The organism is Antarcticimicrobium sediminis (genome assembly GCF_004348975.1).
GTDB classification, from domain to species: Bacteria; Pseudomonadota; Alphaproteobacteria; order Rhodobacterales; family Rhodobacteraceae; genus Antarcticimicrobium; species Antarcticimicrobium sediminis.
In genome coordinates this window covers 1-57671 of sequence record NZ_SMFP01000018.1, presented here as the reverse complement: position 1 = coordinate 57671, position 57671 = coordinate 1, and the positions used below count along the sequence as shown (strand labels likewise).

Below are 57671 nucleotides of genomic sequence, written 5' to 3'. Positions count from 1 at the left end.
GGAGCACGACCTCGTCCAGGTGCCATTTGTCGTTTGGGCGCGGCCGGTCCCGGCGGATGCAGGCGGCGAAATGCGCACCAAACCGGTTGACCCAAAGACGAATGGCTTCGCGGCTGACGATGACGCCGCGCTCCGCCAACAGGTCCTCGACATCCGCCGTGCTGAGCGCAAAGCGATGGTAGGCCCAGACCGCATGGGCGCCGATCTCGCGCGGAAAACGAAAGCCCTTCAGGCGCGGCATTGACGGCGGTACTTTCATGCCTCAACTGTTACCCAAGTCAAAAGCGGCAAACAACTTGGCAATGCCGTCGGAGGGCATCGGGGGAAACCCGCGCGCCGATAATTTGCTGGCCATGGTTGCCCGCCTGAAGCAGCGCGAGGGCGTGTCGTTTTCGCTGACACCGAACAACGGACTTCACGCGTAACTTTTCACCCAAGGCGTCTTGCATGCAAGCATGCTTTCGTGAATGTGGGTAGCTCTCCCTTAGCGCGATTTGCGAGTGCATAGGCAATAACCAACTGTTAGGATGCCAAAAACAATAAGGAAATCTCGATTTGAGCAGTGAGATCGCAAGCCAGGGCAGCCTATTTACTTCCGACTTTTTGACGGAGTCCATTCAAGACGTTTCGGAATGGAACGCGCTTGGCGATGCTGATCTTGAAAAGTTTGGTGAGAGCATTCGCGGTCATTTTGACAGCTTCCCAATTTCTCAAACACCGAATGAAAGCCAGACAGAAGATGATCTGATCTGGCCAATTCTTGAAGCGCTTGGCTGGACGGAATCGCTGCGCCAGCAAAACCTGTCACCGAAGGGACGCGAAGACGTGCCCGATGGTTTGCTGTTCGAAAGTGTGGAAACGAAAGCCAAGGCGAACGGCTTCCCCGAAGAGTGGAAGCGCTACGAGTTTGGCCGCGCCGTGGTCGAATCCAAAAGATGGGCGCGCCCCCTCGATCGGCGTTCTGGCCGGCGCGGGGAAGAAACCGCGCCCTCGACCCAGATGCTCCGCTACTTGCGTCGCATCGACGACATCACGGGCGGCACACTCCGTTGGGGTATTCTGACCAACGGCTCAAAATGGCGACTCTACTTCTCAGGCGCGCGGTCTGTGTCTGAGCAGTTCTTCGAGCTCGACATCGCCGCGATCCTCGATCTGCCAGGGCACAATGACGGACTTTTCGCGCTTAATGAGGACGATCGCCGTCATTGGCTGAAGGTCTTCTTGCTGGTTTTCCGGCGCGAGGCCTTTGTGCCTACGGGCGCTGATCCGCGCACCTTCCACGAAAAAGCTCTCGAAGAAGGGAAATTCTACGAAGAGCGCGTTTCCGAAGACCTATCCAACAAGGTTTTCGGGGAGGTGTTTCCTGACCTGGTGCGCGCGATCGTCACAGCCGCGCCCGAGGCCGATTTGCAGGCAGTGCGCGAAGCGGCGCTAATCCTGCTCTATCGGCTCTTGTTCATCCTCTACGCCGAAGACCGTGATCTCTTGCCGGTCAAAGACACGCGCTATGACGATTACGGGTTGCGCAACAAGGTGCGCCTCGATGTCAAAGAGCGCAAAGACAAGAATGATGTCTTCTCGGAAACGGCCGCACGCTATTGGGGCGCGATGGCTGACTTGTTTGTCGCGATCGACCAAGGCGACGCCTCGATCGGTTTGCCACCCTACAATGGCGGTCTCTTCGACCGGGAGCGCCATGCGATCCTGACCAATATCCGCATCCCCGATGCGGTCATGGCGCGCGTGATCGACGCCCTGTCCTTTGAAGTAACGCCAGACGGGCGGAAATACATCAACTATCGCAACCTCTCGGTGCAGCAGCTTGGCTCGATCTACGAGCGACTTCTCGAATACGAGGTGACGCGCGACGGCGACGAAATCACCGTTCAGCCCAACATCTTCGCGCGCAAGGGATCGGGCAGTTACTACACGCCCGACGACTTGGTTCAGCTCATCTTGAGGGAGACCCTTGAGCCGCTTGTCGAAGAGCGCAAGAGTGCCTTCAGGGACAAGATCACGGAACTGGAAGGCAGCACCCGCGCTGATGATCGCAAGATTGGGCAACTTCGCTTGCATGACCCCGCGACCGCCCTTCTTGATCTGAAAATCTGTGACCCCGCCATGGGCTCCGGCCACTTCCTTGTGAGCCTTGTCGATTTTATGGCCGACCAGGTGATCACCGCCATGGCCGAGGCCGAACTCGATGCGCCCGAGGAATGGGGGGATTACATTTCGCCGCTTGGCGAGCGGATCGACACGATCCGCAACACTATCCTTGCCAATGCCGATGAACGAGACTGGACAATCGACGAGGAACAGCTTGACGACCGGCACATCATCCGCCGCATGGTGCTCAAGCGCTGCATCTATGGCGTGGACAAGAATCCGATGGCTGTGGAGCTCGCCAAGGTGGCGCTCTGGCTCCACACCTTTACCGTGGGCGCCCCCTTATCCTTCCTCGATCACCATCTTCGTTGCGGTGACAGCCTTTTCGGCTCTTGGGTGAAGAAGGGCATCGACAAGGCCGCGACCTACGGCACGCCGCTCTTGCTAAAGGGACCCATCGACGCTGCACTTGAAAGCGCTTCAAAGATGCAGTTGATCGAAAACCTTACGGATGCCGAAATCGCTGAGGCGCATCGTTCAGCAGATGTTTTTAAGCAAATCGAACGGGAAACTGCCCCTCTTGATGCACTCTTAAAATTAATCCATGCGATCGACTGGCTTGATATAAAAGACAAGAAACAAAAGGCTGTACTACGTGATTTTTTTGATGGCACGTTTGGCGATCCGCTTGAGATCGCTATTGGTAAGCGTCCTCTAAAGCGACCCAAAGCCAAGAGCGCGGAAGAAACAATCAAAGGTCAACTGACAGCCGCAGAGAAATTCGATCTGTTTGCAGATATTTTCGCGCAAGCGCAGATTCTCATCGCAGAGGAAAATTTCCTTAACTGGCAAGTGACGTTCCCAGGCATCTGGTCGGATTGGGAAGAAGAAGAGCTGACGGGCGGGTTTCATGCCGTAATTGGCAACCCGCCGTGGGATCGGATGAAGCTGCAACAGGTCGAGTGGTTTGCTGAACGTCGCCCCGCAATTGCCATGGCGCAGCGCGCATCGGATCGCAAGAAGATGATCAAGGCGCTTGAAGAGGCTGGCGATCCCTTGGCGCAGGATTATGCCAAGGCGTCCGAGCGTGCCGAGGCTGGAACGCGCATGGCGCGGAAGGGCGGGGACTACCCCTTACTGTCTGGCGGCGATGTAAATCTCTATTCGCTTTTCGTAGAGCGAGCGATGACCGTGGTAAAGCAAGACGGACTGATCGGCTTGCTTGTCCCGTCTGGCATCGCGTCAGACAAGACAGCCGCGAAGTTCTTCAAGGGCGTGGCGACTGAGGGGCGGCTGAAGGCACTTTATGATTTCCAAAATAAGGGAGATGGACGCGACCTGTATTTTTCTGATGTTCACCCGCAGTTCAAGTTTTCCGCGTTCGTGGCTAGCCCTGCACCAACTTCAAAACCTGCACGATGTGCGTTTTTCTTGAACCTTGTGAGTGATCTATTGGAGCCAGATGTTGGCTTTGACCTAACCGCTGAAGACTTTGCCCGCGTCAATCCGAACACTGGCACCGCCCCGATTTTCCGCTCTCGTCGCGACGCAGAATTGACCAAAGCCATCTACGCCGCCGCGCCGATTCTCGTGGATCGTTCTGGGGGGGAGGTGATCAAAACCTGGCCGGTGAAATATCTGCGCATGTTCGATATGACCAACGACTCCGGCCTCTTTCGTACTAGGGACGAGCTTGAAAACCATGAAGGGGCTTATCCCATAGGCGGCAATGTCTTCGGCAGCGCAGCAGGCGATTGGGTTCCGCTTTACGAAGGGAAGATGATCTGGCACTTCGATCATCGCGCGGCATCTATTGTAGTGAACGAAGAGAACCAACATCGACCAGCATATCCGTCAAGAAGTTTGCCGGAAAGCTTGGCTGATCCTGCCTTTTGTCCTACGCCCCAGTTCTGGATCAAGGCCGAAGAAAAACCGAAAAACATGAAGCCTGTGCTAGCGTTTCGGGACGTAACTAACCCGACTGACAGGCGCACAATGGATGCTTGTTTCATCCCGTATCATTACGCCGGAAACACGTTGCCCTTGCTTGTATCGGAAGAGGGCGCTGTGCATTTAGCGCCTTTGCTAGCAAATATGAACACAATGGTTTTCGATTACGTTTGTAGGCAGAAAGTTCAGAAAAATCACCTTAGCTGGTACATTGTCGAGCAACTCCCTGTCATTCCACCCGAGAGCTTCGATGAATGGCGCTTCGGTTCCAAAGCCGCCGGAGAGATTGTTCGCGAGATCGTTTTGGAACTCACCTACACCGCCCATGACATGGAACCGTTTGCGCGGGATATGGGCTATGTAGACGAAGCGGGAACCGTGAATCCGCCCTTCACCTGGGACGAAGAGCGCCGCCTTGTCCTGCGCGCCAAGCTCGATGCGGTCTTCTTCCACCTCTACGGCATCACAGACCGTGACGACATTCGCTACATCTACTCGACCTTCCCGATCGTCGAGCGCGAAGAGGAGGCCGCCTATGGTGGCAAATACCGTTCTTGCGAGCTGTGCCTCGCTTACATGAACGCGCTCGCCGCCGGAAACCCCGACGCGGAGATCAAGCTATGAGCAACGTCAATGTCAGACGCGCGGTCGAAAACATTCGTTCGGGGACAAACGTTTACACCCCGCTTGTCGAGACCATCGTGAATGCCATTCAGGCGATCGAAGCGGGATCAGCCGAGAAGGGACTTGTCGATATTCTCGTGAAGCGGTCGAACCAGGAGGAGCTTGAGGGTGGCCAGCCGCCAGTTGAAAGCTTCACGGTCATCGACAACGGCGTTGGTTTCAACGACGAGAATAGGGATTCATTCGACACCCTCTACTCGGATCATAAAATAGCTCATGGCGGCAAGGGTTTCGGGCGCTTCACCTGTCTGAAATACTTTGACGACTTGCTCATCGAGAGCGTTTTTGAGGGCGAAGAGGGGCGGAAGAAGCGTGCCTTCAAAATGGGCAAGCAAACCGACATTATTGTCAGCGAAAACATTGAAGATTGTCCTGACGGCGAAATCGGTTCGCGGGTGACGATGCGCAAAGCCAAGCGAGCGTTTCCTGACAAGAAGGTCAAGACAATAGCCCGAACGCTTGTCGAGCGACTTTTGCCGTACTTCATCGACGCCGACTATCAGTGCCCCGAGATCGGGATCGCAGAGGAAGACGGCACAGGGCGGATCATCCTCAATAATTTCGTCAGCAATCAACTTGCGGCGATGATCAAGGAGATCCCGCTTCAGGACGGTGGGATCGTGTTTGGATCTGGTGACAAGGAGCAAACGTTCCAGGTTCGAGTTTTCAAGCTTTATTCGCCAAGAAATCAGAAAAGTAAGATCAGCTTGGTTGCCGATCGCCGCGAGGTCACGGACACGGCCATTCATAGCTTTGTGCCAGAATTCGTGGACGAGTTTTTCGAAGAGGGATCAGGTGGAGGCGAGGATCGAGACCGCAACTACATCGTGAAGGCGTATGTGTTCGGGCCTTACCTTGATGCTAACGTTTCCCTTGAGCGCGGTGGGTTCGAATTCCCCAAGGGTGATGATCTGCTTCATCCCATCTCACAAGCTGAAATCGAACAGGCCGCAGCGAATATCGCACGCGATGCATTGGGTGATACGATCACGGCGCGCCAGGAGAAGAAGCGCACACAGGTTCGCGGCTATATTGATGATTCAGCGCCTTGGCATCGAACGATTTCGGAAGAAATCGACCTTTCGTCGATGCCCTACAACCCAACGCCGGAGCAGATAGAGACGGTCTTTCAAAAGGAAAAATTCGCTCAGGAAGTGGCTATCCGACAGCAGGTCACTCAGATGCTCAATGAGACAGATGCGGCAGGGCTCAAGGACGGCCTGCCGAAGATTCTTGACCAGATATCGAAGACAAGCCGCAACGACCTGATCCATTACATCGCGCTGCGAAAGCACGTTCTCACGCTTTTTGGAAAAAGCTTCGAGCTCACCGATGATCAAAGGTATCCGTCAGAGGGCACTGTTCACGACATCATTTTTCCTCGAAAGGGAGATTCAGCAGCGACGGCTTACGAAGATCACAATCTCTGGATTATCGACGAGCGACTTAACTTCACAAATTTCGTGAGCTCAGACAGACCACTAGACGGAGGGGCGACCGAGCGCCCTGACCTATTGGTGTTCGATAAGCCAGTGCTGTTCAGGGGGGACAATGAGGCGAGCAACCCGATCACCGTTTTCGAGTTCAAGAAGCCAGGGCGCGATGATTTTGTGAACCCTTCTTCGAAGGAAGACCCCGTTCAACAGATCATTCGGTACGTGAACAACGTCAAGAAGGGAAAATTCAAAACTCCAAAAGGAAGGCAAATCCAAGTTGCTGATAACACGCCATTTTATGGCTACGTGATGTGTGAGATCACGGAAAAGGTCAAAGAGTGGCTGAAGATGGAGAAGGACTTCAAGCCCATGCCTGATGGCGGCGGGTGGTTTAATTGGTTCGGGAACAACAACCTCTACATGGAGGTGTTGAGCTGGGATAAGGTGTTGCGAGACGCAGAAATGCGCAACAGCGTCTTTTTCCACAAGCTTGGGATCGACTGATCAACCTCACGGCGTGCATATCAAGACTTCTGCGCGCCCACTCTGGCCTCATGATATCAAGAGCTTAGGCCTGCGCCGCATCGCTGAGTTCTACCGTATCGAAGCCGAGATCCGCGGCATGGGCCCCGGACAGCGGCTGTCGGCACGGCAGGCCCGCACTGCGCCGCTGATCGTCGGGTTCGGAGAATGGCTGCAAAGCCAGCGTCTGCGCATCTCGGCCAAGTCACGCCTCGGTGAGAAGCTGACCTACATCCATCGCCAATGGGACGGGCTGCAGACCTTCCTGCATGACGGTCGCGTCGAGATCGACTCCAATGCCGTCGAGAATCTGATCCGCCCTATCGCCCTGACGAGAAAGAACGCGCTCTTCGCCGGTCATGACGAAGGCGGCCGCGCCTGGGGCCGCATCGCTTCACTCATCGCCACCGCGAAGGTCAACGACGTCGAGCCCTTCGCTTACCTCAAAGCCACTCTTGAAGCCATCGCTGCCGGCCATCCCGCAAGCCGGATCGACGAACTCCTTCCTTGGAACTTCGAGCCGTCAAGCTGAAAGCCCGGTGCCCTCCAGCCGCCGCTTACGATAGACCCCTTTCCGTTTAGCAGCCTTGATGCCTTCGGCTTGCCGCTCCCGGCGAAGATTGGTTTCGAACTCTGCGAAGACGCCAAGCATGTCGAAGAAGGCCTTGCCCGCAGCTGTCGATGTGTCCACGGGCTGTTCGGTGGCCGCCAGATGAGCGCCCTTTTCCTTCAGCCTGGCGACGATGGTCTGAAGATCCTGCACCGAACGCGCCAGCCGGTCGATCCGCGTGACCACTAGGGTTTCGCCCGGATGGATGAAGTCGAGGATCGTCTTCAGCTCAGGACGGCCCTCAAGCGTAGCCCCACTGCGCTGTTCCTGCCGTACCATCCCACACCCGGCAGCCGTCAGAGCCTCGATTTGAGCATCGAGGTTCTGATCGACGGTCGATGTTCGGGCGTAGCCGATTTTGGGGCTCGGTTTGTTCATTTTGGGTGTGCCCATGACGATATGTGTTCAGTATATCAAAACAGGCTCAAAATGAACAAGTATTCCGCGACGGTTGGTGTTCATGTGCGGCGTCGTTAAGGGCATACTCAAATTGACGCATCTAGCCCTCCATAACCCAACGTGATGTCCGCCGTGTCTTTTGCCTCTGCAGTTTCGCGAACTGCTCACTGACAGCATCGGCGTGGATTTCATCATGCCCCAGCTCGACAAGCTGGCGTTGCAGGCCGTAGCCGCATGGTCCAGCTTCATAGCAGAAATACAGACGACTTCTGCCGGCGCCAAGCTTCTCCACCAGCTTGCGGACATGATCCGGGCGGTGCGGAATCGTGCCCCAGTGACGGACCTCTCCGCCTCGCTCGCTCTGTGCAACCGCGACCGAAATCGTCGCCTTATGGACATCCAGCCCGATGAACATGCTACCTTGCGGAATTCATCCGTTCTTCCCGTGCCCATAGTTCGTCTCCTTTGGTGCAGTAAATGCTATCAAAGGAGCGGCATCAAACCGCGACAGGTCCAAACGGATCGCCCTAGGAAAATGCGTTCGTGCCCTTCATGGCTCTGTCCTTGTTTGTCAAACGCGCTCAAGCATGATCGCAACTCCCTGCCCGACACCGACACACATCGTGGCGAGGGCATAGCGCCCGCCAGTTTTCCGAAGTTCCAGGGCCGCGGTGCCGGTAATCCGCGCGCCCGACATCCCGAGCGGATGGCCGAGCGCGATTGCCCCGCCATTGGGGTTCACGCGCGTGTCGTCGCCCGCGATCCCGAGGCCGCGCAGCACGGCAAGCCCCTGCGCGGCGAAGGCTTCGTTCAGTTCGATCACGTCGATCTGATCGAGATCGACGCCGGTCATCGCACAGAGCTTCTGCACTGCGGACACAGGCCCATATCCCATCACACGCGGTGCGATACCGGCGGATGCGGCCCCGACAACGCGCGCAATCGGACGTAGCCCCTGCACTTTGGCCGTCGCTTCCGACGCAACGACGAGCGCCGCCGCACCATCGTTGACCCCGCTCGCGTTGCCCGCCGTCACGGTTCCCTCTGGCCGCACGATGGGCTTCAGCCGGGTCAGGTCCTCGAGCGTCGTGCCCACGCGCGGATGCTCGTCCTGAGTCACATCCTGTGTCTTTCCCCAGCCAAGGGCGACGGTCACCGGCGCAAGCTCTTCGCCGAAACGACCCGAAGCCATGGCCGCTTCCGCCCGTACCTGCGACCGCAAGGCGAAAAGGTCCTGATCTTCACGGGAAATCCCGTAGTCATCCGCCACGTTCTCCGCCGTTTCCGGCATGGAATCCGTGCCCCATGCCTCCTGCATCCGGGGATTGACGAACCGCCAGCCAATGGTCGTGTCATAAAGCGCATTCGCCCGCGAAAACGGTGTTTCCGCCTTGGGCATGACAAAGGGCGACCGGCTCATGCTCTCGACACCGCCAGCGATGGCAAGGGACATTTCCCCGGCCCGGATGGCGCGCGCCGCCGCCGCGACGGCTTCCATGCCCGACCCGCAGAGGCGGTTCACGGTGAGGCCCGGAACGGTTTCCGGAAGGCCCGCCAAGAGCGCGGCCATGCGCGCGACGTTGCGGTTGTCCTCGCCCGCCTGGTTGGCACAGCCGAGCCAGACCTCCTCGATCATCGCCGGATCCATCCCCGGGTTGCGCGCCAGCAATGCCGCCAGCGGATGCGCCGCGAGGTCGTCTGCCCGCATCTTCGACAGGCCGCCGCCATAGCGGCCGATGGGCGTGCGAATGTAGTCGCAGATAAAAGCTTCGGTCATAGGTCTTCCATCTTAGCTATGGGTTGGAGGGGATCGGCCCCGGGCCGTCCGCCCGAGAGCCAAAGGGCGAGGACGGTCGCGGCAAGCACGATCATGCCCGTCCCTTCGACAGCCCGGTCCGGCACGAGCAGCAGGCCGCCCGCAACGAAGAGGGCGACCCGCGCCGCTCGGCCCACGCGCCCGATGCCGTAGAGATAAGCTTCGAAGGCGCAAGATATCAGCGTCAACGCCAGCACCGCCGTGCCCACCGCCGCGAAAATGGTCAGGGTCGGCCCGTTCAGGAGCAGCGCCGGCTCATAGACAAAGACGAAGGGCAACACGAAGAGCGTCGCACCGAGGCGCATCGAGGTGAACCCCGCCCGCATCCCCGAGGCGCCGGAAATCTGCGCTGCCGTGATCGCGGCGAGCGCAACTGGCGGAGTGATGTAGGAGAGCATGCCCCAGTAGAGAACGAACAGGTGCGATCCGATGGGATCGAGCCCGAGATCCACCAGCGCGGGTGCAAGCAGCGTTGCGAGGAAAATATAGCAGGCACTGACCGTCATCCCCATGCCGAGCACGAAGCTCGTGATCGCCCCTAGGATGAGCAGGAGCGGGATATTCTCGCCTCCATACTGGATCAACTCGCGTGAAAAGGCGCTGCCAACCCCAGTGATCGCGAGCGAACCGACCACCATGCCGATCCCGCAAAGCGTAGCGACGAGATGGGCGATATTGCCGGTCACGTCTTGCAACAGCGCCATGATCGCATCCGGTTTCGGGAACTTTCGATGACGCAGAAACGCCAGCATCAGCATGAGCGCCGTCGCATAGTAGGCGGCCTTGGAGGGGCTGAAGATGAAGAGCATCGCGATGAGCGCAAGAAGGGACGCAAGGTGATGCCACCCGAGGGCCAGCACGGACGACATGGAGAGCTGTTGTGCGTCGGGTTGCCCCTCAAGCCCATTTCGGGCTGCGTAGAGATCGACCTGGAGAAGGAGCGCCAGGTAGTAGAGTAGCGCCGGCACCAGCGCCGAGACCATGATCGTCGTGTAGGGCACGTCCAGGAAGGACGCCATGATAAAGGCCACGGCCCCCATCACCGGCGGCATCAACGTGCCCCCGGTCGAGGCGCAGGCTTCCGCGCCCGCGGCGTATTGCGCCGGGTAGCCTGCTTTTTGCATCGCCGGGATCGTGAGTCGCCCGGTGGTCAGCACATTCGAGATAACGCTGCCCGAGAGGGACCCGAAGAGACCGCTCGACAACACCGCGACCTTGGCCGCGCCCCCGCGCTTGCGCCCCATCAAGGCCATGGACAGATCCATGAAGAACTGCCCCCCGCCCATCCCGGCGAGCACCGACCCGAAGATGATGAACCCGACGAGCGTGTCGGCAACGACTCGCAGCGGAATACCGATGATGCTTTCCATTCCCATCGCGTGGGCGGACACCGTCTCCGAGAGGTTAAAGGACGGCCCCCATAGAAAGGCGGGCATGATCTCGGCGAACAGGGGATAGGCCGCGAAGATGGTGCAGATCACCATCAACAGGCTCCCTGCCGTGCGCCGCACCGCCTCGAGCGAAAGCAGCACCAAGAGACCCGACACGATTGCCGCTTGTGCCGGGGCAACGACCTCCCAGCCTTGGGTAATGATCATTTCGGCGTGATAGGCGAGGTAGCCCGCAACCCCGAGCGACGCCGCGCTGAGCACCAGATCGAACAGGCTTACCGGGGTACGGCGTCCCGCGCGTGCCGGGTTGATCAGGAACGCTGCCGCGAGGAAAACGCCGATAATGCAGTAGTAATAGCGGTTCGCCAGAAGCGGTAAGACACCGAAGAGCGACAGGTTGAAGGTCTGCACGACAATGATCGTCAGCCCCATCGCGCCTAGGACGGCGAGCAGGATACGGATTCCGGGTGTCAGCCGCCCGGTCGTGGTAGCGGCGTGTGGATCGGCCATGACATGCCTCCAAGATCGTAGATCGGACAACCCCATGCCGGAAAGTCCGGCACGGGGAAAGGCGCCTTACTTGAGGGCTTCGGCCTTATAATCGGCCCAGAAGGCCGGCCATTCCTTGTCCGCGATCCCGGCATCGAGCGCGGCCTCGACCGCCTCGTCCCAGACCCCCTGAACGGTCTCCAGACGTTCAAGACGCGCATCATTCCATGCGCTGTCAGCCTCGGTCCAGACGCCGATCTCGATCAGATAACGGATTGCACCGGGATGGAAAGGCGCATCCGCCGGAGTCGTCCCAGCTTCCGAGAGTTTCCATTTCGATGTCGCCTTGGTGGCGTTAGAGTAGATGTCATAGGTCTCGTCGAGCGCCTTAGTGAAATTATAGACTTCCTCCTCGTCGGCGTTGGCGTAGACGGTGATCATCGGGTAGCGCACCGCGAAAATCTGTGCCGGGTCATCCTCCGTGATGCCCGCCCCTTGGGTTGCCGTGGCCGGCGCAAAGAAGCTCGCGACAGACTTGATCGCTTCCCAGCCCTCGGCATTGTCCGCCGGCATCGGCGCCCAGTCGAGACCGCGCGAGGAGCTTTCCATCTCGTAGAGTGTCGACGCGGTCGGCGTGGACCCGGCGACATCGACCTGTCCATCGACCAGCGCCTTGAGGGCAGCGCCATAGGACGGCACCTCGACCACCTCGACATCGTCCCAGGTCAACCCGCCAAAGGCTAGGAGCGCCTCGACCTTGATGTTGATCGACGGGTTGGCTTTGATGCGCGGCACGCGCTTGCCAGCGATGTCGGAAAGGTTCTCGATCCCGGCATTCTTCGCAACGGCCATGCCGAAGGTCGACGGACGCCCCGCCACGACGCGCAGGTCCTGCGGCCCCCATTCGCGTGCGGCGAAATCATAAAGCCCCTCGGTCGCGAAGAAGAGTTCGTTGGCGAGCCAACCATACTGGACACGACCAGTCTTCAGCGGCAACAGCCGTCCGATCGACGTGCCCGATGGCATGATGCGCACGCGGGTGCCGTATTCCCTGCCGAAGGCGTCGGCAATGGCCGAGGCCTCGGCATAGCCGCTCGAGCCAACATCATAAGTCGCCCAGAGCATGGAGCGCGGCAGTTCTATCTCCTGCGCGAGCGCCGGTCCGGCGGCAAGTGCGATCGACGCAACGGTCATCTTGATGAAAGTATGCATATCGTATTCCTCCCGATAATGAAGTGCAGTAGGTGGTGGATCAGCGGCCAGGCCGAGCCTGTGGCACGATCCCGGTCTGTATCAGGCGTTCGATCTCGTCCTCCGAGAAATCGAACTCCCGCAGGATTTCGGCGCTATGTTGCGCGAATTTGGGCGGGCGCACCTTGTAGACGGGTGCGCTGCGCGATGGGCGCACTGGTGCGCCCACGCCGCTATAGTCGTCAATGTCGACCCGCATCCCGCGATGCAGCGTATGTGGATGGGCAAGGCTCTCGGACACGTCGAGCACCGGCCCCGCCGGGACCCCTGCGCGGATCAACCTGTCAGCAAGGTCGCCACCGTCCACATTGGCCATCCCGGCTTCCAGCTCGGCGCGCAGGGCCTCGCGGTTCACGACCCGCTCGCCATTGTGGGCAAAGCGCGGATCGTCAGCAATCGACGGCGCGCCGATCTCCTCGCAGAGCTTGCGAAACTGCCGATCATTGCCCACGGCGAGATAGATCGGACGCGTGCCCGTCGCGTAAGTCGAATAGGGTGAAATGTTGGGGTGGTTGTTGCCGGTCCGTACCGGCGTCTTGCCTGACATCAGGTAATTCACCGCATGGGGATGCAAGAGCGAGATCGCACTGTCAAACAGCGTTGCATCGACGAACTGGCCCTTCCCGCTGTGTTCGCGTTCATGCAGCGACAAGAGGATACCGATCACGGCGTTGAGCCCCGTGACCATGTCCACAACCGGTAGCCCGACCCGTGTCGCGCCACCTTCGTGTGTGCCGTTCACGCTCATCAAGCCGCCCATCGCCTGCAAAACGGCGTCATAGCCGGGCAGACCGCCGAGCGGGCCGTCCGAACCGAACCCGCTTACGCGGCAATGGATCAGGCGCGGAAACCGCTTCGAAAGCACGTCTTCATAGCCAAGGCCCCATTTTTCCATGGTGCCGGTCTTGAAATTCTCAACGACAATATCCGCATCTTCGAGCAGGCGCAGGAGAACCTCGCGCCCCTCCTCGTGCCGCAGGTCCAGCGCGATCGCGCGCTTATTGCGGTTCACGCCGTCGAAATAGGAGGCGGTCCCGTTCCGGAACGGCGGGCCCCAATCCCGTGTCTCGTCACCCATCGGCGGCTCGACCTTGATGACATCGGCGCCGTGATCGCCAAGGATCTGCCCGGTCAGCGGCCCGCCGAGCACCCGGCTGAGGTCGATGACCTTGATCCCCTCGAGCGCGCCGCCCTGTTGGTGTTGGTTCACTGCCGCGCTCATTGTGCCGCCTCCAGCGTCTCGTTGTCCTCGGACAGGAGACGCGCGGCGAGATCGGCCTCATCCACATCCTGCGCGAAAGGGTCCCGCGCCGACAGCTTGTGCCGCAGCACGTTCTGCGCAATGGCGAGCCGGTCGCCCGTTGTCTCGTTGCCGACAAGGCGAAGCTGCGCATCTTCCCAGGCGAGGAAAGCCGCCGAGGTGGCGTTGTAGACGGAGCTCGCCGCCGCGCGGGTCTCGATCTCGCGGTCTCGGCTGTGGGCAACCCCGTCGAGGAAGTCTGCCGCACGCGCAAAGCTGTCGGCGATGGCCGTCTGCTCGCCAATCGTTTCCTTAGCTTGCTCAAGTGTGTCCGTCACATGCGCATGCAGGGCAGACAGGGCATCTTCCCGGCGCACCGCGCGGGCCACGTCGAGGGCGACGATATTGCTCGTCCCTTCCCAGATCGACCCGAGATGCGCATCGCGCAGCACGCGGGCATCCGACCATTCCTCGATATAGCCGCTGCCGCCGCGCACCTCCATCGCGTCCCCCGCGACCTTGCGCGCGTCGCGGCAGGTGCGGAACTTGACCAGCGGCGTCAGGATACGCAACACCTTGGCCATCCCCGCATCGCCCGCGTCTGCACGGCGCAGGACATTGGCGGTATGGAACACCATCGAGCGCCCCTGCTCTGCTGTCGTGATCATCTTGAGCAACTGACGCTGCATGACGGGTAGATCGACAAGGCGCTTTCCGAAGGCAGTGCGGTTGCGCGATATGAAGAGCGCCTCTGTGACCGACCGGCGCATGAGACCGGCCGAGCGCACGCCATTGGCAAGGCGCGACATGTTGATCATGTCGGTCATCTGCTTGAAACCCTGCCCCGGTTCGCCCACGAGATAGGCCGTGGCGCCTTCGAGAACGATTTCGCCCGAAGCCATGGATTTGGTGCCCATCTTGTCCTTCAGGCGCAGGATGCGATAGGCGTTCCTGCGGCCATCCGGCAGGTGTCGCGGTAACAGGAACAGTGACAAGCCCTTGGTCCCGGCCCCGCCGCCTTCCGGGCGGCCAAGCACCATGCCAAGCGCCGCATCCGGATTCGAACAGAACCACTTGTCCCCGTAGAGGCGCCACTCGCCGTCCTCGAACCGCGCGGTCGTGTCGATCGCCCCCACATCCGAACCCGCCGCCTGTTCGGTCATGAACATCGAGCCCTGGAAGAGCTCGTCCATGTCCTGGCTGGTCAACTGGTCAAAATATGTCGCGACAAGCTCCGGATCGCCGAATTTCACGAGCGTCCGGGTGAGCGAATCCGTCATGCTCAGCGGACAGCAAAGCCCGAATTCCGCCTGCACGAAGAGATAGACCAGCGCGTATTTGACGAGCGGCGGCAGTTTTTCCTCTGCGCCGAACACACCGCCGCGATGCGACATGGCCGCCAATCCGAATTCGCCAAACGCATAGCGCTCGAGCTCTTCATAGGCGGGATGCTTCACAATACGTTCGTCATGCGCCCCGTTGCGGGCACGGATGCGCAACTCCGGCGGGTTCTTGTCGGCGGTCAGGGCAAGCTCCTCCAGTCGCCCCCCGGCCAACGCCCCCATACGCTCTAGTTCCGGACGCACCCGCGCGCAGGTCTCCTCGTCGAGATAGACCTGCATCAGGCGCCAGAGATCGGGATCGGCCTCGAAAAGGCTCATGCCTCGGCTATCGGGGATGTTTTGATGGATGGTCGCGGTCATGTGGTCCCTCCCAGTCATGCAATTGACGGCTTGCCGAGCATTAAGCCAGAATCAGCAATACAAATTCCAATACCGTTGGTGTATATATTGATACCAATTTACGTATTATGGAGGCGCCCTTGGCTGTGACTTTCCGCCAACTCAAGTATTTTCTCGTTCTGTCAGAAGAACTTCACTTTAGCCGCGCGGCAGAGAAGCTGAACATCTCGCAACCCCCACTGAGCGCTAGCCTGCGACAGCTCGAAGAAAGGCTCGGCTTCAAATTGATGGAACGCACGAGCAAATACGTGCGCCTGACACCGGCGGGCACGATCTTTGCCGACCAGGCCGCGCGCATCCTCGGCCAACTGGATTCGGCAATGACCATCGCGGCGGAAACCGCGAAGGGGGCCGCGGGCGAGCTTAGCGTCGGCTTCGTGCCGTCGATGCTGTTCCGGGACCTGCCCGCCAAGCTCAAGGCTTTCCAGAACAGCCACCCGCGCGTTGACCTGATCCTCCACGAGATGAACACCACCCGCCAGATCGAAAGCCTTCTCGAGCACAAGATCGACGTCGGCTTCGTCCATGCCGTGCCCCTCCCCAATGGCATTTCCCACAAGGTGCTCGAAACGGAGCGGCTCGTCGCCTGCGTCCCGCGCTGGCACCGCCTCGCATCCAAGAGCCGCATCCGCATCTCCGAACTCGCGGGCGAGCGCATGATGGTCTTCTCGCGCAGTTTCGCCGCCCATTACCACGACAAGATCACGGCCCTTCTGCGCACAGCCAATCTCGAACCGGATACAAGCTTTCATATCCAGCACTGGTTCACGGTCGTGGCGTTAGTGAAACAAGGGATGGGCGTCTCGCTCGTGCCCTCTTCCTTGAGCAGCAGCGTGTTCTCCGATGTCGTCTTCCTAGAAGTAGAGGAACGTCAGGCCGAACATGATATCGCCCAGATCTGGCGCAGCGACAACACCTCGCCGATGCTTCAGAATCTTCTCCTCGGCCTACCACGATTCGAAACGCGCCTCTGAATGGGTCCGTGATCCCCGTGCCCAAAGAGCACCAACCGGACGGAAAGCGATGGGTCTAGAGAGGCCGAACATAGATCCCTTGACAAAGCCCTCAGGCCCCCTGCCCCAGCGGCAAGTCCAACTGCTCGGGCAGGCGCACGTAACCCCGTCGGCATTTCAGGACCTCCAGACGCCGGGCCGCGGCCAGCGCTTCCGCGGCGGTGGCAAAGACCTCGTACCGGTCGCGGCCACGGGTTCCGATCCGCCCCCAACTGCGGCGCAGGCTCCAGTCCCCGAACAGGGTCGGCTGGATTTCCAGGTGATAGAACCGTGCCATGTTGTCGGCTGGCACGTGACGTTCAAAATGGCCCCACATGTCGATCTCCGGTTCCTCAATATGATCCACGTATAATGACACATTAGACGCATGATGTGCAAAATATAAACCTTACGATCAGCACTGGCGGCTGTGTCGAACTCACCTCATTACACACGATAAGTACTCCTTATCATGTCTCTTGAGAAACCCCGGAAAACCGCGCAATCTCAGCCCATGTTACAGCACGCTCAGATGCGCCTCCTGCGCCAGTCCCTCCGCGAACACGGCATCTCTCACCGTGCTGGCCGCCAGGTCTTTCATCCTGGCGGCCCCGGTTTCCGTATCCGGATGCAGAGCGTCACCGTCTCGCTTCGGGACCGCCCGCGCGGAGGTGCCGCATGACCCCCCTGCCCTTCCCGATCCGCACCCAGCTAAGCGAGACCGATCAGGCGGCGCTCACCGATCTCTATGTCCGTGGCACGCCGCAGAACACGCTGCGCGCCTATGAGCGCGACTTGCTCTACATCACGCTCTGGCGCGAGGTGGCGTTCGGCTCCGGGCCTATCTGGCCCGAGCGCGAGGAGGTGGCGTTGCGGTTCATCCTCGACCATGCCCGCGACCTCGGCACGGCGGCGCCGGCTGACAGCGCCCGCATCGCCGGTGAGGCGCTGATCGCGGCCGGGTTGCGCAAGAGCCTCGCCTGCCCGGCCCCGGCGACGCTGGACCGCCGCATCGCCTCATGGCAGGCGTTTCACCGGATGAAGAACCTGCCCTCGCCGTTCGAGGCGCCGATGCTGCGACAGGCACGCTCCAAGGCGCGGCGCGCCGCCGCCCGCCCCCGCGCCCCGAAGTCGGCCAAACCGATTACCCGCGAGGTGCTGGAACAGATGCTAGAGGCCTGCGGCGGTGACTTGCGGGGCCTGCGCGACCGAGCCATCTTGAAGCTGGGCTGGGCCAGCGGCGGACGGCGTCGCTCGGAGCTCTCGAACCTGCGGCGCGAGGACCTGTCGCTGGAGGAGTTCGAGGCCAAGGGGCTGATCTGGATCCACCTGCTGCAAACCAAGAGCACGGGCCGGGAGGCAACGCCGCGTTTGGTGCTCAAGGGGCGCGCCGCCAAAGCCGTGGCGCGATGGATCGTGGCGGCGGAGATCAGGGAAGGACCACTGTTTCGACCAATCAGTAAATCAGGCCGTCCCCTGCCCCGCCCGTTGTCATCCGATGGTATCTATCAGATCGTCAAGCACCGGTTGAAGCGCGCCGGGTTGCCTGTGGACATGGCCAGCCCGCATGGTCTGCGCTCCGGCTTTCTGACCCAGGCGGCGCTGGATGGCGCACCGGTACAAGCAGCCATGCGCCTCTCGCTGCATCGTTCCATGGCGCAAGCGCAACGTTATTATGATGACGTTGATATTGCCGAAAACCCCGCGACAGATTTGTTGGAGTGAGGGGCGGCAGGCTTTCTTGGGATCTTGTTGCGGTCTGTTTTAAGGTAAGTTGCAGGGCTATTGCGCCGACGGAAACCCGCTGGGTTTCACAAATCCAGTTCAAAAGTAGATTGTCACCTATCCCATAACCTTAGCTATTTGTTATTCAATGTTTTTTCAGGTTGCCAGCTGACAATTTTCCGAGGGTTCACGGCGTAGGAGCGCATTCAGCATGGGCAGAACCGAAAATTTACCTGCATCAGCTTTTTGTGACAAGCGCCGCAGATAGGCACCGGGGCGGTGAATGCTGGCGCTTCGCTCCAGAATGCAGATCACGGCAAGCGCAGCCTGCCTTGCCCCCATTTTTCGCATTGCATCCTGCATTACGGGCCGGTCGATGTTCAGCATAGGTACCAGACAATCGACTGTTTCAAGCAAGGCCGGCCAGCTTTGGATTGGATTGGGAAAGAAGGATCTCAATTCAGAACAGGCGTTGAGAACCTCGGGGAGGGTTGGGTCTTTTGATCTCTCAGCCTTGTGACCGATGTTTGTGGAGACCTCGGGTGAAGGATTTGTGAGGGGCTGTGGCATGGGTCTTTCAGAGTCAGAATCAAGTTTATCTGAATCCTGTATGTGCCGCTCATTTTGACTGTCAGGGGCGCCCAATTGGATTGAGGCAAAAGGCGGGGCTTTTGGGGTGTCCATAGGTTTGTGCTGTTGCAGTTCAGTGGTCAAAGCGTCTTGCAGCTGGGTCAGAATTGCCTCGTCCGGTTTGCGCCGCAGGACCAGTCGTACTTCATCGAGAAGCGGCTGCGGGGCGCGGTCTCCGGCGTGTTCAAGCAGGTCCTGACGCAGCCGCGCGACCGTGTCACGCAACAATTGCAGGCGCTGGCGACGTGCTGCCGCGTGCCGCGCGGCAGCCAGAACATGGGTTGCGTGTTCTGCCAGTGGCGACAGATCAAAGCCAAAGGCCAGCGCGATCCCCTGCCCCATCTTGCGGGCATAGCGTTTGCGATTGGGGCTGTCGTGTCGGTTGACAATGCCAAGTGCGACAAGCCGGGACAGATGCCGGCGCAGGGTGCTTTCCGGCATCCCGTTTAGCCGGGCGGACAGGGTGCGATTGGCGGGAAATACTGTCGCGGCGCAGGGATCTTGTGGGATCTCGTTGCCGGGCAGAAAGGTCATCAGGGCCCGCAGCACGTTCAACGTGCGATGGCTGAGGTCGAAATCATCCGCAGCTTCGGTCAGGGCCTTGAGCAGATCCCATTTTGTCGGGGACGTGGCGGCCGGGTTTCGATCCGGCAGGACAGCCGATTTCGGCCGCCCAAATTCGATTTGGGACGCGTGGTGCATGAAATTTTCACGAAAGACAACAAATCTTGGCCCCCGGCGAGCCGGTGGAGTTGACAGAGTCAGGGAAGGGACGATATCTCAAAGGTGCGAAGAATGAGAAAGGCCTTCTGGGACTATTCCTGGGGGGCTTTTCTATTTGTGGTCCAGCTGTCGTGCCTCCTTGGTTTCTTTGTTTGCGCTCAGTCTTCCGTGCGCTCGGTCTTCCAACGCGCGTGAAGGTCGTTGATTACGGCCTCGGCGTTGTCGTTCAGCCAAAGGTCAAAGCCATCCGCGGTGCGGGCCGGAATGCTCAGCGTGACCCCGCGTGAGGTGGCGCGAATATCGGCCAGCGCCTTGCCATCGGGGCTGCGCAGGGTGCGCGGTTTCGCCGGGGCAGGGGGCTTGGCCTTGGTGTCCGGTTTGCGCGCGGCGCGCTCGAACACGGCTTCAAATCGGGCGTCAGAATTGAGCGCGGCGAAATCCGGTCCGTTCATGAATGCGGCGGCGCGCGACTTTGCTGCCGGGTCTTGAAACAGCTTGGCCAGGGACAGCCAGCGATCGCGCCCGATCCCAGGGGCCGAGCCGATCTGGCGCAAAAAGGGCAGGTCAAAGGCGGTGCCGACGGTCAGCATCCGACTGAGCATCGGCAGGTCGATCGACAGCGCTGCGGCTATTGTCGGCCGGTCATAGTCGGCCTCCTGCAATTGCGCGGCAAAGCTGGCCTTTTCGATAAAGGACAGATCCTGGCGCGAGGTGTTTTCCTGACCCTGCGCCATGACAAGCGCATGATCGTCCAACTGTCGCACCATCGCCTTGACCGGCAGGCCCAGCTCTCGCAGGGCTTTCATCCGTCGGCGGCCATAGACGATCTCAAAGCGACCGGGTTTGCTGCTGTGCGGGCGCAACAGAACGGGAACCTGCTGGCCATAGGTGGCCAGACTGTCCTTGAGCTGGGTAAAGGCCTGCGAATCCTGCCCCAGACGATCCTCGAAACCGGCATCGTCGATCAGCGCGACATCGATCTCTTGCACCGCGTTTTCCTGCAGCTTTGACAGCGAGGATTGCAAAGCCCCGACCGCGCCGCGCGGCATCATCGGGGCCCGCTCCGCGACTTCCGGGCGCGGTTTTCCGGGCGCGGTATCGTTTGAAAGAATTCCCTTGCGTGCCATCAGCGCCCCCATGCTTTTTGCAACAGTGACTCGATCTCGTCATTGACAAGATTCAGTGAATCCACCGCGCGGTCATAGGTGTTGCGGTGAAACTGGCCGCGTTCTACCTCATAAACCGTCTGGTGGGTCAGACCGGCATCGGAAATCGCGGTGGATTTCAGAACCGGGGCCACCATCACCTCGTCGCCAAACAATTGGCGCAGGAATGCGACCACCTGCTGTTGCGGGCCGTCGTTTGGCTCATACCGGTTGATGAGGAAACGGAGGAAATCAAACTCCATGCTGGCGCCGGCGTTGGACACCACGTCAAGCAGATCCGCGCTCATCAACAGGAATTGCGACATCGACGCGATATCAAGCATGTTGGGCACGACGGTGATCAGCACCCCGGTCGATGCGCAAAGCGCCGACATCGTCAGGTAGCCAAGTTGCGGCGGACAATCGAAGATGATGACGTCGTAATTGTCCTCGACCTCCTGCAACGTGGCGGCCATGCGCGAGAAAAACGGCGGCTGCACGTTATCGATCAACGCCCGTGGGGTTTCGTGTTCGAATTCCTGCAGCAGCAGGCCGCCGGGGGCGAGGTCGATATTGGTGAAAAACGTTTTTTGGATCACCGAGGAAAAGGGCAGGGGGTTATCATAGCGGATCGCGTCATAGATCGTGCCCGACTCAAGGAAATCATACTCGGGTTGATAGCCAAACAGGGTGGTTAGAGACGCTTGCGGGTCGATATCCACGCACAACACGCGATAGCCCTTGAGCGCCAGACGCTGCGCGGTGTGGATCGAACTGGTGGTCTTGCCCGACCCGCCTTTGAAGTTGAGAAAGGACAGCACCTGCACCTTGTCGCCGGGGCGGCGCCCCTTGAGATAGGCGCCTTCGGTCTTTGCCGTTCCTTCCAGCGCGCGGCGGATTTCCATCAGATCAGCGGCGCTGTAATGTCGACGCCCGCCCGGTGTGGTGTGAACATCGGGAATGCGGTTGTCAAAATGCAGCTTGCGCAGAAACCCGGTGGAAATACCAAGCAGTTCGGCCGCTTCGCCCGCACTGAAACGGCGCAATTCCTTGCGTGCATCGGGCGCAAAAATCTTGAGCATGTGGCTTTGTAAAGCCGCGCTCAGGTTGACGGCATTCTCCCGCACGCGGCGATTGATATGGATCGCATCTGCCAAATTTCTGCCCTCACGTGGTAACGCTGTTTTCCGTCGGCGCACTCTTTACCGTTTCTTTAAGCAAGAAGATGGCGGTTTGGCAATACTCACTTTTCGGGGGCGGCTGGTGCAGACCATGCCACATTTTGTGGAAAGATGCCGACACCACCACAAGGGAGAACGTAACATACTGAAAATAAATAAAGAATTATACCTCGCATCAAGGGGCAAGATGGAGATCGACCGGGCGTGGCCAGTGGTACGATTCCGGCCGGGGCAGGGGGCCGATATTGAGAATCGGTGTCCAAGGGGTTAAAACTGCATGGGTCCAACATCGGGGCACGGCGCCCGATTCCCCAGCGGGCGGGACAGACGCGCACGGCATTGCCAATGGTCGTGTTGCGAAGGTGGCTTAATCTCCGGGTGAACTCAAATCCACCCAACTGACGGCAGCAACCGCCAAGGGTATCGCGCCATGGCATTGTCAGGTTGTTTTCTTCGACCAAGGATGTGTCGATCGCGCTTGCCACCCTGTACGAGACAAAAACACCCTTGGGTATACCAGTCTTCTTGATAGCTGAGAGGACTGCCTCGGATTGAGATTACGACCTCGTCGAGGCGCCGTTTTTCGGCGGAGGCCGGGCGGTCGCGACGGATGCTGGCGGCGACCCGCGTTCCGAACCGTTGGCACCAAACGCGGATGCTTTCGTAGGAGACGATTACGTCTCGCTCCGCAAGCAGATCCTCGACATCGCGCAGGCTCAATGCAAAACGATGAAATGCCCGGATGGCATAAGAGATGACGAAACGGGGGAAGCGGAAGCCCTCAGGCGAGATTGTGAAACTTGGCTGACCACGTCCGATCGCTAAACATGCAGCTGGGTCGCGTCAATAACCTGACATTGCCCCTAGATGGCTTTTTCTGAGGGTCGCAGCAATGTCGTTGATCGCTGCCTCCATCGGTCAGCGCTACAACTCCTAGATTCCGCGGCGGACGGTATGCAGCTCGCATGATATTTTGACAAAATTATAAGTGCGCCTTGTAATTTTCTGAAATAAAGTAAGTATGCTGTCATGGCGGCGATTACCCAGCCTTGGATGCAATGTGGGAGGAACAATGCACAGTCCAGCACACACCTTGGAAACCTTTGCGGGTACTGAGTTTCAGTTGCTGAAAGGCGGCGACGGTCCTGCCCTGCTTTATCTGCACGGGGGCAATGGGGGCGGTGTCTGGTACCCTGTTCTTGAGACGCTTGCGAAAAGCCACACAGTCTATGCCCCGGAACATCCCGGCTTCGGCTTGGGCGAAAAGCCCGAATGGCTCGATCACATCGATGACTTGGCGTATTTCTATCTCGAGTTGCTTGCCCATTGGAACATCGATGAAGTGCGGATCGTTGCCAGTTCCATCGGGGGCTGGATCGCACTGGAAATGGCGCTGCGAGACCAAAGCCTCATTCACAGCCTGACCCTGCTCTCGCCTGCGGGCGTTAAAACGCCAGGCGTGGCCCGGCCTAACAGTTTTCTATGGTCTGACAGAGTGTATATTGCCAAGCTCTTCCATGATCAGACCATCGTGGATCGGCTGCTCGCGCAGAAGTTGTCGGACGAGGATATGGAGCGCAAGGCGCGCAACCGCATCGCGACCGCTCGGCTTGGAAGGAACTCGCGCATGCATAGCCCGACTCTACAGAAATGGCTGTCACGCATCCAGGTTCCCACCCTCATCGTCAGCGGGGCCGAGGATAAGGTTCAACCGCCGGCCTATTGCGAAACGCTTAATGATGGGTTGCCCGATTCACGGCTACACACGATTCCCGATTGCGGCCACCTGCCAGCTACCGAACAACCCCAAGATTTTCTCGACGCCTACCTCCGGTTCCAAAACGATATTTTGCCATGAACTACTTCTTTCTTCACTTGAGGCCCTACGGAAGTCGTGATGCGCGAATCCAAGCCGCACGACGAGGCCTTCATGAACTGGTCCCCAAGCATGCCGCCGGAGATGTGGCTCCCGCTTGGCTATACCTCGCTGGACTCGATGATACTGGCTATGCAGGCGAAGAAGGTGGTCACCGACGGTTCACGCCCGCAAAGGAGCCGAACAAACTGGGCAGATTCATGTGCGGCAGCCCTGCTACCATTTTCGAACGGCTGAAGGAATATCAGGCTCGCGTAGGGTTCGGCCCACGGCTGTCCGGGCTTCAGTTCGGCACGCTTTTGGCCGATCCGGGCAAGAATAATATGAAGCTGTTTGCCAAATAAGTCATGCCGCACCTGCGGTAACGCAAAAACCTAACTAATCTGAAATGCGGAGGAGAAAATATGAAGAGTTTAATCAGATACGCTACCTTGGCAGCGATCGCCGTAACGCTGGGAGCAAACGCGCCCGTCGCCGAGGAGGCAAGTGGGAAGATCGCCCTGTCTGGCACCGTGTCATGGACGGCCTATCCCGCCGGCACCAGCGGCTACAATCAGGCCGTCGCCATCGGAAACGTCCTGCGCCAGAAGAACGATACCTCGCTGCGCGTTATTCCTGCCAACACTGACATCGCTCGCCTAGTGCCGGTGGCGCAGAACCGTGTGGATTTCGCCGCTTCTGGTGGCGGGTCCTACTACGGGCAAGAAGGGGTTTTCGATTTCGCGAACCCGTCCGCAGGCCCGCAGGCCCTGCGGCTGGTCGCGATGAATGTCTCTGACGCCTATATGGGCGTAGTGACCGGTAAGGACTCCGGGATCAGCACACTCGCTGATCTGGAGGGCAAACGTCTGGCCTGGATCACCGCCTCACCATCGCTGAACCAGATCATGAAGGCCACGCTGGCCTTCGCCGATCTCAGTTGGGGCGATGTGGAAAAGGTTGAGTTTTCGGGTTTTCGTGCTGCGATGGACGGGCTGATCCAGGATCGGGTCGATGCTGCCATCCTGATCGCCACTTCTGGCGTTGCCCGCGAGATCGAAGCGAGCCCGCGCGGCATCTATTGGCCGGAATACCCAGAGGATGATGTTGCAGCTTGGGACCGCCTGAAAGCAGCCAATCCCGTGCTGATCAAGAAGAGGGGCACGCTGGGCGCTGGCATAGACCCGGAGAATCCGCGATCGGGCCTATCGATCCCGCTGCCTTTGTTGGTGACCTACGCCGAGAAGGATGGCGATCTGGTTTATAACATGACCAAGGCGCTGTTCACCTATTATGACGACTATAAGGACGCCGCCCCCGGCGCTGCGGGCTGGCGGATGGAAAATCAGCAGTTTGACTGGGGAATTCCTTATCACGAAGGAGCCATCCAATATTACAAGGAAGCAGGGGTCTGGACCGATGCGATGGATCAGATGAATGCCGGTCTGCTCAAGCGCCAAGAGGTTCTGAAAAAGGCATGGGCGGAGTTCACCGACACCTATGATGGCGGTGACGACGGCTTTGGCGTCGCTTGGATGAAGGTCCGGGCCGAGGCCTTGGAGGCTGAAGGCTTCAACGCGATCTGGAGGGAGTGATGGGGGTGCCTTACTCGGCACGTGTGAACAGATTGCTGACGGCGACCCTCGCCGTCAGCGTTCTTCCTGTTCTATTTCTTGGAATAGAGCGCATTTTCAATATGGGCATTATCGGGGCGGCCCTGATCGACAACCTCTATCTCTATCTGATCCTGACCTTGGTTCTTCCTGCCACCTTCGTGATCTACCCGATCCGCCGGGAGGGTATGCTGTTCCGCTTGCTCGACGCGGTGTTGGCCTTGCTTTGTTTCGGTGTCTTCCTCTACTTTTCGTTCAGCAGCTACAAAATTGTGAGCTTCGCTTGGGAATTCGCCCCGCCAAAAATAGCTGTAGTCGTGGCGATCCTAGCTTGGCTCTTGCTGATCGAGGCCGCCCGTAGAGTCGGGGGCTTGGCGGTGACGGTGGTGATCATCGTCTTTTCGCTCTACCCGGTCTTCGCGGAATATCTGCCAGGTCCAATCGCCGGGTTTTCGCAACCTTTTGATCTGACTATCGCCTATCACCTGATGAGCAAGGAAAGCGTGCTGGGCATTCCTCTGCGTGCCTTCGCCAATCTGGTGATCGGCTTCATCGTCTTTGGCGTGGTGCTGCAAAAGACCGGTGCTGGTGATTTTTTCAACAATTTCGCCCTTGCGCTGATTGGCGGCGCGCGTGGCGGCGCGGCCAAAGTTTCGATTCTGGCCAGCGGAGGTATGGGCTCGATGAGCGGCAGTGTGGTCTCCAACATCCTGACCACCGGTGCCGTGACGATCCCGGCGATGAAGCGCACCGGCTTTTCCAGTCGGCACGCCGCAGCGATTGAGGCCTGCGCCTCTACCGGGGCGGTGTTGATGCCACCAGTGATGGGGGCCACCGCTTTTGTCATGGCCTCATTCCTGAACGTACCCTACTGGACGGTGGCAGTGGCCGCGGCGATCCCCTCGATCCTGTTCTACTTTGCACTCTTCATCCAGATCGATTGCTATGCGGCACGGTACAACCTGACTGGTCTACCTCGCAGCGAGCTGCCATCGCTCAAGGCCGTGCTGGCTTCGGGCTGGCATTATCTAGCCGGCCTTCTGGTCTTGGTGGTGATCATGGTGAACCCGGGCTGGGAACGGGTCGCCCCGTTCTATGCTACCCTTGTTCTGTTAGTTCTCGACCTCGTGATGGAGCATAAGCGGGCGACGCCAGAAAAGTATTTTACCATCCTGGCCGAGATTATGCGCGCCATCGTGGCGCTGGTCGCCCTGTTGGCGGGTATCGGTCTCATCGTTGGTGGCATGGTGGTTTCGGGCCTCGCGGGCACACTGGCTAATGACCTTGTCTTCATCGCTGGCAGCTCGGTTCCGGCCCTTCTGATCATGGGGGGGATAACCAGCTTTATCTTCGGCATGGGGATGACGGTGACTGCCAGCTATATCTTCCTCGCTATCGTGCTCAGCCCGGCGTTGACGCAGGCGGGGTTGAATCCTCTCGGCGTCCACCTGTTCGTAGTCTATTGGAGCATGCTGTCCTTCATTACGCCGCCGGTTGCCATCGGATCTTTCGTTGCGGCAAGTTTGGCCGAGGAGAAACCACTCGCTGTCGGATTCCAGAGCATGCGATTTGGCGCGGTGATGTACATTCTGCCATTCATGTTTGTGCTCAATCCGGCGCTGGTCTTCCAAGATGATCTGAACCATGTTGCGGTGTCGTTTCTTTGTGCAGTCGCCGGGGTGTTTTTGATCGCCTCTGGTATGCAGGGACAGATGGCGCGCGTTGGTTCGCTGGGCCGTGGAATGATGGGGGCGTTGAACCGGGGGCTGACCATTGCTCTTGGGGTCTGCTGCGCCTTCGCTTTTACCCCCTTTGTCGCCTTCAGTATCGTGGCTGCTGTTGCTGTCGTGCTAGCGGTCTCCTTAGCGGCTTCCCTGTTCGCCACCAAGCGGGCCGAACGACTGCCCAACGCAGTTTGAGCCTGTCCCGAGCATCGGATAACGGTGCTCGGGACCGCGAGCCATCAACCGGGTCTTTTTTTGCGATCCGGCCTGCAATAAGGGCGGAGCCCGGCCCGAACCAAGCCGATACCCAAGGTCGTAAATTTAAGAAATCAACAACCTTTCAGAGAAGCCGAGCCACCTGATCCGCCTCGCGCATCGACATTCAATTGCCGTGTCTTCCAAAGAGGTGCAGGAATTCAATGTCACGACTAGCGGACTTGTTGCAGACTAAATGGATGGCGCTCTAAGTGGACCCCTGCATCGATATTAGGATATCAAGATGTCACCCGATATCGGAGTCGGATATCTGGTTCCTTCAACAAGTGCCTCTAGGCGGAAGATTGACAACATTGTCGACAATGGTCAGCCCCGGGATTTCAACGGTGTCGAACAGAAAGTAGCGTGTCAGTTCCCCAAGTCCCGAGAAAGACTTTTGGGACAAAGATGACGGCGTGTTGAATGTCTTGCGACTCTGCCGCACTGGTGGAGCCCATGTAAGTACCGAAAGGCTGGCCGCGGGGTTCTTGATTTCGGTAAAGATCTCCCGCACCAACCCCATCCAAGCGTGTTTCATACCTAGCGCGACGGGATGGTCGGCGACTCCGGGAGCGGTAAAGGCAAGCACGAAAACAAAACGGTTCCGATTCTCCTCCCGCACCATCCGAAGTACTTCTTCCCGAATGTCCAAGAAACCCCCAAGCAATCGTGTAAGAACGTCAGTCTCTGGCGTGACTAGGCGGGGAAAGATCGCTGCCCGACTGGGAATGTCGCTGACATAGCTCCAGAGCGCGGCTGCAATTTTTTCGTCAGTTCGGTCGATATGTGCGCGCGTGGCCGGTTTCCCAGAAGGATCCGTTTCGGAAAAGTGCTCTGTGTTGCGTTCCTTCGGATAGGCTTTCCCGGTCAGTTTCTGAAGAATGCGAAAGAAACTTTCACGTTCCGGCTCGGTCAGCGCCTCGAGCAGCCTCTCCTGCGATAGTTTTACACTTGGCGACATGGCTGCCAAAAGCGTCTCACCAGTGTTGGAGAGGCGTATGATCTTCGCTCGCCGGTCCGCCTCCGACGTTTTGATCTTCACCAACCCGCGGTCGGACAGTCGAGCCGCAACATTGCCAGTTGTCGATCTGTCTAGCCCCACAATCTGCGCAAGGTTGGACAGATCGATATCAGGGAACCTGTTCAGCGCCACCATGATCACATGCTGAACCGCAGTGATATTGAAATTCTGCGTCGCATCGGAAAATACCGATATCGCCTTCTGATGTGCAAGGCGGATCAGGTGGCCTGGTTTGTTCGGAAGATCGTCTATCTCGTACACCGTAATTCCTTTTTTTGCGCACCATACAACGAGAAACAATTGTCGCGTTTGTACCGTCTAAAGCCGGGCTGACCCACCCCAGCAACGGCCGACAGAGGATCACATAATGCACCCTCCTTGCAACTGCTGCGCACTCAAAGCAAAAAACTGAGTTTTCCACCCGGCCAAAAGGTTTCCAGTAACCCAGGTCGCTCGCATGCCTGATGCACAGCCCCTGCCTGAAACTGATCTCGCTGGCGTCACCACCCTTGCGTTCGACGTTATTCGATGTAAAAGTCAGATTACTTACTAAAAGAAGAATAATTGCAACGTGTCTATACTAACTGGATTGCGACGATTGAACAACTCAACGGATATGGTTCTTGCATCGGCTGAAACGGCCGGTCCGACACCTTGGTCACCGAGGTGCGCACCCATCGGTTACACCTGTCGCTCCACGCTCTTGTCACCGCGTTCCGTGTTCGAGAAGCCAGTTTCGTGCAGCACAACAGCCGCAGACTCCGAACGGCGCGCTTAAGGTTTTCGCGCCTTCAGGAACGTAACGACCAAAAAACTGAGGAGGAAAAATGTACAACGGAACTATCGATCACTCACAGCTTGCGCCCGACCTCTTGTCCGGTTTCGACGCCATCGCTCCGCTGGATGCCGATGACGCGACATTGGCGGCGGCCGTAGAGGAAGCAGAACTGCCCGCCCTTCTGGCCACTCTCTCGGTATTGACTGGTAAGCCGGAACTGCTGAGCGAAGACTTGACCCCTCCCACCCCGCCAATGCTGATGCGGATCGCACCGCAGGGCGGTATGTCGGAAGCGACACAGGCTAAGGCCCGCAAACTTGCGTTGAGCACGCTTATCGAAGCGCGCGACACTGGCTGGCCCCAAATCCGGCCCACTGTTCAAGCGCTGCAAGACGCTATCTCATTTCTGACCAGAGGCGCCGGGGGCGCAGGCGAGGACTACCTCGGCCTGCTGATGCACGAAATCGGCTTGCCCGAAGACACGGGGAAACCCGATTGGACGGCCGAAACATTAGCGCCCGGCCGCGATCTCCGCGTCGCCGTTATCGGCGGGGGTCTGGCCGGGATCGCTGCCGCCTACCGGCTGTCTCAAGCGGGGCTGGATTTCACCGTCTACGAGAAGAACCCAGAAATAGGCGGTGTCTGGTGGAATAACACCTATCCCGGCTGCCGTCTCGACACACCGAATTTCGCCTATAGTTTCTCTTTCGCACAGAAACCTGACTGGCCACAGCAATTCTCCGAGCGTTCTGAAGTTTTTGGCTATGCCAAACGGGTCGCCGAGGATGCAGGCCTGCGTTCGAATTTCACCTTCTCCACCGAGGTTGAATCGATGCGCTGGGATGAGGCGAAAGGCGGCTGGTGGTTGCACACACGCGGGCCGGAAGGGGAAAAGATAGAGTTTGCCCATGTGGTTATTCCTGCAGTGGGGCACTTGAATCGGCCTAATATTCCCGAGATTCCCGGGCAAAACGAGTTCCGTGGCCGCGCCGTTCATTCTGCGGAATGGCCTTCGGATCTAGATCTCACGGGCAAACGCGTAGCCGTCATCGGCACTGGTGCTAGCGGTTTTCAGATCGTTCCTGCGATCGCCGATCAGGTGAGCGCGCTCACGGTTTTCCAGCGCAACCCCGCCTGGATGCTCTCCACGCCGAACTATCAGGACGATATCAAACCCGGCATGCACTGGCTGCTCACGCATGTTCCCTATTATGGTCGCTGGTTCCGTTTCTGGCAGTTTTGGATAGCTGCGGAGGGGCGTTTCCCGGCGATCACGGTCGACCCTGAATGGAAGCACCCCATCTCCGTCAGTGAGCTTAACGAGAAATTACGCTTGGGCTGCATCGAGAACCTTACCGCGCAGGTCGGCGACCGCAAGGATCTTCTGGAAAAGCTCACCCCTGCTTACCCGCCCGGGGCAAAACGCATGGTGCGTGACAATGGGGCCTATGTAAACACGCTGAAAAAACCTCACGTCTCGCTGGTATCGGAAAAGATCGTACGGCTCACGCCACAGGGGATCGTCACCGCCGATGGTGCGCATCACGATGTCGACGTAATCGTCTACGCCACTGGATTTTTAGCCGCAGACTATCTTGACCCGATCCGCATCGAGGGGCGTGGGGAACGTGTCCTGCATGATTTCTGGAGTGGAGATTGTCGCGCTTATCTGGGCATTGCAGTTCCCAGCTTCCCAAACCTTTTCATCATCGGTGGTCCCAATAGTGGGCTGGTAGTAAACGGTAGCGCAATCTTCACCTCAGAATGCGCGTTGGAATATGTCTTGCGCTCAATCGAATACATGCTCGAGAACGATGTGAAATCGGCTGAGGTGCGGCAGGAATCCTACGATGCCTTCAATGAGGATGTCGATCACCACAATCAACTCCGGGCCTGGGGGACGACAAAGGTGAACACCTGGTATCAGGGCCGCAGCGGCCGGCCGACCGTGACTTGGCCGCACCCGATCCTAGAATACTACAAGCGCACGTCGGTGTTCGACGATGCAGACTACACGCTTAGTAGCCGAGGATAAAACAGCCAAGGGGGGGGGGCGTTGTTCTCCCCCTATCTGCACTGCGAGCGCAGGTCCCCAACCCACGATCTTTCCGGGGATGAGAATGCCGTAGATATCCAGCGCATTCATAACCACAAGCATCAGTCTCTCCTCTGCGTTCGAGTGGGGGCCGCTGCCAGATGAAGGCCAATGTGCGGTGGTAGTTGTCGGTTGCCTCGAAGGCCACACGGACAGGGCCTCCATAGCTGGCAAGCGACGTGATCAAGCGGTTGAAGTCGCCCAGTTGGTTTAGACAGTCAAACGACCATGGTGCTTCCTGCTGGGCATGACAATGAGGACTTCGTGGCGGGCCTTCGAGATATCGATGGCGACTAAACGGGGGCACTCTGTGCAATATTGGCAGCGGTCATAGCCGGTCTCCTCATTAGTGTGGTTCATGTGACCTGCCCCCCGCTGGTCCCTCGTTCATAACGAGAGTCTGCGGGTTTGTGCTCTGCTGCGCAATTTGTCGGCTGCACAGCTGGCCATAGCCTCTCAACCAGCATCATTCCGAAGGTGTTACGGCAAGGAGTTCACTGACCGCCTCTTTGGCCTGCGCCGTCGCGCTGCGACCGGCAATCATGATTTTGACCGTCTCTGCGCGGAGCTCGACATCGAGCACCGCCTCGCCCCGCCGATGCGGCCACAGACCAACGGAATGGTGGAGCGTTTCAACGGCGGGATCGAGGACGTCCAGCAGAGCGACCGCTTCCGCAGCGGCGAGGACCTGGAACAGACCATCCTGTGCTACGTCCGCCTCTACAACAGCCAGCTTCCGCAATCCGTGCTGAAAGGCCGAACGCCCATCCGCTCAAGGACTGGAACCGCCAGAAGCCCGCACTCTTCAAGAAACGGCCATATAATCACACGTGATGTGACATCACGGTTACCTCAATAGGTTGTGCCCCTCAGACTGGTCGCAGAAACCCCGCAAAGAAGGTGGACAATTCCGCATATCCATTCAGCGGTAGGACGTGGGCGACATATTGGTCGGGGCGAACCACAACCATGCATCCCCGTTCACGATCCAGTCCGCGCATGTCAAAAATGTCGCCTGCCCCCTTGTGATCGGCACAGAAGACTTTTTCATGATCATGCAGGCCGTATCTGCCTTTGGCGGGCCTTAAGAGTGACGGCATTTCATCGTAGGCAAGCGCATCGAAAGTCTGCTGGAAGATCGCCCTGAAGTCTATCAAGCTGTCGATATCTTCGTCGGCGCGCGTGTACCGGACCACAGGAGAGGAGGGGTTTTTCTCTAGCCAGTCCGCGAGCTTATAAATTTCCGAGCTTTTGGCGATGTTGTCCCCGGCTCCTGCGAAGGCATAGATGCGCCAACGTCCGTCGGCCTCGGCGACATGGCCGAGCTGCATCTGCATTGCGTCAGAGAACCGTACGACCGGAGCCGAGTGGAACCTTTTGCCCACAATCTGTCCACGGGCGAGCGCTTGATGGGTGTCCGGCCCGACCAACGCCGACGGGGCATAATGCACAGCCAGCCCACCGGTAAATTCGAGGTTCTCGATGAACTGCTTCTGGATGCGCGGCATATCGGCCCCATCAAGGTCGGACTCACCCGGAGGCGCTGACATGATCCGGGCCCATTTGTGGTCGGTGTCAACGAGGCGCTTGGCCTCGGCCCTGCGTTCGGCGGAGTAACTGTGCAGGATGTTTGGATCCGCCTGTTTCCGAAACACATGCGCCAGCTTCCAGCCGAGGTTGAAGGAGTCTTGCATCGACACATTCATACCCTGCCCCGCTTTCGGACTGTGCGTGTGGCACGCGTCTCCGGCGGTGAAGACCCGCGGATTTCGGGTCTCTTTCTGCTCTTCCGGGATATCGTCAAACCGGTCAGTCATGCTGTGACCGATCTCGTAGACCGACCACCATACTACTTCTTTCACGTCGAGCGAGTAGGGCTTCATGATCCTGTTCGCGGCGGCAATCATGTGCTCTGAGGTCAGGTTTCGAGCGGCGACACGCTCATCAGGATTGAGTTTGTCGAGTTCGACATACATGCGGAAGAGATAGCCGCCTTCGCGCGGCAGGATCAGCATGTTGCCCTCGGCCTCAGAGGCAACGATGCATTTCTGGCGAATGTCTGGAAAGTCGGTGTTGGCGAGGATGTCCATCACGCCCCATGCCTGATGCGCGGCATCGCCGTGCAGCGTGCCTCCAATCGCTTTGCGCACGTTCGAGCGAGCACCATCGCAGCCAACGACGTAATTGGCGCGCACGGTGTGAGTCGCGCCAAGGTTCACGCCGGTATTTTCGAGCGTGACCGTCACGGGGTGATCCTGCGTGGTCGCGTCGACGGTCAGGTCCTTGACGGACCAGCCATAGTCCGGTTCAAGCCGCTTCGGCGACTTTCGCATCACGTCGAGAAAGAGCTCATGAATGCGGGCTTGGTTGATCAGCGTATGCGGCATCTCGGAGGAATCGTCGGCCACATCCTGCACCCGACCAATACGGCGGATATGTGCGGGCCTTTCCGGGTCGGGCGTCCAAAAGGCTGTCTGGTTCACCCAATAGCTCTCGCGTTTGACCTTCTCGCCGAAGCCAAAGGCCTGAAACATCTCCATGGTTCGGGTATTCACCCCGTCGGCTTGCCCCTTCTCCATTGGGCCCGGCTTGCGCTCGACGATCATGACGTCGATTTCAGGGAATTGGGAAAGCTGTGCAGCAAGGCAGAGGCCTGCGGGCCCGCAGCCGGCGATGAGCACATCCACCTTTTCAGGGAGCGGGGCAAAATCGCTGTACGCGCGGCGGCAGGGCGCCGCCTCTTTCAGGTCGGGATCTCCGGCGCGAAAGCCATCCAAGTAATACTGCATAAGCTCTCCTCCTAATTATGTAGATGTGAGCATTCGCTCGGGTCAAGCTTAAGATACCTATACTTATTATATTTAGTCAATTAGCATAGTACACTTAGTAAATTGTGGTCTCCGAGAACGCCCCCGAATTTGGCTAGCGCTTTCTGTAACGAATCCCTGGCTGGGAGACGAACGGAAATGCATGCCTTCATGCATAGTTCACGGATGCGCAGAAGGAGCAGGTCATGGCGGAAACGCTGATGCAGGGCGCGTCATGGGCCCCTACCGAACCTGCTGTCGGCTTGCATCACTATCAAATCACGCGCATAATCGAAGGAGTGGCGGTCAGCGCCGTTGATGCAGGCCTCAGGCGATGTTGGCGGCGACTTTCCACGCGCGAAGAGCTTCCATCCGGTGGTAGCGAATGGTCAGGGCTGCGCGGCGGCGCCGCAGGTTCCTCGCGGTCTGCGGCCCGAATTTGGCCGTCCAGTGCCGAACGGTTTCTAGGACACGTCGATGCCACGTTCGGTCAGCATCTCCTTGACCTCACGCAGGCTCAGATTGAACCGGACATACAGCCAGACCGCGTGGGCGATGATCGAGGGCGGGAACCGGTGCCGCTTTTAGCTGATGGAAGGTGTCTGAATCGCCGTGACCTACGTAGCAATCAGAGAGCAGGCAATCGCGACCCGCTTAACGTGACAACTCCCTTTCGCGAAATCCGCGCCGCGACCATGGATGCGTGGCGCGACATCGCTCACCTCGAAGTCGCCTGAACACCGGAGCCGGTCAAGTTTTTGTGCATGGCTGGTTAACTTTACGGTGCCAGTCCAAGTGTGCGGGCCCTCCAGTGATGTTTCACGATCGCTGCGACGATGGCCGAATTTACTCTGCCTTTGACACCGTGGCCGCGGGCTCGTTTTCTCGATCCTGCTTGGGAGCAAGGCTGCGCAGTGGCGGGCGTGTTCCGTCGAAACGCAGGGGCGTTGCCACCAGACCGAGGTTCGGATCCCCCGAGGGCAGGATCATCTCTAGCGCCTTGGTCTGGGGATGGGCCAGAACCTCACTCACCTGATGGACCGGGGCGCAGGGGACGCCGACGGCGTCGAGCGCTTCCATCCAGTGGGCAGAGGGGCGGGTCCGTACCACCGCCTCGATCATTGCATTCAGGGCCTCGCGGTTGGCGACACGCTCGGCATTGGCGGCGTAGCGTGGATCTTTGGACCATTCGGGATGACCCAGTGTTTCGGCCAGTCGGCGGAACAGGTTGTTGTTGCCAGCGGCGATGATGATGTGCCGATCTTGCGCCATATAGGCGCGGTATGGAGCAAGCATCGGGGTTTCCGAGCCGCTCTTGCCCGGCTCCTTTCCCGAGGCAACGGCATTGCCGATCGGAACCGTCATCCAGCTGAGCCCCGTCTCGAACAAGGATGTGTCGACGCGGCAGCCGTGCCCGTTCGCCGCGCGGCCAATCAACGCCGAGAGGATGCCGATCACGCACCACATGCCGGTGCCTTGGTCGATGATCGACGGGCCTACCCGTACCGGCGGGCGACCGGGTTCGCCCGTGACCGACATGATGCCGGAAAAGGCCTGCATCAGCGGGTCATATCCGGTGTGGCGATTCAGCGGCCCAACATCACCGTAGGCGCCGAGATTGCAGCATATCAGCCGGGGAAATCTGGCGCAAAGGTCGTCGGCTCCCAGCCCGTAGCGCTCCATCAGCCCGGGCCGCATATTCTGTACCAGCACGTCGCTGTCGCCAATCAGCGCCTCGAACTCCGCGCGCTCTTCCTCGTTCTTGAGGTTCACGGCCATGCAGCGCTTGTTCCGGTTCAAGCTGTGGAAGGTGGCGGCCGTTCCGCCCACAAAGGGGGGCCCCCAGTGGCGGGCATCATCGCCGCCGTCTGGATTTTCGATTTTAATTACCTCTGCGCCCAGATCAGCGAGCACCTGACCACAGAAAGGGGCGGCAACCGAGTGCCCGATCTCGATCACCCGGAATCCGGCGAGAGGCTGATCGGGGCGGGTGGGGGTAGTTGACATGAGAACCTCCTGTTGGTCCGGGCAGCGGATCAAAGCCGCGTCAGGACCAGCGCAATTTCGGGAAAGAACCAAACCAGCGTCAGCACGGTCAGCACGATGAGCAACGAGGGGAGAGCGGAGCGGATGATGGTCTCGATCCGCTCCTCTGGCAGGATCGCCTTGAGGGCGAAAAGATTCATACCCAGTGGCGGGGTGATCACCGCCAGCTCCATGTTGATCACCATCAAGATGCCGAACCACAGCGGGTCGAACCCGAGCGCAACGGCAACCGGGACGAAGACCGGGACGGTGATCAGGATGATCGAGATCACTTCGAGGAAACACCCAAGGACCACCCAAGCCAGGTTCATGATCAGCAGCACGACCCAAGGGGCAACGCCGGCTTCCATCACCTGTTTTGCCAGAAACTGGGGCAGGCCGATCAGGGTCAGTGCGGATCCCAGCACCAACGCACCGACCATGATGGCAAGCAATCCCGCGGAATGGCGAGTGGCGCTGATCATCACCTCGGGAAGATCGCGCAGGCTGAGGCTCCGGCGCAGGACCACCGTCAGCAGCAAGGCCAGAACCACGCCGATGCCCGCGGCCTCGGTTGGGGTATAGATGCCCAGATAAATGCCCCCCAGCACCACGACCGGCAGCGCCAGATCAGGCAGCGCGCGCAGGGTTACCTTCAATGCGTGCTTGCCCGACCAAGGGGCGGTTTCGATGGTATTGGGCGGCGGCGCGGCAAGCATTGCCCAGACCGATAGCAGCGCAGCGACCAGCAACCCGGGAAGCAACCCGGCCAGGAACAACTGGGCCGGCGACACCGAGGCAAGAGACGCATAGATGATCAGCGGAATCGAGGGCGGGATCAGGATGCCCAAAGATCCGCCAACCACTGAAAGCCCGTAACTCAGTCGTTTGGGATAGCCGGCCTTTTCCATCTCAGGGATCGCGATGCGCCCGATGGTCAGGACCGATGCCATGGAAGAGCCAACGATAGCGGCGAAGAAGGTAAAAGCCGTCACGGCGGAAACACCGGTGCCGCCGCGAAGCCGACCCACCCAGGCGTTGGCCACGTCAAACAGTTGCTGGCCGACCTTTCCGCGATACAGGATCTCTCCCATCAGGATATACATCGGCACGGCGAGGATCACCGGATCGGCCAATGCCCGTTGCAGCGTTAGCGGAATTTGCACGAGAAACGGCAGGCCAGAGGCCGACGCGATGGTCGCAGCCCCGGCCAGGCCCAGCGAAAAGGCGATTGGCACCCCGGCCACGAGGCAGCCCAGCAGCACGCCAAGCAGGATCGCAACAATGGAACCGGAAATCATGCGCGGGCCTCCGCCTTGTCCTGTTCGCCCCAGAGCGTCAAGCTTTTCAGAACAACCCCCAGCACCAACAATGCACCGCCCAGTGGGATCAGCGCATAGGCGATCCAGAGCGGCACCTGCAGCAGTGTCGGCGACAACATGCCCCTGTCGAAGGCGCGCAAGGTGTAAGAGGTGCCGAACCAGATCAGGATCGCCGCATAGGGCAGGATCGCCAAGGCGGTTACCGTCTCGGCGATGCGGCGGGTCAGGCCGGTGCGGGTCTCGATCCAGAAGCTCACGCGCAGGTGGTTGCCGTCGGCCAGCAGCGCACCCGGCGTCATGAAGACCGCGAACTGCAGCAGATAGATTGAGATTTCGGTGGCCCAGATTGTGGGCGCATGGAACAGATAGCGCAGCGTCACGTCATAGGCCGTGATCAGCGGCAGCGCGAATAGCGCCATCGCCGAAAGGGCCAGAATGGCGTTTTGCACCATCGCCAATGCCTGCGTTATTCGGAGCATGGGGACCTCATCAAAAAAGAAGGACTCCGACCAGTGCCGGAGCACCGGTCGGAGGGCCGACAACGGGCCTGGCCACGACAACACCCGGGGGCGCATTGCCACGCCCCCTTTGGTCAGCTGGCAGGGTGGGCGGCATTGGCCGCGGCCACGGCGGCGAGGATGTCAGCCCCGGCCTCACCGGTCTTGGCCTTATAGTCTGCTAGCAGAGGAGCTGCGGCTTCGCCCCAGGCCTTGCGCTCTTCCGGTGTCAGGTCTGCCACATCGACTCCGGCCTCTCGCAGCCGGTCGGCAACGCGTTCGCTGTCGGCCTTGCCTTGATCGCGCGAGGCTTTCTGGGCAACCATCGCGGCCTCTCCCACTGCGGTCTTCACGTCTTCGGGCAGCATGTCCCACCACATCTTCGAGGCCGAGGCGACGAAAGGCAGGCGCATCATGGCGACGTTGGTGCCGTATTTCGTAACCTCGAACAGCTTGCGGCTAAGCACCGAGGACGGCCCGGTCAGACAGCCGTCGATGGTGCCGCGCTGCATCGCCTGATAGACTTCCTGCGAACTCATGGTGACGGGCGATGCCCCGAGCGTGCTGAGCAGCTGGGTGGCGTCCAGCCCGAAGGAGCGCATCTTGAGGCCCTGCATGTCCGATGGCAGCCGCACCGGCGAATTGGTGTAGATCTCTACCGTGCCATAGGCCATCCAACCCAGCATCTGGTGATCGTACTTTGCCAGCTGGGTGGCAAAGGCGTTGCGCATCGCCGGGCTGTCTTCGGCGGCCCATTCCGCTTCCCAGGTGTCATAGAGAAACGGCATCGCCCAGACTCGCATAAGTTGCGCATCACGCCCGGCCATGAATCCCAGGTTAACCTGTCCGATATGGGTTGCGCCGGTGGAAATGGCATCTGGCAGTTGGGTATCGTTGTAGAGCTGCCCATCGGGGAAGGTCTGCGGCACCAGCTTGACCGAGGTCTCGGCGGTGCGGGCAGCGATTTCCTTCGCCAGCGTCTCGAAATAGGTGCCCGTGGCATGGTGCTCGGGCAGATTGTAGGCGATCTTGATGACCTGCTCGCTTTGTGCTCGAACCAGCGCCGGGGCGGCCATTACCCCCAGCGTAGCGGTTGAGAGCGCAAGAAACCCGCGCCGGGTTTGTGTTGTCTTGGTCATGGTCTTTCTCCTCCCTGTCTACCCTTCCACCCCTGCGGGGCGAGTTCCGTGCGCACCGGGGCAGAGCGGCGTGCGACGGTATCAGTTCAATGAATGTGTGATCGGTTCAGTATGAGCGCGGCATACCCAGAACGTGCTGGCCCAGATAGGCCAGGATCAGGTTCGAGGAGATCGGTGCAATCTGATACAGCCGCGTCTCACGCCATTTGCGCTCTACGTTATATTCGCAGGCATAGCCGAAGCCGCCGTGGGTCTGCAGGCAGGCCTCGCCGGCATGCCACGAGGCTTCGGAAAGCAGCAGTTTTGCCATATTCGCATCTTCGCCGCAGGGCTGTCCTGCGTCGAACAGCGCACAAGCGCGGCGCAGCACCATTTCGGCCGCGCGCATTTCGGCATAGGCGCGGGCAATAGGGAACTGTACCCCTTGATTGGTGCCAATCGGTTTGCCGAAAACCACGCGTTCGTTGGCATAGCGGGTGGCCGTGTCGATGAACCAGCGGGCGTCGCCCAAGCATTCCGAGGCGACCAGCGTGCGTTCGGCATTCATCCCGTCGAGGATATATTTGAACCCCTTGCCCTCTTCGCCGATCAGGCTGGAGGCGGGAATGCGCAGGTTGTCGAAGTAGATCTCGGTGGTGTTGTGGTTCACCATTGCCTTGATCGGCCGGATCTCCAGCCCATTGCCGCGGGCCTTGCGCATATCGACCAGAAAGACCGAGAGCCCGTCGGTTTTGCGTGCGACCTGATCCGCCGGTGTGGTTCGGGCCAGCAACAGCATCAGATCGGAATAAAGCGCCCGGCTGGTCCAGACCTTTTGTCCGTTGATGACATATTCATCACCCTCTCGTACCGCGCGGGTGCGCAGTTGCGTGGTGTCCGATCCGGTGGTGGGCTCGGTCACACCAAAGGCCTGCAACCGCAGCTCACCACTGGCGATTGCGGGCAAATATTGCTGTTTCTGGTCCTCTGACCCATGCCGCAGCAGGGTGCCCATGATGTACATCTGCGCGTGGCATGCCCCGGCGTTGCCGCCCATCGCATGAATTTCTTCAAGGATCACCGACGCCGCGCGCAACGGCAAACCAGAACCGCCAAAGGCTTCGGGGATCAAAACGGCGAGAAAACCGCTGGCTGTCAGGGCCTCGACAAATTCGCTGGGATAGCTGTCAGTTTCTTCCAGCTTTTGCCAATAGGGGCCGTCAAAGGGGGCACAGACCTTGCGCACCGCATCACGAATTTCGGGGTAATCTTCTCCGATTTCAACGGAGATCGGCATGTCATCTGTCTGGGTCATTTGTCTTCGTTCCGATTTCTGGTTCCGTCTCAGGCCGTCATCATGTCAGGGGCAAAGCGGGCGCGCAGATCCCTGCGGAAGCTGGCCGGGGTCAGGGTTTGCCCGGTCTCGTGCTGCCAGATGGTGAGGCAGTCCGTGAGCTTGGCTTCAAAGGCTTCGGGCGTTGCGGGAGCATCGGGGGCGCCGGGGTAATGTATGGCCTCGGCTTCCGCCAAAGTGCGACCGGCTGCGGTAATGCGGAGCCGGACACTGCCGTGGTCAATGCCGATGGGCATATCCCCCGCCAGCGGATCCTCGATGGTTTCGACTTGCGCCATGATCCGGCGCAGGTCGCGTCGACGCACGGCGTCATCTTTGAAATCCGCCAGCCCGACCCGGCCCTGCGCCAGCGCCGTTGCGACACAATAGGCGGCGCAAAATTTGGCCTGCGCTCCGGTCTGCGGGTCAGTCACTTGCAGCGGGCGCATTCCACCATAGGGCACCTGAACCATGATGCGCGCATCGTTGGGCACCCCATCAGGCAGAGCGATCCTCGCCTCCAATGCGGCGGCGATCATCCGGTGGGTTAGGTAGCAGCAGGGAAACAGCTTGCGTGATACCGACAAGGTATCAGGGGCGACGTGATCCGGCAGGGTCCCCGGCGTGATACCGCCGTAGAGGTCGAAAAACCCGCGCGGGCCAAAGATGTCCTGACTGCCATCAACCCCGGCCTCTGCCAACTGGGCTGCGCGCAGGGCGGCAGCGGCGGCCTGTCCGGCTTGAACATGTTTCGCTTGGGTCCCGAAGTTCTGCTGGACCCCGCCGGCTTGCGCGGCAGCGAGCGCGAGCGCGCTGCGGGTGGTCGAGTCGTCAAACCCAAGCAAATGGGCCAGCGCCGCAGCCCCTGCGAGCGGGCCGATGGTCGATGTCGCATGCCAGCCGCGATCGTAATGGCCAAACCCCAGCGCCTGACCCAGCGCGATGTTGGTGCCAAGACCGACGGCATAGGCGTCGATCAGGCGGGGCGTCAGGTCTGGGCGGGACGCGGTCAGCGCCATCAAGGCGGGCACCAGCACCACGCTGGGATGGGTCACCGAGGTCAGATGCACATCATCATAGTCCAGCGCGTGACCGGCAATGCCATGTATCAGGGCTGCATGTTCCGGGCTGAGTGCTTTTGCTCCATCAAGAAGAGGGGCAGTGGCTCCGGCAAAGACGCGACGCGCGGCGGCGGTTGAGGCCTCTCCCCAACCAGCATAGGTCACGGCCAGCGTATCCTCAAAGGAAGTTAGGGCGGCGGCGCGTTCCGCCGCGCTCAGGGGGCGCGGCGCTGCGATCAGTGCGCAGAGGTTTGCGATAAAGTTCATGCGCCCTCCCGGCATAATGTTCGTACCTTTCCACATCGCCGTGCCGGCGAAACCAACCTCTCCTCTGGCGGCCTTGGATTGTCCGGATAATGTTTGATCGCCGGCTCTGCTGTCAACGGAAAAAATTGCTTGTCATAACATTATCCGAACATTTAAGATGAGGCTATGAACAAGCCACGCCGCAGCAAGCCAACGCTTTATCAAGAACTGCATGACCGTTTAGCAGCCGATCTTGCGGCTGGGGTTTATCCCGTTGGCGGCCGGTTCCCGACCGAACAGGAGCTCTGTGCCCGATACAGTCTGGGCCGGCATACCGTGCGCGAGGCGCTGCGGTTGTTGGAGGAGGCCGGGCTACTGTCGCGTCAGGCTGGGGTGGGAACGGTTGTCCTGGCTAGGACACCGCCCGAGGTGTACAGTTATCGCATTGATTCAATTGATAACCTGACGGAATATGCCCGTGTCACCATCTTCGACAAGAAGCAGGAGGGGGTGGTAACGCTGCGTCCTAAATTGGCCGAGACGCTGGGCGCAGAGCAGGGGAGTCGCTGGCTGCGCATGGCTGGGCTCCGTCATACCCAAAATGATGAACTTCCGGTGGCTTGGACCGATATCTATATTTCTGAGCCTTACATCGGCGTGCGCGACGGTATTGGCGGAGTGTCTCGTGCGATCTATCAGAAAACATCCGAACAATTCGGTTTCACCATCGCCCGGGTCGAACGTCGAATTGCGGCGGTGTCGATGCCGGAGGATCTTGCGGCGGAACTCTCCTCTGAACCGGGCGCACCTGCACTGATGGAGCGACGCCGCTACTGGTCGGACAAGGGCGAATTGTTTGAGATCACGCTTTCCTTCCATCCGGGCGACCGCTTTACCCAGACGATTTTGCTGGAACGTGAAACCTGAGGAGGCCCCATGGCCCAGTATGAAACCCTGATTCGTGAGGATCTGGATGGAGGCATTGCCGTCGTCACCCTGAACCGCCCGGCATCAGCCAATGCGCTGAACACCCAGATGGGGCGCGAGTTGCTCGATCTGTTCCGCAGCGTACTGATGGACCCCGGTGATCTACGCTGTCTGGTGTTGACCGGGGCTGGCGACAGGGTCTTTTGCGCTGGTGGCGACCTGCGCGAGCGCAACGGCATGTCTGACACGGATTGGCAGCGCCAGCACGTGATTTTCGAACAGGCGTTCTACACGTTGATGGATTGCCCGGTGCCGGCGATCGCGGCGGTGAATGGCGCGGCCTATGGCGGCGGCACCGAAATGGCGCTGGCCTGCGATTTCATCCATGCGGCCGAGGGCGCGCGCTTTGCGCTGACGGAACCGAAGCTGGGCATTATCCCCGGTGGTGGCGGAACCCAGAACCTGCCACGCGCGGTTGGTTCGCGTCGCGCCAAGGAACTAATCTTTGCCACAACACCGTTCAGCGCGGCAGAGGCTGCGGAATGGGGCATGGTCAACAGGGTGTGGCCATCGGCAGACTTGATGCCGGGCGTTCTGGAATTGGCGCGCCGGATCGCCGCTAACGGGCCGATCGCGGTGCGTCAGGCCAAGCGGGCCATGACTCTCGGGGTCGAGACCGACCTGAAGACCGGGCTCGCCATCGAGATCGAGGCCTACAACCGCACCGTACCCACCGCTGATCGGCGCGAAGGGGTGCTGGCCTTCAACGAGAAGCGCACGCCGCGCTTCACCGGCCTCTGAAATCCAGCGGCCACAGATATGAACTGGGAGGGGAAGCCAATGAAAGATCTTATTACTACCGAAGTCGGGATGCGCGACGGGTTGCAAATGGAATCTCGTTTCGTTCCAACTAATGAGAAGATCGAGATCGGGCTTGGCCTGATCGGGGCGGGGCTGCGTCGAATCGAGGCGACATCTTTCGTCTCGCCCAAGGCGGTGCCGCAGTTGGTCGATGCGGCCGAAGTGATTGGTGCGCTGCGTGGACGAGGTGCAACGCTGGCCGCATTGGTGCCAAATTTACGCGGCGCCGAACGCGCGCTGGAGGCCGGGGTGGATGAACTGGTGATGTTCATCTCGGCCTCGGAGGAGCATAACCGGCGCAATGTCAACCGCAGCATCGCCGAGTCTCTGGAGACTATTGCCCCGGTGGCGCAGGCGGTGGCGGGCAGCGGGCGTGGCCTGCGCGCCGCGGTGTCGACCGCCTTCGGTTGTCCATGGCAGGGCGATGTCACACCCGAGGAAGTGGCTCGGGTGATCGAGGGGTTTGCTGCGCAAGGGGTGCGGGCCGTCACGCTGGGCGATACGACTGGCATGGCGACGCCGCCGATCGTGCGCCGTCTCTGTGACAAGCTGGCGGATTGGTTCCCTGAAGTGGAGTTAACGCTGCATTTCCACAACACGCGCGGGATCGGGCTCGTCAACGTGATGGCTGGGCTTGATGCCGGCATCGTGCGCTATGAATCCGCGCTTGGCGGGCTGGGGGGCTGCCCCTTTGCCAAGGGGGCCACGGGAAATATTTGCACGGAAGATCTGGTTTATATGGCCGGGGAGATGGGCCTGAAGACCGGTGTAGACCTATCGAGTTTGATCGCGTTGGCGCAGCGGATGCAGGCGATCCTCGGCCATGATCTTCCCGGCCAGGTGATGAAAGCGGGCCCGCGTCTTGTCGCGGCCTGACGCCAGTTCACCTTAGTAGGGCGGTGCCGCGTTTGACGCTCTTGCCCAAGCCGAGCTGCCCACTGAAATTCGGACCTTGGCTCCTTGGGAAATACGGTCGGAATCGCGCCATCTGATCTTCGCGCAGTCAGAAGCACAAGATCTGCCGCGCGCGAATTCCGATTTGGATCGACAAATATGAGCGCGGCGAATTCTATGATAACGCCATCGAAGAGGAGCGGCTCCCTGAATACGAAACACGGGTGGCGGTCCTCGAATGGTTCGTCGGCGGTTATGGCTTCCTTCCATTCCATAGAAAGGATTGCACCCTCAAACCGTGGGATCAATTACCTAGGAGTTGTCACGTTAAGCGGGCGGCGATTGCCTGCTCTCTGATTGCGCCGTAGGCTCAGGACCCATTGATTTCAGGTTAGTTGCGTGATTCACGGCTCCGAAAAAGAAGCGGTGACATGTCTGATCTCTTCTGGCTCACCGAGGCGCAGATGGCGCGCTTGGAGCCATACTTCCCGAAGTCCCACGGCAAGCCGCGTGTCGACGACCGGCGCGTTCTGAGTGGGATTATCTTCATAAACCGCAACGGCTTACGCTGGCGTGATGCGCCGAAAGAGTATGGTCCACATAAGACGCTATACAACCGTTGGAAGACAAAGGGATACGCCCCTGCATCCCCGGTCGAAAACAACGCAAGATCCCCGTCAAATATGACAAGCGCCGCTAAAAACGCCGCAACCGGATCGAGATCATGTTCGGCAGGCTCAAGGACTGGCGCCGTGTCGCAACCAGATATGATCGGTGCCCCAGGGTCTTCTGCTCAGCCATAGCTCTCGCCGCAATCATCATCTATTGGCTATGAGTCCTGAGCCTACGTCAGAGCAGTCAATGTGTGTTCCAAACTGACCCGTTTTCAGCGTCTAAATTTGACCCACCCTATGTGGCGCAAAGCCCCCAGTCGGGCCGCCCTCATATAGCGAGTCCGTCTGGGGGCTTTGCTTGAGCGAAGTTTATGTTTTTCTGCGCCGCTTGCTTAGTGCGAACCGCAATAAAGTGTTGCCCGTTCCGATGAAACGATGGCGGCGATAAAGGCGAGCATCGGTCATACCTCTATGTCGCATTTTACGCGGGCGGCCGCATTAAATTTGCGGTGTCGAGTTCACGCATGTCAGATCAGCTGCCCGTCGCCTGAAGTATGCCATTCAATGCATAAGGCAGGATGCCCCCGGCCGCGTAAATCTGGGTTTCCCGGGCCGTTTCAAGACGGCAAAGCAATGGAACCTGCCGCACAGGCTCGCCATCGGGAGAGGTAATCTGCAGATAGCCCACAGCACCGGGGAAGAGCCCGTCTTCAAACATGATGTCAAAAGCTTCGTCTCCGGTCAGATCAAGGTGTTCGACGTGATGACCTTCAGCCAGTTGCAGTGGCAGGACCCCCATGCCGACCAGGTTTGAACGGTGGATCCGCTCGAAGCTCTCGGCAATAACGCATTGCACCCCGAGAATCCGGGTCCCCTTGGCCGCCCAGTCGCGGGAAGAGCCGTTACCGTAATTTTTGCCCGCGATCACGATCTGCGGGACGCCTTCAGCTTGGTATTTTGCCGCAGCCTCATGAATCTTGCACGTGTCACCGGACGGAATATGACGGGTAACGCCCCCTTCCGTCCCCGGCAACATCCGGTTCCGGATGCGGATATTGGCGAAAGTGCCGCGCATCATGACGTTGTGGTTCCCACGCCGTCCGATGTACGAACTGAACCGGTTTTCCGGTACGCCGAGCGAAAGGAGGTATTGCCCCGCCGCGCTATCCGCTGGAATGGCAGAGCCGGGAGAAATATGATCCGTGGTGATATCATCCCCCAGGATCAGAAGGGACCGAGCCTGCTCCAGCCGGAACACGCTGACGTCGCGAACATCACCAGTCGCGTCATCCAGAAAGGGTGGCCGCAACAGATAGGTACTTTCTGGATTCCAGTCGAAATCTTCGCCTTCCGGAACGGTCAGCGCATCCCAAAACTCATCCGACTCCTGCATCCGGCTGTATTGTTCGCGGAATTCTGCGGCGGTGACGATTTCCTGTGTCACGCGCTCGATTTCTGCTGGATCTGGCCAGAGATCGGCCAAATAGACCGGAGTGCCGTCAACCGCCTCACCGATCGGGTCATTGGCAAGGTCGATCCGCACGGTCCCCGCAAGCGCATAGGCGACAATGAGCGGCGGAGAGGCAAGATAAGCAGCCCGCACCAGAGGATGGGTGCGACCTTCGAAATTGCGGTTGCCCGAAAGAACGGCCGTAACCTTGAGCTTGCGGGCGCGGATTTCTTCTTCAAGCTCACTCGCAAGCGGCCCCGATCCACCGCCGCAGGTCATACAGCCAAAGCCGGTGACCTGAAAGCCGAGATGGTCAAGCGCGTCCTGCAAGCCGGATTTTTTCAGGTATGCAGAAACCACGCGAGACCCCGGAGAGAGTGACGTTTTCACCTTGGGATCAACTCTCAGCCCCGCCGCCACGGCATTGCGGGCAACCAGTCCGGCAGCGATCATCAGCGAGGGATTCGACGTGTTGGTGCAGGACGTGATCGCGGCGATCACGATATCCCCGTCTGCAAGGGTGTCTTTATCTGTTGCTTCTGCGCCGGGCTTATCCTCTGTCCGGGAGGCAAGGAAATCGTCAAAGCTGCCCGGCACATCCGGCAGGTCGAGCCTGTCCTGTGGACGGCGTGGACCCGCTGCCGAAGGGCGGATCTTGTCAAGTTCGATGGTGATCACTTTGGCGTAGTCCGGAGAAACGCCGCTCACGGCCCACATCATCTGGGCGCGGGCATAGGCCTCGGTCAAAGCGACATCGACCTCGCTGCGCCCGGTCTGCCGCAGAAAATCCATGGCTTTGGAATCAAGCGGCGAGAACCCCATGTTCGCCCCGTATTCCGGTGCCATGTTCCCGAGCGTCGCCCGGTCCGGAACGCTCAACGACTCGAAGCCATCACCATGGAACTCAACCATCTTGCCGACCAAGTCGTATTCGCGCAGCCGTTCGGTTGCGCTCAGCACCAGATCCGTACTGGTGACGCCGGGCTGCAATCGTCCAGTTAGACGGCATCCAATCACATCGGGAAAGGCCATGGATATTGGCAGGCCAAGCAGGGCGCCGCCGGCCTCGATTCCGCCAACCCCCCATCCCATGACACCCAAACCGTTGATCGTGGGGGTATGGCTATCCATCCCGACAAGCGTGTCCGGGAAAGCCCAGAGCGTATCGCCGATCATGTCACTGCGCACCGGCCGGGCAAGATACTCTAGGTTGATCTGATGTACGATCCCCTTGCCCGGCGAAAACAGGCGGAAATTGTTGAAATTCGCCTCAGCCCATTTCAGGAATGTGTAGCGTTCCGCGTTCAATTCGTATTCGAGCTCGATATTGCGGCGCGCAGCATCGGCCGTCCCGGCGTACTGTGTCACGACCGAGTGGTCTATAATCAGCTCGGCGGGAATTTTCGGATTGACCTGCTTCGGGTCTCCGCCACGCTCGATGACCGCAGCGCGCATGGCAGTCAGGTCAGCCAACAGAGGCACGCCCGACGAATCCGGCATCAACACCCGGGCCGGGAAGAATTCGATATCGCCCACATTTTCTCCCCGCGCGACGGCGGCGACCAGTTCGGCGGAACTGGTATCCTCGCCCATATGACGCAGCAGGTTTTCCAGCAGGATGCGTGTCACGAATGGCAAGCGGTCTATCCGCGCACCCGGAACAGAGTCTTGCAGGTGCTTCAAGGAGGTATAGCGGTAGCTTTTGCCGTTAACGGAAAGAACGGCGTCGGTGGTCCGGTCAAGGGGCATGTCGGTGTCCTTAAGTAGCGGAGATATTTGCGCGGCGGTGGATGCGGCGCGCCTTCAGAAAAGCGGCTCCAATCGAAAAAAGCATCAGCGCGAGAAGCAGCATGGAAATCGGACGTTCCAGCAGATAGCCGAATATATGTCCGCCTGAGATCTGCAGACTTCGAACCATCTCGCCTTCGGCCATGCGCCCTAGAAGCAGTCCAATAACCGTCGCGGCGACTGGGTAATGATGGCGTCGCATCAGCCAGCCGAGGCAGGCGAAAACGGCAACCGTAAGCGGCCCGGCAATGGTTCCGGTCACGCCAAATCCCCCCCAGACACAAAGCGCCAGAACCGAGGGAACCAGATAGCGCAGCGGGACTTGCACAACCATGCCGAGCACCCGAAGGCTGAGCAGGCCGACGAGGCCAAGCAAGAGCACCTGTACAAGATTTCCCAAGATGATGGCGTAAACCAGATCGCCCTGATCGCGGATGAACGATGGCCCGCCAACAAGGTTGTGATAGGAGAAGGCCGCCATCAGCACGGCAGTTGCCGCCCCGCCCGGAATGCCGAGTGCGAGTAAAGCGGTCATGGAGCCGCCCTCGGACGAGGAATTGGCGGACTCGGCTGCGATCACCCCTTCGGGGATACCGGTGCCGAATTTCTCGGGCGTGGAGGACGTCCGCCGCACCTCGCCATACGCGACCAAGTTCGCGACAGAAGACCCGACACCAGGTACGGCGCCGATCAGCACGCCAATCCCGCTGCCACGCAATAGGACTGAAGGATACTTGAACGTCGAAAACATAGCGCGGATAATCGGACCAAAGGCGACGGGCGGGGCGCCCTCCACTGTGCTGAGGGTTTGCCTTTCCCGGATGCGCAGAAGCTCGGACGCTGCGAAGATGCCGATCATCGCCGGGACAACCTGCACACCATCAAGAAGATAGGAACTGCCAAACGTGGCCCGCAAAACCCCGGTAGTGGACATGCCTACCTGACTGAGAATGAGCCCGATCATGCCTGCCAACAGGCCCTTGGCCACGGAGCGTTCGCTCAGGGTTGCGATCAGGGTAAGACCCCAGGCAATGACCAGCACCATTTCGAGCGGCCCTAATTTGAGTACGACCGCCGCCAGCGGCTGGATCAGCACGAACAGTACGGAATAGCCGATAAAGGCCCCGATCACCGAAGCGCCAAGGCTAAGCCCCAAAGCCTGATTCTGACCCCCTTTACAAGTCATTGGATAGCCATCGAACGCCGTCGCCACAGAGGAAGAAGATCCGGGGATGTTCATCAGGATTGCCGTAACCCCGCCGCCATAGACGCCCCCGGTGAAAATGGAGGTCAGGAACATGATGGACTGGATGAAATCCATCGTAAAAGTCAGCGGCAGAAAAAGTGCCATGGCCATGGAGACCTGAAGCCCCGGAATGGCCCCGAATATCAGGCCAATAAGCAAGCCGGGGATAACAAAGATCCAGGGACCGAAACTGCTGAACATGAGTTCCAGCGCGGCGCTGAGCGCGGTAAAATCAATCATTGGAGCACCAGCGTCACAATGGGAAAGGGGAAAAGCGCTCCGAACGTCGTGGTCACGACAACGGCAAAAGCCAGCGCGAAGGCGGGAGGCTTCCAAAGCGAACGTTCACCGCAAACGACGATGCCGATCCAGATGAAGAAGAAGGTCGCGACATCGAAGCCGATCACGAACATCAAGCTACAGAAGCCGCAAAAAAGGCCGAGCAAAAGCAAGTCGCCAAGTGTCTTACGCAAGCTTTCTTCCGGAACGTCTTCCGGAATGGGTCGGGACAGAAGGATTGTTCCGATCAGGATAAGCGCCAGAACGCTGGCGGGAACCAGAATGACGAGGTTGTTCAGGGCGAATTTCGCGGTGATCGCGCTGTAGTTCATGGCAACCGTGAAGGCGAGCACGATGGCCAGAAAAACTGCATGGGACGGGGCGAGTCGAAGGGACATCAGCTACCTGCATTCTCTGGGTGGCGTGAAAGTAACCGGGGGGAATCCCCCCGGAACCCGTTGATATTGTTCGTCATCTCACCCTTTAGTCGGGCTTGGCGAACCGACTGAGAATATCGAAATTGGAAAGCACCATTTCAGTCGTGCGTTCTGGTCCGAGCCAATCTGCTCCAATATTCTGATCATGCAGTTGGGCGACGAAGTCTTCGTCTTGCAGGACAGTTTCATAGGCCGCGACAAAACGATCAAACTCTTGGGGATGTTCGGCTGCGAATACCGCATTGGCCGCAACGCCGCGCATCGACCCCGCAAGCGGAGTCAGGGTCACTCCACGATCGGCAAGGGTTTCGTTCAAGGTCGGGGCATCCCAATCCTCTAGCCGCTCAGCAGACGCAACAGCCAGAGGACGGATAAATTCCGCAACCGGCAAGCTTCCAGAGGCACTGATCACGGTCATATCGACCTGCCCCCCAGCCACAGCTGTTCGCGCGGTGCCACCGCCTTCGTAAGTGACGATATTGACGGCATCCGCAGGCAGACCAAAGGCTTCGAGCGCAAGCTGGATATTGATCTCGCCAGTGGACCCGGTCACGACGGATACGCGGTAGCGCCCCGGCTCCTCTTTCACGGCTTGCATGAATTCTTGCAGCGTCGCGAAAGGCAGATCCTTGTTGATCGCGAACAAGTCGACGTCCGTCCACTGTCCGTTGATGAAGGCAAAATCCCCGAGATCGTAATCGGGTTGAAACTCCAGAATGGCATTTGAAATATAGGGGTGGATTGCCGTGGCGAGGAAGAACGATCCGTCGGTGGGCTGGCTCAGGAAATAGGTCGTACCCACATGGCCACCACCGCCCTTCTGGTTCACCACCCGGATCGGAACTTCCAGTTCGTGCTGCATCTGCTCGGCCAGAAGCCGCATCGATCGATCAACAGACCCCCCGGTTCCGAACGGGATTACGAAGGTGATCTGCCGCGTAGGCCATGCCTCTTCCGCTTGCACCGCAGATCCACCTGTCGCCAGTGCGATCGCAAACGTGAGCGCTCGTACAAACGAGCGATTTCTGTAGGCCATTGTGATGTCCTCCCTGACATATGGCGCGTGTTTGGAAGCGTCCTTTTGTTAACAAACTGACCGTAAGAGCATCCAGAACCAATTGCAACCAACAAGGCCGAAATTGCAAACCCCATATTTTTATTGACTTTATTTGGAAATTTTGCCCTATATAGGGTAATCTCACGAAGCAGAAGGTTGCGAGAAATCCCGAAATTGTCAACAATATTTCAGGCCAGAGATATGGCCTCTCATATCGCCGATTCGCTGAAGTCAGAGATGCTCTCGGGTGACCTGACGGCCGGGCAGCGCCTTGGCGAAGCAGCTTTGGCCGAACGATTTTCTGTCAGCCGCGGACCTGTGCGGGATGCTTTGTCACGGCTAGTTGAAATCGGCATCGCCGTTTCGGTGCCAAATGCCGGCACCCGGGTCAGAGAGTTCTCGCAAGGCGAAGCACAGGAACTGTATGAACTGCGCGAGACGCTTGAGGCAGAAGCCGCTCGCCTTGCGGCCATACGGGCCGACAAGGCGGAGAAAGCCGCGCTGGTCGCCCTGACGGAAATCAGCGAAGATCGGTTTGGCCCGGGCCGGCAAGGCTCCGACAATGACTTTCACATGGAATTGGCACGGTTGTCAGGAAACGGGCTTTTGCTACGCCTTTTGTCCGAACAGCTCTACCCGCAGCTGATGTTGCTCCGCATTCACAGTCGCAACGCGACCGGACGCCTCGGGAAAGCCCTGAACGAACATCACAGCATCTGTCAGGCCGTGGTGGATGGCGACCCGGAACTGGCGAACATCCTGATGCGACGCCACATCCGCAACAGCTGGAAATCCTTTTACAACCGGATGGCCTATGCGGTGCCCCCCTCAAACAAGACTACGAAGGATAGCTAATCTGATGATGAACCACGAAATCAACGCTTCGTTTCGCGCCCGCCTGCGAGAAGACCGCGCGTTGCTGCTGCCTGGGGCCGCAAACGCACTCGCCGCGCGCGTTATCGAGGATTGTGGCTTCGAGGCAATTTTTCTGACCGGGGCTGGCCTGACCAACAGCTATTACGGAAAGCCCGATTTGGGTTTCATGGGGCTGAGCGATATCGCCGGGCAAACAGCCGCGATCCGCAATATCTCGATGCTCCCAATCATCGCGGATGCGGATACCGGGTTCGGAAATGCGGTCAATATGTATCACACGGTCCGTACGTTGGAGCTGGCCGGTGCCTCTGCGATTCAAATCGAGGACCAACTGAGCCCAAAGCGTTGCGGTCATTTCGCAGGCAAAGATGTAGTGGCGCTGCCTGAGGCACGGGACAGAATCCGCGCGGCCGTCGATGCGCGCACCGATCCCAACCTGATGATCTTGGCGCGAACCGATGCCCGCGCAACGCAAGGGCTTGAGGCCGCGCTGGACCGGGCAGAAGCCTTCATCGAGGATGGAGCCGATATTACATTCGTCGAAGCCCCCGTGAACCGTGAAGAAATACGCGCCATTCCCGCACGACTGACGAACACACCGCAGTTGTTGAACATCGTGGTTGGAGGACGCACACCGGTTCTGGAGTTCGAAGATCTGGAGGAAATGGGGTTTTCGCTCATCCTCTACGCCAATGTGGCACTGCAGGCGGCGATCCGTGGCATGTATTCGGCTTTGACGGGCCTCAAGACTGATCGGAAGTTCGAGGATACCGGCGCCATTGCCGGGTTTGAAGAACGCCAAAGTGTTGTGAACAAAAGCTATTATGATGCTTTGGAGGCCAAATACAAGGCGTGACAGGCCTGCGCGCCTAGGGTGTGTCTCGCTGACGAGTGCAAGAGCGTCTCGCTTCGCAGAGATCCGAGCTTGATATCAGAATGGACGGCGAAACGAGCGAGATTTTGAAGGCCGGTGTCGTGGCGCGTGACGATCCGTTCGGAATGTGTCGCGAGCATCACAACACCAACCAGCCGAACGATGGCCTCGCCGATGGCGTCCGACGCCATCGGCCTATAGTTACGCCGTATAATGAAAGTGGAATTGATGCGCGCCTTGCCGAACTCGAACGATTATCCGATGAACGACCCGTTGGGTGGCGCATCGCCTTGGTGCTGTTTGCCATGATGCTGATGGTGCTGTCCGGCACGCCACTGCTGAAGAGGCTACGCCTCCGCATGACCGATTTAGCGGGCGAATGAGAGTGCGCAATCCGGCCATCCTCCGTGGCGCCGTGACATTGGGCATTGGTGCTGCGGGCGGGTTCGCCTTTTTCCTATTCAACTTGCCGTTGCCATGGGTATTGGGAAGCCTGACGACCTCTGCCTTGGTCACACAGGTCTCGAATTTTCGCCCGCAACTGCCGACCCGCTGGCGCAGCTATGGGATGGTTGTGATCGGCACGATGCTGGGCACAGGCTTTACGCAAGCCGTTGTCGCGCGCTCAGCCAGCTGGGGGCTAAGCCTTGTTGTGATGTCGCTGTTGTCGCTGGTGTTTTGCATCTTCGCCTATCTGGTTTTTCGCCGCTGGGGCGGCATGAACCGTGAGACCGCTCTTTTCGCGGCCATGCCCGGCGGTCTCTCTGTCGTCGCGATGCTGGCCGAGCAGTATAAGACAGAGGTCAACCGTGTCATTCTATGCCACACTGCCCGTTTGGTGGTGCTGTTGGTGTCGGCCCCAATCGTAATCCAATGGCTTTCGGGTATCCACCTTGCCGATGCCAACCAGATCGCGCTGCACTCTCACGAGCGGATTGATCCTATAAAGCACGGTATTCTTGCGATTGTCGCCATCGCAAGTTTCATTGTCGCGAATCGCGTGCGCCTGCCGTCTGCAATGCTCCTGTTGCCCCTGCTCAGCTCGGCGGTGTTGCATGCCACCGGACTGCTGACAGTCCATGTGCCGCCAGTGTTTTCAATGCTGGCGCAGATTGTGATCGGATCGAGCGTTGGCGCGCGCTTTGCCAATTACACGTTGCGCCAAATCGCCAAGGATGGCTGGCTCGCGGCTCTGGTCGGTATCTTTCTGGCAGTGGGTTCGCTGCTGGGAGCCTATCTTGTCGTTCTCTTAAACGGAGGCGAAATCGCGCCGCTGTTTCTGGCATATCTGCCCGGCGGTGCGCCCGAACTGGGGGTCGTTGCCCTTGCGCTGATGATTGATCCCGCCATGGTTGCGGCACACCATGTCCTTCGGGTTTTCCTGATCGTTGCCGTTTTGCCCTATGCTGCTGCACGCATCAGTCAACGCAATGATAGCTCGCATTGAGGGAGTCTGTGCGCTGCCTGAAGCGCGACGGGTATTGCCTTAAAGGGGGTGGGGTGGAGCCAATTTGCCCGTTACGTGAGGCATTTACAACACGCGGCAATACGCTGTGTGGGCCATCGTCCCTGCTACGGTTGTAGCACATGGCTAAGGTATCGGATCATGCGTGGTGAGCAAGCATTTTCTGCCGGTACCTAACTCTCTCAAGCATGGTTCATCGTTGGTTGCGGGAGGTCGGCGAGCAGACGCCGGAGCTCCGCGACTTGGAGTTCGCGGGCCTCCACGAGCGCGGAGGCCAGATCAGTCAGCTTGCGGCCCGAAAGCATGACGGCTCGATTGCTCACCCGCGCTTCTGGCGCACATCTCACCCCTCGGCTGACGAGGACGCCATGAAGGCGGCTCCTCCAAGCGATCCCTATGTGCAGATGAGCGACGAGTTCATTCCGGGTCTCGGCACCCTGTTCGTAAGCCCGGACACCATGCCGGCCGGCCCGTTCCTGGCCTATGACCATGCCGGCAAGCTGTCGGCTTCAATATACATGACCCCGCTGGAGGACCTGGAAAACGGGACTGCCGATGACGAACTGGGTATCGGGTCGCACGCGGTCAGCTCGGTCGACGTCTACTACAACGCCGGCATCCCAGGGTCGAGAAGCCGCATGCACAGTGGTCCTCTACCACGATGCGCCAGCCGCAGGACGGAACTGGACAGCCTCAGGAAGGGCTTCCCGTCGTCTGGGCAGCCCTTCCTGAGCATAATTCCCGTCAAGACATCTCCAACTTTCGCGCATAACTCACAAAGAAGCGGCTTCGACGTGAACCTAAGCGCATTATCGCTCGAACATCCATCATTAACTCCGCTAAGTAACAAAGATTACAAAATAAAAGCCCCCGCAGGCCTCAGGCCTGCAGCCGGTTTCAGAAGATACCTTGTCCTGGCATCTACGCAGCGACCTGCTGCTAGCCTTTGACGGCTCTTTTATCGCGCGCTCAAGAAGTGCCTATTAACGATCAATTTGGGTTTACGCTTTCCCTCAGACGCAATCGTCAAGCTGTTCTTCAACACGACTTTCACAGAAAATCTTAAAATGTTCTTCATCGTCCCAGAGGCCCGCAACATATTCAACCAGCCCGCTGAGATCCTCAGGTGCCTGAAGGCATTTCGAAAGGAGATCAAAAAGTCCAGGTTCGTCAGCGATAGTAATGCGCATAGTGTAGTCAGGGTTATCGTCTGAAGCGATCAGGATACCCCAATCCACTTCCATATCGCCATCGCTGTCAGCTTCCACGATCTTGTCGATAAACAAATACTGCTTGTTCAGACTGGTTGCGGCAGCTTCACTGCTACCGCAGCCCGCAGCATATTCCTCAAGGGCTTCCTCACAGACGTCACGGAGCAGCGTCTCCGAGCGCATGATGCGGATAATACGTTCATTCATCTTCTGGGTCATGCATGACCTCCTTATTCAACCTTGGGGAAATATGAATGATATCGCTGAAAATCGGTAAGCGGGGGCTGGAGGGCACCGGGCCTTCAGCTTGACGGCTCGAAGTTCCAGGGGAGCAGGATCGTCGATCCGGCTGGCGGGATGGCCGGCAGCGATGGCTTCAAGGGTGGCTTTGAGGTAAGCGAAGGGCTCGACGTCGTTGACCTTCGCGGTGGCGATGAGTGAAGCGATGCGGCCCCAGGCGCGGCCGCCTTCGTCATGACCGGCGAAGAGCGCGTTCTTTCTCGTCAGGGCGATAGGGCGGATCAGATTCTCAACGGCATTGGAGACGATCTCGACGCGGCCGTCATGCAGGAAGGTCTGCAGCCCGTCCCATTGGCGATGGATGTAGGTCAGCTTCTCGCCGAGGCGTGACTTGGCCGAGATGCGCAGCCGCTGGTTTTGCCGCCATTCTCCGAACCCAATGATCAGCGGCGCAGTGCGGGGCTGCCGTGCCGACAGCTGCTGTCCGGGGCCTATGCTGCGGATCTCGGCTTCGATACGGTAGAACTCAGCGATGCGGCGCAGGCCTTCAGCGGCGATCTCCGAGCCGTCTCGGTCGAACACTTCCTTCAGCTTCCTGCGGGCATGGGTCCAACAATGCGCCACGCGGATAGGATCGCCGCCCTTGAGGGCGGCAATGTCTCAACCGGCAGATGACGAAGCGGCGGCGATGGTCGCCATCCTGTCACCTGAGGAGCACAGTCAAGACGGCTTCCACACGGCCTGCTGGATCAGGTTACGCGCGCTTGAGCGACGGATTTTGGTCTGCGGGTCGGAAAAAATCCAGATAGATCGGGAAAGGTCATGATGGTAGTCTTGGTCACGCAGAATATCCCTTTCTCTGTGGAGAATTGAAGGCGTTTTAAGCGCCGCCATGATATGCCGCCCTCACGAGCCATCATCAACTTTCAGCAATTTCTTTTCCACAAAAACGCGAACAGATCACTTTTACCCTTTTTTAGAGCTTCCAGCTTGATACTCTTTGTTGCATGTAGGGAGGGGTTATAAAGTTAAATGTTTCAAAATAGGCTTGCAACAGGGAGCATCGTGCTCTGGGTAATGATCGCTATGGTCGCAATTGTAGTTGAGTTTTTTTTTGAGGAAGATGTCGTAGTGGAAGACTCGCATGAGCACACTATTGAGTGCTTTCCTTTCCACGATCCGGAGCACGCCGACCTGTAGATCGTTTGGCATCTGTGACGGCAATCACCTCTTCATTGGCGTTGACGTAGCGGACATTTGTTCTGGCCTGGCATGTTCTGCCTTGGTCGCACTTGTGATTGGGGGGGGGCAGGCATTGGCGGGTCATGAAGTTGAGTGAGGCCATGAGCCACACTTCGGATTGTTTGAATTTCAGGCCCCACCGCAAGGTGGGGCCTTATGTTTTCAGATAGAGTTGTGCTCTTCGCGGATCTCATTCATGGCGGCCTGTGCCAGAAAGGCTATAAACGGCGGCTGAAGGGCACCGGGTTTTCAGGTTGACAGCTTGAAGTTCCAGGGGAGCAGGTCGTCGATGCGGCTTTTGGGATGGCCTGTCAATCGGCATGCAATCCTGACCCCCTATCGGCGCCCAAAAATGACCCCTTTATTTTGCGCAGGGGTAGCTGGCCCGATGCGGTGTAGCCATCACACAGCGCAGCCGCGTCGGGCCA

At 59.1% G+C, this 57671-nt stretch carries 43 protein-coding genes and 7 pseudogenes (1 of these 50 running past the window's edge); 21 read left to right on the top strand and 29 right to left on the bottom strand.

Going from position 1 to position 57671, the window contains the following annotated elements:
- Positions 1-259, bottom strand: partial view of an IS6 family transposase gene (locus E1B25_RS19300; protein ID WP_132831219.1) — the beginning only. 452 nt of this gene lie to the left of the window's left edge; 259 of the gene's 711 nt are visible here — the first part of the coding sequence; the start codon lies at positions 257-259; the stop codon falls past the left edge of the window.
- On the opposite strand from E1B25_RS19300, the gene E1B25_RS22250 reads away from it, so the two are divergent.
- The 4 genes and pseudogenes from E1B25_RS22250 to E1B25_RS19285 all read left to right on the top strand — a co-directional run.
- Positions 258-425 carry a hypothetical protein gene (locus tag E1B25_RS22250; RefSeq protein ID WP_165937688.1) on the top strand — a complete coding sequence of 56 codons (168 nt, stop codon included), beginning with the start codon at positions 258-260 and terminating at the stop codon, positions 423-425. The genes E1B25_RS19300 and E1B25_RS22250 overlap by 2 nt on opposite strands.
- Before the next feature lie 130 nt (positions 426-555).
- A complete protein-coding gene (locus E1B25_RS19295) occupies positions 556-4680 on the top strand; it encodes an Eco57I restriction-modification methylase domain-containing protein (protein ID WP_132831218.1) in 4125 nt (1374 codons plus the stop codon).
- Positions 4677-6680: an ATP-binding protein gene (locus E1B25_RS19290; protein WP_132831217.1), complete on the top strand. Its 2004-nt coding sequence runs from the start codon at positions 4677-4679 to the stop codon at positions 6678-6680. Before E1B25_RS19295 ends, E1B25_RS19290 begins: the two co-directional genes overlap by 4 nt.
- Before the next feature lie 52 nt (positions 6681-6732).
- Positions 6733-7230 (top strand): annotated as a pseudogene (locus E1B25_RS19285) (IS66 family transposase); the annotation flags it as partial.
- On the opposite strand, the gene E1B25_RS19280 reads toward E1B25_RS19285, so the two are convergent.
- From E1B25_RS19280 to E1B25_RS19245, 7 genes are all read right to left on the bottom strand, one after another.
- On the bottom strand, positions 7222-7701 hold the full coding sequence (locus tag E1B25_RS19280) for a recombinase family protein (RefSeq protein ID WP_245510783.1): 480 nt from the start codon (positions 7699-7701) through the stop codon (positions 7222-7224). The pseudogene E1B25_RS19285 and the gene E1B25_RS19280 overlap by 9 nt on opposite strands.
- A 106-nt stretch (positions 7702-7807) precedes the next feature.
- Positions 7808-8122 (bottom strand): hypothetical protein, encoded by a 315-nt coding sequence (locus E1B25_RS19275; RefSeq protein WP_206338592.1) that lies wholly within the window; start codon positions 8120-8122, stop codon positions 7808-7810.
- Between the two features lie 156 nt (positions 8123-8278).
- A complete protein-coding gene (gene pcaF / locus E1B25_RS19265; protein ID WP_132831216.1) occupies positions 8279-9484 on the bottom strand; it encodes a 3-oxoadipyl-CoA thiolase in 1206 nt (401 codons plus the stop codon).
- Positions 9481-11424, bottom strand: coding sequence for a TRAP transporter permease (locus E1B25_RS19260; RefSeq protein ID WP_132831215.1), 1944 nt, complete (start codon positions 11422-11424; stop codon positions 9481-9483). The genes pcaF and E1B25_RS19260 overlap by 4 nt, the downstream gene beginning before the upstream one ends.
- A 66-nt stretch (positions 11425-11490) precedes the next feature.
- Positions 11491-12615: a TAXI family TRAP transporter solute-binding subunit gene (locus tag E1B25_RS19255; RefSeq protein WP_132831214.1), complete on the bottom strand. Its 1125-nt coding sequence runs from the start codon at positions 12613-12615 to the stop codon at positions 11491-11493.
- A gap of 40 nt (positions 12616-12655) precedes the next feature.
- Complete coding sequence (locus tag E1B25_RS19250) at positions 12656-13876, bottom strand: CaiB/BaiF CoA transferase family protein (RefSeq protein ID WP_132831213.1); 1221 nt, start codon at positions 13874-13876, stop codon at positions 12656-12658.
- Positions 13873-15597 (bottom strand): acyl-CoA dehydrogenase family protein, encoded by a 1725-nt coding sequence (locus E1B25_RS19245; RefSeq protein WP_132831212.1) that lies wholly within the window; start codon positions 15595-15597, stop codon positions 13873-13875. Before E1B25_RS19245 ends, E1B25_RS19250 begins: the two co-directional genes overlap by 4 nt.
- Before the next feature lie 107 nt (positions 15598-15704).
- Here E1B25_RS19245 and E1B25_RS19240 point away from each other — a divergent pair, with 107 nt between their 5' ends.
- Positions 15705-16610 (top strand): LysR family transcriptional regulator, encoded by a 906-nt coding sequence (locus E1B25_RS19240; protein WP_132831211.1) that lies wholly within the window; start codon positions 15705-15707, stop codon positions 16608-16610.
- A gap of 91 nt (positions 16611-16701) precedes the next feature.
- Here E1B25_RS19240 and E1B25_RS19235 read toward each other — a convergent pair whose 3' ends face one another.
- Complete coding sequence (locus E1B25_RS19235; RefSeq protein ID WP_342635604.1) at positions 16702-16995, bottom strand: WGR domain-containing protein; 294 nt, start codon at positions 16993-16995, stop codon at positions 16702-16704.
- Positions 16996-17306: 311 nt separating this feature from the next.
- Here E1B25_RS19235 and E1B25_RS19230 point away from each other — a divergent pair, with 311 nt between their 5' ends.
- A complete protein-coding gene (locus E1B25_RS19230) occupies positions 17307-18353 on the top strand; it encodes a tyrosine-type recombinase/integrase (RefSeq protein WP_132831210.1) in 1047 nt (348 codons plus the stop codon).
- A gap of 156 nt (positions 18354-18509) precedes the next feature.
- Here the strand turns inward: E1B25_RS19230 and repC are convergent, their stop codons facing one another.
- The 4 genes and pseudogenes from repC to E1B25_RS19210 all read right to left on the bottom strand — a co-directional run.
- A complete protein-coding gene (repC, locus tag E1B25_RS19225; RefSeq protein WP_425358948.1) occupies positions 18510-19637 on the bottom strand; it encodes a plasmid replication protein RepC in 1128 nt (375 codons plus the stop codon).
- Positions 19638-19864: 227 nt separating this feature from the next.
- Entirely contained in the window at positions 19865-20833 is a 969-nt protein-coding gene (gene repB / locus E1B25_RS19220; protein WP_132831208.1) for a plasmid partitioning protein RepB, read from the bottom strand.
- Positions 20833-21933 (bottom strand): plasmid partitioning protein RepA, encoded by a 1101-nt coding sequence (gene repA, locus E1B25_RS19215; protein WP_425358947.1) that lies wholly within the window; start codon positions 21931-21933, stop codon positions 20833-20835. Before repA ends, repB begins: the two co-directional genes overlap by 1 nt.
- 642 nt (positions 21934-22575) lie before the next feature.
- Positions 22576-22844: pseudogene (locus E1B25_RS19210) on the bottom strand (IS6 family transposase); the annotation flags it as partial.
- A 281-nt stretch (positions 22845-23125) separates the two neighbouring features.
- Between E1B25_RS19210 and E1B25_RS19205 the strand changes: the two are divergent.
- Genes E1B25_RS19205 through E1B25_RS19190 form a run of 4 tightly spaced genes read left to right on the top strand, consistent with a single transcriptional unit; the run spans position 23126 to position 27419 of the window.
- On the top strand, positions 23126-23890 hold the full coding sequence (locus E1B25_RS19205; RefSeq protein ID WP_165937692.1) for an alpha/beta fold hydrolase: 765 nt from the start codon (positions 23126-23128) through the stop codon (positions 23888-23890).
- Positions 23887-24252, top strand: coding sequence for a hypothetical protein (locus E1B25_RS19200; RefSeq protein WP_132831205.1), 366 nt, complete (start codon positions 23887-23889; stop codon positions 24250-24252). Before E1B25_RS19205 ends, E1B25_RS19200 begins: the two co-directional genes overlap by 4 nt.
- 60 nt (positions 24253-24312) lie before the next feature.
- Complete coding sequence (locus E1B25_RS19195; RefSeq protein WP_132831204.1) at positions 24313-25482, top strand: TAXI family TRAP transporter solute-binding subunit; 1170 nt, start codon at positions 24313-24315, stop codon at positions 25480-25482.
- Between the two features lie 23 nt (positions 25483-25505).
- Positions 25506-27419 carry a TRAP transporter permease gene (locus E1B25_RS19190; RefSeq protein WP_165937691.1) on the top strand — a complete coding sequence of 638 codons (1914 nt, stop codon included), beginning with the start codon at positions 25506-25508 and terminating at the stop codon, positions 27417-27419.
- A gap of 340 nt (positions 27420-27759) precedes the next feature.
- Here E1B25_RS19190 and E1B25_RS19185 read toward each other — a convergent pair whose 3' ends face one another.
- Positions 27760-28761 carry a MarR family winged helix-turn-helix transcriptional regulator gene (locus E1B25_RS19185; RefSeq protein WP_132831202.1) on the bottom strand — a complete coding sequence of 334 codons (1002 nt, stop codon included), beginning with the start codon at positions 28759-28761 and terminating at the stop codon, positions 27760-27762.
- A 566-nt stretch (positions 28762-29327) separates the two neighbouring features.
- On the opposite strand from E1B25_RS19185, the gene E1B25_RS19180 reads away from it, so the two are divergent.
- Positions 29328-31313: a flavin-containing monooxygenase gene (locus tag E1B25_RS19180; protein WP_132831201.1), complete on the top strand. Its 1986-nt coding sequence runs from the start codon at positions 29328-29330 to the stop codon at positions 31311-31313.
- Between the two features lie 163 nt (positions 31314-31476).
- On the opposite strand, the pseudogene E1B25_RS22630 reads toward E1B25_RS19180, so the two are convergent.
- A pseudogene (locus E1B25_RS22630) lies at positions 31477-31705 on the bottom strand (IS110 family transposase); the annotation flags it as partial.
- A gap of 152 nt (positions 31706-31857) precedes the next feature.
- Here E1B25_RS22630 and E1B25_RS19170 point away from each other — a divergent pair.
- Positions 31858-32207 (top strand): annotated as a pseudogene (locus tag E1B25_RS19170) (integrase core domain-containing protein); the annotation flags it as partial.
- Positions 32208-32242: 35 nt separating this feature from the next.
- Here E1B25_RS19170 and E1B25_RS19165 read toward each other — a convergent pair.
- The 8 genes and pseudogenes from E1B25_RS19165 to E1B25_RS19130 form a co-directional block, all read right to left on the bottom strand.
- Positions 32243-34162, bottom strand: coding sequence for an FAD-binding monooxygenase (locus tag E1B25_RS19165; RefSeq protein ID WP_132831200.1), 1920 nt, complete (start codon positions 34160-34162; stop codon positions 32243-32245).
- Positions 34163-34579: 417 nt separating this feature from the next.
- Positions 34580-34740: pseudogene (locus tag E1B25_RS22625) on the bottom strand (IS6 family transposase); the annotation flags it as partial.
- Positions 34741-35026: 286 nt separating this feature from the next.
- On the bottom strand, positions 35027-36187 hold the full coding sequence (locus E1B25_RS19155) for a CaiB/BaiF CoA transferase family protein (RefSeq protein ID WP_132831199.1): 1161 nt from the start codon (positions 36185-36187) through the stop codon (positions 35027-35029).
- 29 nt (positions 36188-36216) lie between these two features.
- Complete coding sequence (locus E1B25_RS19150; RefSeq protein ID WP_132831198.1) at positions 36217-37506, bottom strand: TRAP transporter large permease; 1290 nt, start codon at positions 37504-37506, stop codon at positions 36217-36219.
- Positions 37503-38006, bottom strand: coding sequence for a TRAP transporter small permease subunit (locus E1B25_RS19145; RefSeq protein WP_165937690.1), 504 nt, complete (start codon positions 38004-38006; stop codon positions 37503-37505). Before E1B25_RS19145 ends, E1B25_RS19150 begins: the two co-directional genes overlap by 4 nt.
- A 113-nt stretch (positions 38007-38119) precedes the next feature.
- Positions 38120-39163, bottom strand: coding sequence for a TRAP transporter substrate-binding protein (locus E1B25_RS19140; protein WP_132831196.1), 1044 nt, complete (start codon positions 39161-39163; stop codon positions 38120-38122).
- Positions 39164-39269: 106 nt separating this feature from the next.
- Positions 39270-40457: an acyl-CoA dehydrogenase family protein gene (locus E1B25_RS19135; RefSeq protein WP_132831195.1), complete on the bottom strand. Its 1188-nt coding sequence runs from the start codon at positions 40455-40457 to the stop codon at positions 39270-39272.
- Positions 40458-40486: 29 nt separating this feature from the next.
- Positions 40487-41803, bottom strand: a complete 1317-nt coding sequence (locus E1B25_RS19130) for an MmgE/PrpD family protein (RefSeq protein WP_165937689.1) — start codon at positions 41801-41803, stop codon at positions 40487-40489.
- A gap of 165 nt (positions 41804-41968) precedes the next feature.
- On the opposite strand from E1B25_RS19130, the gene E1B25_RS19125 reads away from it, so the two are divergent.
- From E1B25_RS19125 to E1B25_RS19110, 4 genes and pseudogenes are all read left to right on the top strand, one after another.
- The gene (locus E1B25_RS19125) at positions 41969-42709 is read left to right on the top strand and encodes a GntR family transcriptional regulator (RefSeq protein ID WP_132831193.1); all 741 of its coding nucleotides are present in this window, start codon (positions 41969-41971) and stop codon (positions 42707-42709) included.
- A gap of 9 nt (positions 42710-42718) precedes the next feature.
- Complete coding sequence (locus E1B25_RS19120) at positions 42719-43510, top strand: enoyl-CoA hydratase-related protein (protein ID WP_132831192.1); 792 nt, start codon at positions 42719-42721, stop codon at positions 43508-43510.
- Between the two features lie 39 nt (positions 43511-43549).
- Positions 43550-44446 (top strand): hydroxymethylglutaryl-CoA lyase, encoded by an 897-nt coding sequence (locus E1B25_RS19115; RefSeq protein WP_245510782.1) that lies wholly within the window; start codon positions 43550-43552, stop codon positions 44444-44446.
- Positions 44447-44895: 449 nt separating this feature from the next.
- Positions 44896-45299 (top strand): annotated as a pseudogene (locus tag E1B25_RS19110) (transposase).
- Positions 45300-45610: 311 nt separating this feature from the next.
- Here the strand turns inward: E1B25_RS19110 and acnA are convergent.
- The 4 genes from acnA to E1B25_RS19090 form a co-directional block, all read right to left on the bottom strand.
- Positions 45611-48277, bottom strand: coding sequence for an aconitate hydratase AcnA (acnA, locus tag E1B25_RS19105; protein WP_132831190.1), 2667 nt, complete (start codon positions 48275-48277; stop codon positions 45611-45613).
- A 10-nt stretch (positions 48278-48287) separates the two neighbouring features.
- Positions 48288-49802 carry a tripartite tricarboxylate transporter permease gene (locus E1B25_RS19100; RefSeq protein ID WP_132831189.1) on the bottom strand — a complete coding sequence of 505 codons (1515 nt, stop codon included), beginning with the start codon at positions 49800-49802 and terminating at the stop codon, positions 48288-48290.
- The gene (locus tag E1B25_RS19095; RefSeq protein ID WP_132831188.1) at positions 49799-50239 is read right to left on the bottom strand and encodes a hypothetical protein; all 441 of its coding nucleotides are present in this window, start codon (positions 50237-50239) and stop codon (positions 49799-49801) included. Before E1B25_RS19095 ends, E1B25_RS19100 begins: the two co-directional genes overlap by 4 nt.
- Positions 50240-50324: 85 nt before the next feature.
- Entirely contained in the window at positions 50325-51314 is a 990-nt protein-coding gene (locus E1B25_RS19090; RefSeq protein WP_132831187.1) for a Bug family tripartite tricarboxylate transporter substrate binding protein, read from the bottom strand.
- Positions 51315-51491: 177 nt separating this feature from the next.
- On the opposite strand from E1B25_RS19090, the gene E1B25_RS19085 reads away from it, so the two are divergent.
- The 5 genes from E1B25_RS19085 to E1B25_RS19065 all read left to right on the top strand — a co-directional run bounded on the left by E1B25_RS19085 (position 51492) and on the right by E1B25_RS19065 (position 55500).
- Complete coding sequence (locus E1B25_RS19085) at positions 51492-52190, top strand: GntR family transcriptional regulator (protein WP_245510781.1); 699 nt, start codon at positions 51492-51494, stop codon at positions 52188-52190.
- A 4-nt stretch (positions 52191-52194) separates the two neighbouring features.
- On the top strand, positions 52195-53067 hold the full coding sequence (locus tag E1B25_RS19080; protein ID WP_132831185.1) for an isocitrate lyase/PEP mutase family protein: 873 nt from the start codon (positions 52195-52197) through the stop codon (positions 53065-53067).
- Positions 53068-53147: 80 nt separating this feature from the next.
- The gene (locus E1B25_RS19075) at positions 53148-53468 is read left to right on the top strand and encodes a hypothetical protein (RefSeq protein WP_132831184.1); all 321 of its coding nucleotides are present in this window, start codon (positions 53148-53150) and stop codon (positions 53466-53468) included.
- Complete coding sequence (locus tag E1B25_RS19070; RefSeq protein WP_245510780.1) at positions 53363-54532, top strand: AbrB family transcriptional regulator; 1170 nt, start codon at positions 53363-53365, stop codon at positions 54530-54532. Before E1B25_RS19075 ends, E1B25_RS19070 begins: the two co-directional genes overlap by 106 nt.
- Positions 54533-54738: 206 nt before the next feature.
- Positions 54739-55500, top strand: a complete 762-nt coding sequence (locus E1B25_RS19065) for a hypothetical protein (RefSeq protein ID WP_132831182.1) — start codon at positions 54739-54741, stop codon at positions 55498-55500.
- Positions 55501-55563: 63 nt separating this feature from the next.
- Here the strand turns inward: E1B25_RS19065 and E1B25_RS19060 are convergent, their stop codons facing one another.
- Both E1B25_RS19060 and E1B25_RS19055 read right to left on the bottom strand, forming a co-directional pair.
- The gene (locus E1B25_RS19060; protein WP_132831181.1) at positions 55564-55980 is read right to left on the bottom strand and encodes a hypothetical protein; all 417 of its coding nucleotides are present in this window, start codon (positions 55978-55980) and stop codon (positions 55564-55566) included.
- Positions 55981-56063: 83 nt separating this feature from the next.
- Positions 56064-56646, bottom strand: a pseudogene (locus tag E1B25_RS19055) (IS66 family transposase); the annotation flags it as partial.
- Positions 56647-57671: the final 1025 nt, after the last annotated feature.

What these genes read in the sequence shown, in the direction of transcription:
- E1B25_RS19125 (WP_132831193.1), top strand. Translation starts at nt 41,969, where the DNA reads ATGAACAAGCCACGCCGCAGCAAGCCAACGCTTTATCAAGAACTGCAT.
- E1B25_RS19200 (WP_132831205.1), top strand. Translation starts at nt 23,887, where the DNA reads ATGAACTACTTCTTTCTTCACTTGAGGCCCTACGGAAGTCGTGATGCG.
- E1B25_RS19145 (WP_165937690.1), bottom strand. Translation starts at nt 38,006, where the DNA reads ATGCTCCGAATAACGCAGGCATTGGCGATGGTGCAAAACGCCATTCTG.
- E1B25_RS19095 (WP_132831188.1), bottom strand. Translation starts at nt 50,239, where the DNA reads ATGTCCCTTCGACTCGCCCCGTCCCATGCAGTTTTTCTGGCCATCGTG.
- repA (WP_425358947.1), bottom strand. Translation starts at nt 21,933, where the DNA reads ATGCTCAAGATTTTTGCGCCCGATGCACGCAAGGAATTGCGCCGTTTC.
- E1B25_RS19230 (WP_132831210.1), top strand. Translation starts at nt 17,307, where the DNA reads ATGACCCCCCTGCCCTTCCCGATCCGCACCCAGCTAAGCGAGACCGAT.
- E1B25_RS19115 (WP_245510782.1), top strand. Translation starts at nt 43,550, where the DNA reads ATGAAAGATCTTATTACTACCGAAGTCGGGATGCGCGACGGGTTGCAA.
- E1B25_RS19250 (WP_132831213.1), bottom strand. Translation starts at nt 13,876, where the DNA reads ATGAGCGCGGCAGTGAACCAACACCAACAGGGCGGCGCGCTCGAGGGG.
- E1B25_RS19180 (WP_132831201.1), top strand. Translation starts at nt 29,328, where the DNA reads ATGTACAACGGAACTATCGATCACTCACAGCTTGCGCCCGACCTCTTG.
- E1B25_RS19150 (WP_132831198.1), bottom strand. Translation starts at nt 37,506, where the DNA reads ATGATTTCCGGTTCCATTGTTGCGATCCTGCTTGGCGTGCTGCTGGGC.
- E1B25_RS19260 (WP_132831215.1), bottom strand. Translation starts at nt 11,424, where the DNA reads ATGGCCGATCCACACGCCGCTACCACGACCGGGCGGCTGACACCCGGA.
- E1B25_RS19245 (WP_132831212.1), bottom strand. Translation starts at nt 15,597, where the DNA reads ATGACCGCGACCATCCATCAAAACATCCCCGATAGCCGAGGCATGAGC.
- E1B25_RS19060 (WP_132831181.1), bottom strand. Translation starts at nt 55,980, where the DNA reads ATGACCCAGAAGATGAATGAACGTATTATCCGCATCATGCGCTCGGAG.
- pcaF (WP_132831216.1), bottom strand. Translation starts at nt 9,484, where the DNA reads ATGACCGAAGCTTTTATCTGCGACTACATTCGCACGCCCATCGGCCGC.
- E1B25_RS19130 (WP_165937689.1), bottom strand. Translation starts at nt 41,803, where the DNA reads ATGAACTTTATCGCAAACCTCTGCGCACTGATCGCAGCGCCGCGCCCC.
- acnA (WP_132831190.1), bottom strand. Translation starts at nt 48,277, where the DNA reads ATGCCCCTTGACCGGACCACCGACGCCGTTCTTTCCGTTAACGGCAAA.
- repB (WP_132831208.1), bottom strand. Translation starts at nt 20,833, where the DNA reads ATGGCACGCAAGGGAATTCTTTCAAACGATACCGCGCCCGGAAAACCG.
- E1B25_RS19075 (WP_132831184.1), top strand. Translation starts at nt 53,148, where the DNA reads ATGGACGGCGAAACGAGCGAGATTTTGAAGGCCGGTGTCGTGGCGCGT.
- E1B25_RS19080 (WP_132831185.1), top strand. Translation starts at nt 52,195, where the DNA reads ATGATGAACCACGAAATCAACGCTTCGTTTCGCGCCCGCCTGCGAGAA.
- E1B25_RS22250 (WP_165937688.1), top strand. Translation starts at nt 258, where the DNA reads ATGCCTCAACTGTTACCCAAGTCAAAAGCGGCAAACAACTTGGCAATG.
- E1B25_RS19140 (WP_132831196.1), bottom strand. Translation starts at nt 39,163, where the DNA reads ATGACCAAGACAACACAAACCCGGCGCGGGTTTCTTGCGCTCTCAACC.
- E1B25_RS19280 (WP_245510783.1), bottom strand. Translation starts at nt 7,701, where the DNA reads ATGGGCACACCCAAAATGAACAAACCGAGCCCCAAAATCGGCTACGCC.
- E1B25_RS19290 (WP_132831217.1), top strand. Translation starts at nt 4,677, where the DNA reads ATGAGCAACGTCAATGTCAGACGCGCGGTCGAAAACATTCGTTCGGGG.
- E1B25_RS19135 (WP_132831195.1), bottom strand. Translation starts at nt 40,457, where the DNA reads ATGACCCAGACAGATGACATGCCGATCTCCGTTGAAATCGGAGAAGAT.
- E1B25_RS19165 (WP_132831200.1), bottom strand. Translation starts at nt 34,162, where the DNA reads ATGCAGTATTACTTGGATGGCTTTCGCGCCGGAGATCCCGACCTGAAA.
- E1B25_RS19090 (WP_132831187.1), bottom strand. Translation starts at nt 51,314, where the DNA reads ATGGCCTACAGAAATCGCTCGTTTGTACGAGCGCTCACGTTTGCGATC.
- E1B25_RS19255 (WP_132831214.1), bottom strand. Translation starts at nt 12,615, where the DNA reads ATGCATACTTTCATCAAGATGACCGTTGCGTCGATCGCACTTGCCGCC.
- E1B25_RS19195 (WP_132831204.1), top strand. Translation starts at nt 24,313, where the DNA reads ATGAAGAGTTTAATCAGATACGCTACCTTGGCAGCGATCGCCGTAACG.
- E1B25_RS19120 (WP_132831192.1), top strand. Translation starts at nt 42,719, where the DNA reads ATGGCCCAGTATGAAACCCTGATTCGTGAGGATCTGGATGGAGGCATT.
- E1B25_RS19065 (WP_132831182.1), top strand. Translation starts at nt 54,739, where the DNA reads ATGGTTCATCGTTGGTTGCGGGAGGTCGGCGAGCAGACGCCGGAGCTC.
- E1B25_RS19100 (WP_132831189.1), bottom strand. Translation starts at nt 49,802, where the DNA reads ATGATTGATTTTACCGCGCTCAGCGCCGCGCTGGAACTCATGTTCAGC.
- E1B25_RS19240 (WP_132831211.1), top strand. Translation starts at nt 15,705, where the DNA reads ATGGAGGCGCCCTTGGCTGTGACTTTCCGCCAACTCAAGTATTTTCTC.
- E1B25_RS19275 (WP_206338592.1), bottom strand. Translation starts at nt 8,122, where the DNA reads ATGTTCATCGGGCTGGATGTCCATAAGGCGACGATTTCGGTCGCGGTT.
- E1B25_RS19155 (WP_132831199.1), bottom strand. Translation starts at nt 36,187, where the DNA reads ATGTCAACTACCCCCACCCGCCCCGATCAGCCTCTCGCCGGATTCCGG.